General features: G+C 50.0%; 40 protein-coding genes and 1 tRNA gene (2 of these 41 cut by a window edge). 16 read left to right on the top strand and 25 right to left on the bottom strand.

Translation table 11 applies throughout. The features are described from left to right. From BQ2633_RS07085 to BQ2633_RS07050, 8 genes are all read left to right on the top strand, one after another. Window positions 1-1,306: the 3' portion of a C1 family peptidase gene (locus BQ2633_RS07085; protein ID WP_075566068.1), read on the top strand. The gene continues 101 nt to the left of window position 1, outside the view; the window shows 1,306 of its 1,407 coding nt (coding positions 102-1,407); the start codon falls outside the window, past its left edge; the stop codon is at window positions 1,304-1,306. Between the two features lie 223 nt (window positions 1,307-1,529). Beyond that, the gene (locus tag BQ2633_RS07080) at window positions 1,530-3,188 is read left to right on the top strand and encodes a nucleoside kinase (protein ID WP_075566066.1); all 1,659 of its coding nucleotides are present in this window, start codon (window positions 1,530-1,532) and stop codon (window positions 3,186-3,188) included. A 524-nt stretch (window positions 3,189-3,712) separates the two neighbouring features. Then, window positions 3,713-4,114 carry a DoxX family protein gene (locus BQ2633_RS07075; protein WP_075566064.1) on the top strand — a complete coding sequence of 134 codons (402 nt, stop codon included), beginning with the start codon at window positions 3,713-3,715 and terminating at the stop codon, window positions 4,112-4,114. A gap of 274 nt (window positions 4,115-4,388) precedes the next feature. Next, entirely contained in the window at window positions 4,389-5,093 is a 705-nt protein-coding gene (locus tag BQ2633_RS07070; RefSeq protein WP_075566062.1) for a Sir2 family NAD-dependent protein deacetylase, read from the top strand. Window positions 5,094-5,159: 66 nt separating this feature from the next. Further along, entirely contained in the window at window positions 5,160-6,404 is a 1,245-nt protein-coding gene (locus BQ2633_RS07065; protein ID WP_075566061.1) for a sugar MFS transporter, read from the top strand. Window positions 6,405-6,479: 75 nt separating this feature from the next. Next, window positions 6,480-6,950, top strand: coding sequence for a BamJ family beta-barrel-assembly machinery protein (gene bamJ / locus BQ2633_RS07060; protein ID WP_346048363.1), 471 nt, complete (start codon window positions 6,480-6,482; stop codon window positions 6,948-6,950). Between the two features lie 3 nt (window positions 6,951-6,953). After that, a complete protein-coding gene (uvrA, locus tag BQ2633_RS07055; RefSeq protein ID WP_075566059.1) occupies window positions 6,954-9,827 on the top strand; it encodes an excinuclease ABC subunit UvrA in 2,874 nt (957 codons plus the stop codon). Further along, a complete protein-coding gene (locus tag BQ2633_RS07050) occupies window positions 9,820-11,157 on the top strand; it encodes a Na+/H+ antiporter NhaC family protein (RefSeq protein ID WP_075566058.1) in 1,338 nt (445 codons plus the stop codon). The genes uvrA and BQ2633_RS07050 overlap by 8 nt, the downstream gene beginning before the upstream one ends. A gap of 717 nt (window positions 11,158-11,874) precedes the next feature. Here the strand turns inward: BQ2633_RS07050 and BQ2633_RS07045 are convergent. From BQ2633_RS07045 to BQ2633_RS07010, 7 genes are all read right to left on the bottom strand, one after another. Continuing rightward, window positions 11,875-12,168 carry a hypothetical protein gene (locus tag BQ2633_RS07045; RefSeq protein WP_075566057.1) on the bottom strand — a complete coding sequence of 98 codons (294 nt, stop codon included), beginning with the start codon at window positions 12,166-12,168 and terminating at the stop codon, window positions 11,875-11,877. Window positions 12,169-12,818: 650 nt separating this feature from the next. After that, window positions 12,819-13,706, bottom strand: a complete 888-nt coding sequence (locus tag BQ2633_RS07035; protein ID WP_075566055.1) for a restriction endonuclease — start codon at window positions 13,704-13,706, stop codon at window positions 12,819-12,821. Window positions 13,707-13,802: 96 nt separating this feature from the next. Continuing rightward, window positions 13,803-14,225, bottom strand: coding sequence for a SufE family protein (locus BQ2633_RS07030; RefSeq protein ID WP_075566054.1), 423 nt, complete (start codon window positions 14,223-14,225; stop codon window positions 13,803-13,805). Window positions 14,226-14,297: 72 nt separating this feature from the next. Continuing rightward, window positions 14,298-15,299, bottom strand: coding sequence for a M28 family peptidase (locus BQ2633_RS07025; RefSeq protein WP_075566052.1), 1,002 nt, complete (start codon window positions 15,297-15,299; stop codon window positions 14,298-14,300). Between the two features lie 65 nt (window positions 15,300-15,364). Next, on the bottom strand, window positions 15,365-17,146 hold the full coding sequence (locus tag BQ2633_RS07020) for a membrane dipeptidase (protein WP_075566050.1): 1,782 nt from the start codon (window positions 17,144-17,146) through the stop codon (window positions 15,365-15,367). 189 nt (window positions 17,147-17,335) lie between these two features. Beyond that, on the bottom strand, window positions 17,336-17,692 hold the full coding sequence (locus tag BQ2633_RS07015; protein ID WP_176720101.1) for a DUF4491 family protein: 357 nt from the start codon (window positions 17,690-17,692) through the stop codon (window positions 17,336-17,338). A gap of 255 nt (window positions 17,693-17,947) precedes the next feature. After that, window positions 17,948-18,478 (bottom strand): Lrp/AsnC ligand binding domain-containing protein, encoded by a 531-nt coding sequence (locus BQ2633_RS07010; RefSeq protein WP_075566047.1) that lies wholly within the window; start codon window positions 18,476-18,478, stop codon window positions 17,948-17,950. A 383-nt stretch (window positions 18,479-18,861) separates the two neighbouring features. Between BQ2633_RS07010 and BQ2633_RS07000 the strand changes: the two genes are divergently transcribed. Continuing rightward, window positions 18,862-20,517, top strand: coding sequence for a putative transporter (locus tag BQ2633_RS07000; protein WP_075566044.1), 1,656 nt, complete (start codon window positions 18,862-18,864; stop codon window positions 20,515-20,517). Window positions 20,518-20,659: 142 nt separating this feature from the next. Here the strand turns inward: BQ2633_RS07000 and xerA are convergent, their stop codons facing one another. Then, a complete protein-coding gene (gene xerA / locus BQ2633_RS06995; RefSeq protein ID WP_075566042.1) occupies window positions 20,660-21,607 on the bottom strand; it encodes a site-specific tyrosine recombinase/integron integrase in 948 nt (315 codons plus the stop codon). A 174-nt stretch (window positions 21,608-21,781) separates the two neighbouring features. On the opposite strand from xerA, the gene aroQ reads away from it, so the two are divergent. Together aroQ and BQ2633_RS06985 are read left to right on the top strand one after the other, a co-directional pair. Continuing rightward, the gene (gene aroQ, locus BQ2633_RS06990) at window positions 21,782-22,231 is read left to right on the top strand and encodes a type II 3-dehydroquinate dehydratase (protein WP_075566041.1); all 450 of its coding nucleotides are present in this window, start codon (window positions 21,782-21,784) and stop codon (window positions 22,229-22,231) included. A gap of 139 nt (window positions 22,232-22,370) precedes the next feature. Continuing rightward, window positions 22,371-23,822 (top strand): MiaB/RimO family radical SAM methylthiotransferase, encoded by a 1,452-nt coding sequence (locus BQ2633_RS06985; RefSeq protein ID WP_075566039.1) that lies wholly within the window; start codon window positions 22,371-22,373, stop codon window positions 23,820-23,822. A gap of 451 nt (window positions 23,823-24,273) precedes the next feature. Here BQ2633_RS06985 and BQ2633_RS06975 read toward each other — a convergent pair whose 3' ends face one another. The 17 genes from BQ2633_RS06975 to nhaD all read right to left on the bottom strand — a co-directional run bounded on the left by BQ2633_RS06975 (window position 24,274) and on the right by nhaD (window position 53,031). Next, window positions 24,274-24,867: a YqiA/YcfP family alpha/beta fold hydrolase gene (locus BQ2633_RS06975; protein WP_075566037.1), complete on the bottom strand. Its 594-nt coding sequence runs from the start codon at window positions 24,865-24,867 to the stop codon at window positions 24,274-24,276. Between the two features lie 144 nt (window positions 24,868-25,011). Continuing rightward, window positions 25,012-28,773, bottom strand: coding sequence for an AAA family ATPase (locus BQ2633_RS06970; RefSeq protein WP_075566035.1), 3,762 nt, complete (start codon window positions 28,771-28,773; stop codon window positions 25,012-25,014). A gap of 69 nt (window positions 28,774-28,842) precedes the next feature. Beyond that, complete coding sequence (locus BQ2633_RS06965; protein WP_075566034.1) at window positions 28,843-30,078, bottom strand: exonuclease SbcCD subunit D; 1,236 nt, start codon at window positions 30,076-30,078, stop codon at window positions 28,843-28,845. A 410-nt stretch (window positions 30,079-30,488) separates the two neighbouring features. Then, the gene (locus BQ2633_RS06960; RefSeq protein WP_075566032.1) at window positions 30,489-32,387 is read right to left on the bottom strand and encodes a BspA family leucine-rich repeat surface protein; all 1,899 of its coding nucleotides are present in this window, start codon (window positions 32,385-32,387) and stop codon (window positions 30,489-30,491) included. A gap of 422 nt (window positions 32,388-32,809) precedes the next feature. After that, on the bottom strand, window positions 32,810-33,901 hold the full coding sequence (gene msrB / locus BQ2633_RS06955) for a peptide-methionine (R)-S-oxide reductase MsrB (RefSeq protein WP_075566030.1): 1,092 nt from the start codon (window positions 33,899-33,901) through the stop codon (window positions 32,810-32,812). A gap of 140 nt (window positions 33,902-34,041) precedes the next feature. After that, a complete protein-coding gene (gene purL / locus BQ2633_RS06950; protein WP_075566028.1) occupies window positions 34,042-37,743 on the bottom strand; it encodes a phosphoribosylformylglycinamidine synthase in 3,702 nt (1,233 codons plus the stop codon). 240 nt (window positions 37,744-37,983) lie between these two features. Then, entirely contained in the window at window positions 37,984-40,626 is a 2,643-nt protein-coding gene (locus BQ2633_RS06945; protein WP_075566026.1) for a BamA/OMP85 family outer membrane protein, read from the bottom strand. A 118-nt stretch (window positions 40,627-40,744) separates the two neighbouring features. Next, a complete protein-coding gene (locus BQ2633_RS06940) occupies window positions 40,745-41,482 on the bottom strand; it encodes an isoprenyl transferase (RefSeq protein ID WP_075566024.1) in 738 nt (245 codons plus the stop codon). Window positions 41,483-41,485: 3 nt separating this feature from the next. After that, window positions 41,486-42,190 carry a porin family protein gene (locus tag BQ2633_RS06935; protein ID WP_075566022.1) on the bottom strand — a complete coding sequence of 235 codons (705 nt, stop codon included), beginning with the start codon at window positions 42,188-42,190 and terminating at the stop codon, window positions 41,486-41,488. 179 nt (window positions 42,191-42,369) lie between these two features. After that, window positions 42,370-43,506 (bottom strand): DUF6242 domain-containing protein, encoded by a 1,137-nt coding sequence (locus BQ2633_RS06930; RefSeq protein ID WP_141700157.1) that lies wholly within the window; start codon window positions 43,504-43,506, stop codon window positions 42,370-42,372. Window positions 43,507-45,367: 1,861 nt separating this feature from the next. Further along, complete coding sequence (locus BQ2633_RS06920; protein WP_075566016.1) at window positions 45,368-46,081, bottom strand: ribonuclease H1 domain-containing protein; 714 nt, start codon at window positions 46,079-46,081, stop codon at window positions 45,368-45,370. Window positions 46,082-46,226: 145 nt separating this feature from the next. Beyond that, entirely contained in the window at window positions 46,227-48,044 is a 1,818-nt protein-coding gene (gene argS, locus BQ2633_RS06915; protein ID WP_075566014.1) for an arginine--tRNA ligase, read from the bottom strand. Between the two features lie 29 nt (window positions 48,045-48,073). Next, on the bottom strand, window positions 48,074-49,168 hold the full coding sequence (locus BQ2633_RS06910) for an endonuclease/exonuclease/phosphatase family protein (protein WP_075566012.1): 1,095 nt from the start codon (window positions 49,166-49,168) through the stop codon (window positions 48,074-48,076). Window positions 49,169-49,292: 124 nt separating this feature from the next. After that, complete coding sequence (locus BQ2633_RS06905) at window positions 49,293-50,345, bottom strand: rhomboid family intramembrane serine protease (protein WP_075566010.1); 1,053 nt, start codon at window positions 50,343-50,345, stop codon at window positions 49,293-49,295. Between the two features lie 281 nt (window positions 50,346-50,626). After that, the gene (locus BQ2633_RS06900) at window positions 50,627-50,902 is read right to left on the bottom strand and encodes a putative quinol monooxygenase (RefSeq protein WP_075566008.1); all 276 of its coding nucleotides are present in this window, start codon (window positions 50,900-50,902) and stop codon (window positions 50,627-50,629) included. Window positions 50,903-50,944: 42 nt separating this feature from the next. Then, the gene (locus BQ2633_RS06895) at window positions 50,945-51,580 is read right to left on the bottom strand and encodes an outer membrane beta-barrel protein (protein ID WP_075566006.1); all 636 of its coding nucleotides are present in this window, start codon (window positions 51,578-51,580) and stop codon (window positions 50,945-50,947) included. A 92-nt stretch (window positions 51,581-51,672) separates the two neighbouring features. Next, the gene (gene nhaD / locus BQ2633_RS06890) at window positions 51,673-53,031 is read right to left on the bottom strand and encodes a sodium:proton antiporter NhaD (protein ID WP_075566005.1); all 1,359 of its coding nucleotides are present in this window, start codon (window positions 53,029-53,031) and stop codon (window positions 51,673-51,675) included. Between the two features lie 188 nt (window positions 53,032-53,219). Here nhaD and BQ2633_RS06885 point away from each other — a divergent pair. The 5 genes from BQ2633_RS06885 to BQ2633_RS06865 form a co-directional block, all read left to right on the top strand. After that, a tRNA-Arg gene (locus tag BQ2633_RS06885) sits at window positions 53,220-53,291 on the top strand. A gap of 117 nt (window positions 53,292-53,408) precedes the next feature. Next, entirely contained in the window at window positions 53,409-54,332 is a 924-nt protein-coding gene (locus BQ2633_RS06880) for a phosphate acyltransferase (protein WP_075566003.1), read from the top strand. Between the two features lie 4 nt (window positions 54,333-54,336). Beyond that, on the top strand, window positions 54,337-55,398 hold the full coding sequence (gene buk, locus BQ2633_RS06875; RefSeq protein WP_075566002.1) for a butyrate kinase: 1,062 nt from the start codon (window positions 54,337-54,339) through the stop codon (window positions 55,396-55,398). 180 nt (window positions 55,399-55,578) lie between these two features. Continuing rightward, on the top strand, window positions 55,579-56,121 hold the full coding sequence (locus BQ2633_RS06870) for an RNA methyltransferase (RefSeq protein ID WP_075566000.1): 543 nt from the start codon (window positions 55,579-55,581) through the stop codon (window positions 56,119-56,121). A gap of 117 nt (window positions 56,122-56,238) precedes the next feature. Beyond that, window positions 56,239-57,671, top strand: the 5' portion of a protein-coding gene (locus BQ2633_RS06865) for a YifB family Mg chelatase-like AAA ATPase (protein ID WP_075565998.1). It continues 130 nt past the right edge of the window; only the first 1,433 of its 1,563 coding nucleotides appear in the window; the start codon lies at window positions 56,239-56,241; its stop codon lies off the right edge, out of view.

Here is a 57,671-nt window from a genome sequence, read left to right as displayed (position 1 = left end):
CAGCAACTTCCGCAAGAGCGTGCCCAATAATCCAACCAGCAAGGCACTGCAAAATGCACTCATAACCTCCGGTGTTGCAGCTCTCGCCGCACGTCCTAACGTGGCGCAAGCCAACGACACCTATTTCTCCAACGAAGCTCCCTCTAAGGGAATCACCGACCAGCAATCCAGTGGTCGCTGCTGGCTCTTCACCGGACTCAACGTGATGCGCTCGCACATGATTCGTGAGCAAAAGTTGGGACGTTTCGAGTTTTCACAAAGCTACAACTCTTTCTACGACCAACTCGAAAAGGCAAATCTCTTCTTGCAGTCTATCATCGACAAGGCCAATAAGCCCATGAGCGATCCCACCGTAGACTGGTTGTTCCGCAATCCCATCAGCGATGGTGGCACCTTCACCGGTGTGCAAGACGTCATCAGCAAATATGGTGTCGTGCCTGCCGAGGTGATGCCCGAGAGCTACAATGCCAACAACACCAGTGCTATGGCAAAGGTGATTGCCCTCAAACTCCGCGAATATGGTCTTGCTCTCCGCAAAGCCTATGCAGCTGGCGAACGTGGCAAGAAACTTGAAGCGCGCAAGGCTGAACAACTCGCTACCATCTACCGCATCCTCGTGGCATGTCTTGGCGAACCTCCCACGCAGTTCACCTACACCCTCCGCGATGCACAAGGCAAGCCCATCAGCACCGACACCTATACTCCACAAGAGTTCTATCGCCGTTTTGTAGGCTTCAACTTGGTGAGCGACTACGTGATGCTCATGAACGATCCTTCACGTCCCTACCACAAGACCTACGCCATCGACCTCGATCGCCACACTTACGATGGTCACAACTGGACCTTCCTCAATCTCCCCATGGAGGAAATCAAGCAAATGGCGATTGCCAGCATCAAGGACAGCACACGCATGTACTACTCTTGCGACGTGGGCAAGTTCTACGACCGCAAGACAGGTATCCTTTCGTTGGACAACTTCGACTACGAAAACCTCTTCAACACCACTTTCCCCATGACCAAAGCAGAGCGCATCCAAACTTATGCTTCTGCCTCTAGCCACGCTATGACCCTCTGCGCCGTGGATTTGGACAAAGATGGAAAGTCTTTGAAGTGGAAGGTGGAAAACTCTTGGGGCCCCACCAATGGTGTTGCAGGTCACTTGGTGATGACCGACCAATGGTTTGATGAATATACCTTCCGCCTTGTAGTGCAGAAGAAGTATGTGCCTGCAGCTACCCTCAAGCTCCTCGAACAAAAGCCCACACTCCTTCCCGCATGGGATCCTCTCTTTAAGGGAGAAGAGTAGTTTTTGAGTAATAGACGTTGGAAAGTAGTATCTGTCTTCAAATGCAGACGGCAGAAACTACTTTCTAACGTCTATTTCTATCTATAGACCACATGGAGCATAACGTCACCCCCACTCTATCCTTGTCGTGCAGCAAGAAAGAGGGACAACTTCCCACTTCTTAACGTCTAAGCTCTCATGTCTAATCTCTAACGTCTAAAAGGGTTTCACCCCCTAACGTCTAATGAAACTCATCAAAATCTTCTGCAAAAATACAGGGCAGTACCACGAAGTGCCTAAAGGTGCTACCTTGGAAGAAGTTTACACCTCTTTAGGTCTTCAGCATCCCTGCTGCGTCACGAGCTGCAAGGTCAATAATCGTGTGGAAGGCTTGCACTACACCATCAACGATTCGCGCGACCTCGAATTTCTTACCCTCACCTCCCTCTCAGGTTTGCGCACCTACACGCGCAGCCTCTTTTTCGTGCTCTACAAAGCCACACGCGACCTCTTCCCTGGTTCTAACCTTCGCATCGGCACCCCCGTGGCAGGCGGATATTATTGCCACCTCGAACTCGAAGGTGGTGTAACCCCTGAAGTTGCTGCACAACTGCGTCAGCGCATGGCAGAAATCGTGGAGGCAAACATCCCATTCCGCCGCGTCACCGCACACACCACCGAGGCAATCGAAGTGTTTCGCTGTCAAGGGCTCATACGCAAGGTGCAGTTGCTAGAAAGCATCGGCGACCTCTACACCCACTACTACGTTCTCGACGACACTGTCGACTATTTCTACAGCGCACTGCTCCTCCGCACGGGACAACTCAACCTCTTTGACCTCGTCACCTATGGCGAAGGTCTCCTCATCCGCGTGCCTGATCCCAAGCAACCCGACCAACTGCGTCCCATGACCGAACAAAGCATGATGTTCGATGTCTTCCAAGAGCAGCACAATCGTCAGACCATCCTCGGTTGCACCACCGTGGGCGAACTCAACAAAGCCATTCGCGCCGGTGCTACCAACGATTTGGTCAATGTAGCCGAAGCCATGCAGGAGAAGCAAATCGCAAAGATCGCCGACCACATTGCCACCCACGACCACATCAAAGTGGTGCTCATCGCTGGTCCTTCCTCATCGGGTAAGACCACTTTTAGCAAACGCTTGTCGGTGCAGCTCCGTGCCTGCGGCAAACGCCCTGTAAGCATCTCGCTCGACAACTACTTTGTGGATCGCGAAGCCACTCCCCTCGATGAAAATGGCGATTACGACTTCGAAACCATCGAAGCAGTGGACCTCCCCCTCTTCAACAATCAGATGTCGCAACTACTCGCCGGCTTAGAAGTGGAATTGCCTCTCTTCGACTTCCCCTCTGGCAAGAGTCGTCCTAGTGGAAAATTCCTGCGCCTAGAGCCCGAGACCATTCTCATCCTCGAAGGCAACCACGCCCTCAACCCTCGCATGAGTGAGAAAATCCCTGCCGAAGCCAAATACAAAATCTATGCTTCTGCGCTCACCACCATCATGCTCGACGACCACAACTACATTCCCACGAGCGATAGCCGCTTGCTCCGCCGCATCTGCCGCGACTACAAATATCGTGGCTATTATCCGCAAGAGGTCATCCGTCGTTGTGCTTCCGTCACGGCTGGCGAAGAGAAATGGATATTTCCCTTCCAGGAACAAGCCGACACGATGTTCAATACCGCCCTCATCTACGAACTTGCTGCTCTCCGTGCGCAAGCCCTGCCCCTCCTCGAGATGGTTCCCGAAAGTGCCGAAGAATATTCCGAAGCCTACCGCCTGCGCAAGTTTATTTCCTATTTCACCCCCATGCCTCTCGATGCAGTGCCTCCCACCTCCCTTTTGCGTGAATTTATGGGCAGCAGCACCTTCAATTATTAGAAGATTATCAGCAGTTTAGGCTGCACAAATCAAGGAGAATCGTGCAATTCTATTGTACGATTTTTCTTTGCTTTAGTTCTATAATTCCGCGCAATCAAAAAAAAAGACTTTCACGCAAAAAAAAATTTGGGAAACCCTTGGAAGGTATAATCGGAAATAGTATCTTTGCAACGTGTTTTTCATAGTATTAGATTTAAGGTTAACAAGGTTGGGATACAGTGGTATCCCATTTTTTTTACCCTTTTGCTACTGGAAGGCGATAAAATCAGCGTTTTAATGAAGTTTTTCACACGAGCTTTTCCATCTTCTCTGTGTGGTTCCACACACCCTCTGTGTTTGCTTCATTTCACCCCACAACGCACTCTCATTTTCCCTCACTTCCCTCCATTATTTTGTAGCACTCACTCCGTTCGTCTTTGCGATGGGCAACTACACCTCTGCAGCACCTAAAACTACTCCTCGTTGATGGATAAAGCAGAGCAGAACTTATCTTCTTTTATTCAAATCACTTAAACACAAAACTTATGTCACGCAATCAAAACATTGGACTTCTCATTCTCCGAGTAAGCATTGGTTTTATGCTCCTCCTCCACGGTATCTTTAAGGTAGCAAAGGGATTTTCCGGCATCAAAGGCATGCTTGCAGGCATGGGTATGCCTGGATTTTTCGCCTACGGTGCATTGGTGGGCGAAGTTGTAGCCCCCGTGCTCCTCATCATCGGACTTCTCACGCGTCCTGCCGCAGCTGTCGTAGCGTTCAACATGCTCGTAGCCGTGGCGATGGCACACAGTGCAGCCATTTTCTCCCTCACCCCCATGGGTGGTTGGGCGATTGAGCTCCCCATGCTCTTCTTCTTCCCTGCCGTTGCCCTGATATTCACAGGAGGTGGCAAATACATCATCTCTTCTCACACCTGCTTGGACTAAGATTCCACAGCCATTTACGCCTTAGGGGATGCACCTTTGGCGACAACGATACGATTTTCCCCCTCTTTCGACCACTTCGAGAGAGGGGATTATCGTGTCTTCCCTGCTCAGCAGTCTTTCAACAAGGGCGAAAATGCCTAAATCACACGTGAAAAGACGTAGAAATCAACAGCTATGTCGGAAGAAATGAGTACATTTGCCTATTGCTACCTTGCATCTTCTAGCCCTTTGCTAGGCAAGGGCAATCATGATTCATTCCAAACACTCAGACGGCATGAAACGGAAATTAGTAGTTTTGACAGGAGCAGGCATGAGTGCCGAAAGCGGTTTTGCCACCTTCCGCGACAGTGGAGGATTGTGGGAAACACATCCCGTGGAGCGCGTGGCGACTCCCGAAGGATGGACTGCCGACCCCGACTATGTCAATGGCTTCTACAACGGCTTGCGTCGACAGTTGATAGCTGCCCATCCCAATCGCGGTCACGAACTGTTGGCTGCGCTCGAACGAGACTGGGACGTACATATCATCACCCAAAACGTGGACGACCTGCACGAGCGCGCTGGAAGCACCCAAGTGTTGCATCTGCATGGCGAACTCATGAAGGTCACTTCTTCGCGCGACCCAGAAAATCCAGCCTTCATCACCACCCTCACGCCGCCTCATCTGGAAGTAGCACCAGGACAATGCGCAGCCGATGGAAGTTTGCTCCGTCCCTACATCGTGTGGTTTGGCGAAGCCGTGCCCATGATTGAAGTGGCAGCCGACCTCGTGTCACAAGCCGACGTATTTGTCATCGTTGGCACCTCGCTCGTGGTCTATCCTGCCGCAGGATTGGTGCACTATGCGCGCCAAGACACGCCCATCTATCTCATCGATCCCAACGAGGTCAATGTACCTTCTTCCCATCGCTTCACCTTCATTCAGCAAGGGGCATCCGAGGGCATTGCACACTTGTGTAGCCTGCTCGCAGCCCACTGATTCGGGGTTCCTTTCCCCCCCCTACATTTCTAGACTCCCTAGCACATTGCTAACCCCAAAACGTCAATGAAACTCGTTACCACTCGCGACGGGCGCAACTATCTTGTGCCTTTCCTCCTAGTCACCTCCCTCTTCTTCCTCTGGGGCTTTGCCCACAGCATCTTAGACGTGCTCAACAAGTTCTTTCAAAATGAAATGCACCTCACCAAGACGCAGTCGGCGTTCATCCAAGTGGTGGTCTATGGTGGCTATTTCTTGATGGCACTGCCTGCAGGCGCTGTGATTCGTCGCTGGGGCTATCGTGCCGGAGTGCTCACGGGCTTGTTTCTCTATGGCATCGGTGCCTTACTCTTCATTCCAGGAGCCGAAATCATGGCTTTCCCTTTCTTCCTCTTCTCGCTCTTCGTCATTGGCTGTGGGCTCACCTTTCTCGAAACCTCTGCCAATCCCTATGTCACAGTCTTGGGCGATGCAGAAGCTAGTGAACAGCGCATCAACTTCTCCCAGTCGTTCAATGGGCTCGGCTGGATCCTTGGTCCACTCGTGGGAGGTTGGTTCTTGTTTTCTCCAGAAAGCGCTCCTAACATCGCTCTTCCCTACGCCCTCATTGGGGTGACGGTGCTCATCATCGGTGCCGTCTTCTGTTTTGTGCGTCTGCCCGAAATCAGCTCCTCCACTTCCTCCGAAACCACAGGTGAAGCGCAAAGCCTCACCACAAAAGATGCTACTCTTGACACACCACAAACCTCCACGCTGTCCGAGATTCGCATCCTTTCGCGCAAGAGTGCTTTCGTCTTTGGATGGGTAGCCCTCTTCCTCTATGTAGCCGCACAAACGGGTGTCAACAGTTTCTTCATCAACTACGCCACAGAGCACATCGCCATCACCGACAGCATGGCAGCCACCCTTCTGAGTTTTGGAGGCATGGGACTCTTCATGCTCGGACGTCTTGGTGGAAGTTGGGCGATGGGACGCATCCGTGCCGAACGTCTTTTGGCGATTTTAGCCATCATCGCTACACTCGCCACTAGTGCCGTGGTGCTGGCTCCTGGTGGTTTAGGATTTGCCGCACTTTTGGTAGTATATCTCTGCGAAAGCATCATGTTTCCCACCATCTTTGCCCTTGCCCTTCGTGGACTGGGCGCGCACACCAAAATAGCTTCCTCCCTGCTCATCATGAGCATCGTGGGTGGCGCAGTGGCTCCCTTGCTCATGGGCATCGTGGCAGATGGGCACAGCATGGCATTGGGCTTCGTCGTTCCTCTCGTCTGCTTCGTCGTCATTGCTGCTTACGCAGTGACTAGACATTAGACGTTAGACGTTAGAGGATAGAAGAACTAGAACCTCTAGAAAAACTAGCTCCCTCCCCCAGAAAAACTAGAACTTATGGCTCACAAAAAGAAAATGAACGCAGCTGCTCTTGCAGCCTATCGCGAAGAAAATATCAACTTTCTTGCCAACCTCGAAGGAAAGCCTGGCATCCAGAACCTCCGTTGTGGCGTGAAATATCGTGTCATCACCCCAGCTCCTCCAGCACCCGAGGGTGCCACAGAGCGCACTCTGCGCAAACTCCAGTCCACTCCGCAACCTCGCAGCGTGGTCACTGTGCACTACGAAGGCAAACTCATCGACGGCAAGCAGTTTGATTCCTCACGCAGAGGAAGCGGTGCACCCGCAGTGTTCCGGGTCAATGAGCTCATCACCGGTTGGCAAGTGGCTTTGGTCAACATGCACATCGGCGAGAAGTGGGAAATCTACGTTCCTGCCGAAGCCGGATATGGAGAACGCGGAGCAGGTCGCGACATTCCAGGGCATAGCACCCTGATTTTCCAACTCGAATTGATCGACATCAACTAATTTATGAACCAATATATCGAGGTGAAAGGGGCGCGCGTCAACAATCTCAAGAACATTGAGGTGAAGATTCCGCGCAATCAGTTCATTGTTATCACAGGACTTTCCGGTTCTGGTAAATCATCGTTGGCATTCGACACACTGTATGCCGAAGGTCAGCGTCGTTATGTAGAGAGTCTCTCGGCTTATGCCCGACAATTCTTGGGCAGAATGAACAAGCCCGAGGTGGACTACATCAAAGGCTTGCCACCTGCCATCGCCATCGAACAGAAAGTCACCAGCCGCAACCCACGTTCCACCGTGGGCACCAGCACCGAAATCTACGAATATCTCCGCCTGCTCTTTGCGCGCATCGGACGCACCTACTCCCCCGTGAGTGGCAAAGAAGTGCGACGTTGCAGTGCCGACGACGTGGTGGCAGCTGCTTTGCAACACAACCCTGGCACCCGATTCACCGTGCTCGCTCCCCTCAAGGAGAGAGACGACCGCACCTTCCAGCAACAAATGGAGGTGATGATGCAACAAGGTCTTTCGCGCCTCGACTGCGATGGAGAGATGGTGCGCATGGACGAAGCCATAGAGAGCGAAGCCTCGATGTTGCGCTACGAAACAGCCCTCCGCGAAGGACGTCTATTCCTCCTTCTCGACCGCCTTGCCGTAGATGCTTCCAAAGATGGGGTGTCGCGACTCACCGACTCTGTGGAAACGGCACTCTTCGAAGGCGATGGAGAATGCTTGTTGCGCTTCTATCCCGAAAAGAATTTGGAGCATTTCTCCACACGATTTGAAGCCGACGGCATCACCTTTGAAGATCCTTCCGACAATCTTTTCTCTTTCAACTCTCCCGTGGGTGCTTGTCCGCGTTGCGAAGGCTTCGGCAAGGTGATGGGCATCGATGAGCATCTGGTCATCCCCAATCGCTCCCTCTCCGTCTTCGATGGCGCAGTGATGTGCTGGCGTGGCGAAAAACTGGGTATGTGGCGCGAAGAATTCTTGCGCCGTGCTCAACAACACAACTTTCCCATCTTTGAACCCTACTACAATCTCACCGAAGAACAACGCGATTTGCTCTGGCATGGTGGCGAAGGCATGGCGTGGGAAGAAGGCGATGTGGATGTGTGCATCGATGGATTTTTCAAAGCCCTCGAGATGGGACAATACAAAATCCAAAATCGGGTGATGCTCGCTCGCTATCGCGGCAAAACCACTTGCCCCGATTGTCGAGGCAGTCGCCTACGTCCCGAAGCCCTCTACGTGAAAGTGGGTGGAAAAACCATTGCCGACCTCGTGAAAATGTCGGTCAAAGACCTCGCGGCATGGTTTGCTGCTCTAGAAGTCACGGAGCACGAAGCCCAAATCGCACAACGTCTGTTGTCTGAAATCAACAGCCGTCTGCACTTCCTCGAAGAAGTGGGGCTCAACTATCTCACCCTCGATCGCCTCTCCAACAGTCTTTCGGGTGGAGAAAGCCAGCGCATCAATCTTTCCACCTCCCTCGGCAGCAGTTTGGTGGGCAGTCTCTACATCCTCGACGAACCCTCCATCGGTTTGCACTCACGCGACACCGATCGCCTCATCCACGTTTTGAAAGAACTCCGCGATGTGGGCAACACCGTGGTGGTGGTGGAACACGATGAAGACATCATGCGTGCTGCCGATCACATCATCGACATCGGTCCAGAAGCAGGACGACATGGCGGACAAGTGGTGTGGAGCGGCGACTCTCGACACCTCGTCGAGAGTCGAACCGACAACAAAAAGCCTACTTCAGACGATTCGCCCCTGACAAGCCACACGCTCAATTATCTCCTCGGACGTGAGCGCATCGAACTCCCCACTTCGCGCAGAAAGTGGAACCGCAAAATCACCATCAAGGGAGCGCGTGAAAACAACCTCAAAGGCATCGACGTGGATTTCCCCCTCAATGTCTTCACCGTGGTGACAGGCGTGTCGGGTTCGGGCAAATCTACCCTCGTGCGCAACATCTTCTATCCTGCCATTCAGCGACACTTGGACGAAACAGCCGAACGCCCTGGCGAATTTGTGGCGTTGGAAGGCGACCTCGATGCTATTCGCGCGGTTGACTTTGTGGACCAAAACCCCATCGGACGCTCTTCGCGCTCCAATCCTGTCACCTATGTCAAGGCGTATGACGAGATTCGCAAACTCATGGCTGAGCAACCTCTCGCACAGCAGATGGAGATGAAACCTGCGTTCTTCTCTTTCAATGCCGATGGCGGACGATGCGAAGAGTGTAAGGGTGCAGGAACGGTGAAGGTGGAGATGCAGTTTATGGCGGATCTCGAACTTGAATGCGAAACCTGCCACGGACATCGCTTCAAGAATGAGGTGTTGGAGGTGAAGTTTGAAGGTAAAAACATCTACGACATCTTGGAGATGACGGTGAACCAAGCCATCGAATTCTTCGACAACTATGGCAAGAAAAAGATTGTCAATCGCCTCCGTCCCTTGCAAGATGTGGGACTGGGCTACATCAAACTCGGACAGTCTTCTTCTACCCTCTCTGGAGGTGAAAATCAGCGTGTCAAACTGGCTTACTATCTCGGACAAGAGCGCGCAGTACCCACGCTGTTCATCTTCGACGAACCCACCACGGGATTGCACTTCCACGACATCAGCCGATTGCTCCATGCCTTCAATGCTTTGCTCGAACGTGGACACTCCCTCGTGGTCATTGAGCACAATCTCGATGTGGTGAAGACTGCCGATCATGTCATTGACCTCGGTCCCGAAGGTGGAGCGGCGGGTGGAGAACTCGTCTTTGCTGGCACCCCCGAAGCACTGGTGGAAGCTGGCAAGGGATATACCGCACACTATCTGGCGCCTTTGATGAACCAAAACTCTACGCAGCATGACTAAAATCACCACTCGTCAGGGACTCATAGCCCTCAGTCCCATCTTCGTGCTCATTGGGCTCTTCCTCACGCTGAGCATTGCTTGGGGCGATTTCGACAAAGTGCCACTCGTGGTGGTCTTTGTCATCGCTTCTGCCTATGCGCTCTTCATCACCAACAAGAATCATGCTGCGGAAATGGCGGTGGAGAAGAACAATAAACCGCGCAAACTTTCTATTGCCGACCGTGTGATGGTCTTTAGCCGTGGTGCGGGGGATAAAAATCTGATGATGATGCTCTGGATCTTCATCCTCGCAGGAAGTTTTGCCCAAACGGCAAAAGACATGGGCGCTATCGACTCCACCGTAGGGCTCACCCTCCAACTGCTGCCTTCGTCGTTGCTCTTGCCAGGATTGTTCCTTGCTGCTTGTTTTGTCTCACTCAGCATCGGCACCAGTGTGGGTACGGTCGTGGCACTCGTGCCCATGACATCCGGCATTGCCTCTTCTTCGGGCATCACTCTTCCGCTCGTGGTAGCGGCTGTGGTGGGCGGTGCTTTCTTTGGCGACAATCTCTCTTTCATCTCCGACACCACCATCGTGGCTACACGCACGCAAGGGGTAAAACAGAGTGCGAAATTCCGCACCAACATCTACATTGCGGCTCCTGCTGCGCTCATCTGTTTCGCCATCTACTACTTCCTAGGCAACACCGGTGCTCCCATCACGCAGATTCCTGCCGTAGAGTTCTTGAAAATCCTGCCTTATCTGCTCGTCATCGTCGCTGCCGTCATGGGACTCGACGTGACTCTCGTGCTGCTCATGGGCAACATCCTTTCTGGCATAGTGGGCATGACCACGGGTAGTTTTGGTCTCGAGGGTTGGTTCGCATCTATGGCAAAGGGCATTGGCGGCATGACCGACACCATCCTCATTGCGCTCTTGGCAGGAGGATTGATGGAGGTGATTCGTCACAACCGAGGCATCCAGTTTATCATCAACAGTCTCACGCGTCACATCCACGGCAAACGTGGAGCAGAAGGCGTGATTTCAGCCCTTGTGGCAATCATCAACTGTGTCACGGCTAACAACACGGTGGCTATCCTTGCTGTGGGCAAGATTTCTAACGAGATTGCCGACACCTATGGGGTGAACAAGAGCAAGAGTGCTTCGTTGCTCGACACTTTCTCCTGTGTCATGCAGGGGCTATTGCCCTATGGTGCGCAGCTTCTCCTTGCTGCCAGCCTAGTCAAACTCAGTCCTTTGGAGATTCTTCCTCACATGTACTACAACTTCGTCCTGGCTGCCATTGCCATTTTGAGCATCCTCTTGCGCTATCCTCGCAAGTTTAGCTAACCTCCTCTGATACGGTCATCTTTGGTTCAGCCCCTCTTTTGGCTGCGCTTCAACCCACAAGGGTGTAAATCCACGTCTCGTGCGATTTGCACCCTCTCTTTGGGCTTAACCACTGAGTACAGAGCTACAATGCGCAAAGCCTTTTCTTGCGCAAGATGCGACAAAAGACAAAACACCACAGTGGTTCTGAGGAATAATTAGATTTTTTCGTTTTCATAGTTGGTTTTAATATCATATTCAAGACAAGAGGACTCCCTCATCGGGTCTCTGTTAACGGGGAGAAATGGGGAGAAAGGTTTTTCATTTCGCAAAGTTACGAAGTAAAATCGAAACAAATAAGCACAAACACGAAAAAGTTGCGTTTTTTTTCTTAGAGTGAAAAACAGGATCAGTAAGGAGGAATGTTCAAAAAAAGAAGAAGTTCTTTCCAGCACAGAGGAAGGAGGGGAAGCTACGTTTTTGCGTGAGTCAAAAACGGGAACGAAAGTATCTTCCAAAATTCTATCCATCATCTCCGTCTTTTCTTTCTATCTTTTCTATAACACCGTTAGGTGTGTTTTTGTTTGTTTGTTCGTTTGTTTGTTTGTTCGTTTGTTTGTTCGTTTGTTTGTTTGTTAAATGCGCGTACGCGCGCGAGGAAACGTGTACAAGTTCTTCATTTGCAGGATATTGCACACCTTCTAACAGCACGAAAAGACACAAGAAGAGAGAAAAACATCAAAAAACACGTGCAAGTTCTTCATTTGCAGGATATTCCACACCTTCTAACAGCACAAAAAGGCACAAGAAAGGAGAAAAACAACAAAAAACACGTGCAATATCTTCATTTGCAGGAACTTGCATGTCTCCTAACAGCACGAAAAGGCACAAGAAGGGAGAAAAACAACAAAAAACACGTGCAAGTTCTTCATTTGCAGGAACTTGCATGTCTCCTAACAGCACGAAAAGGCACAAGAAGGGAGAAAAACAACAAAAAACACGTGCAAGTTCTTCATTTGCAGGATATTCCACAAGTTTTAGAGGCACATTTTCGCTGTTTTTAGCCCGAAAAATACAAAAAAAACGACTTTACACACTGGAATATCGTGCAAATGAAGATATTCCAAGGGCTTTATTCACGGATTAGTAGAAGTGAAAGGTGAGTATTCTTTTTCTGGTTCAAATTCGATTTTTGCCCTCTTCAAGGAGCGTTTTTTTGTTCATTTCGCCCCTACTTTTCGATCCCCCAAAAACAACTTTTTTCCGTCTCTGCACTATTTTTATCCCCACCGAAACACCAGTATATTATTCACGAAATACCATTCCGAAGAAGAGAAATCGACAACAAAAGGGGAAGCATCGACAATACATGCATCAAAAGAAAGCTACGCATAAATAAGAAGAAAACAACACGTAAAACGAGAAGAAGCAACACGTAAAACGAGAAAAGACAACGCTCAAAACACAAAAAAACGTCGGAGATAATTCAAAAAATCTCCAACGTTTTTCGGAAAAAGTCCAACGTTTTTCAAGAAATCTCCCACGTTTTTTGAGAAAAGTCCAACGTTTTTCATAGGTTGTTTCGTAGTTGCTCTTTTCACTTGATAAACAAGCGAAACTGCGATTTCTTCGCCTTGTGAAAAACGAGAGATAAAGCCCAACAAACTGATTTGTAAGAAGTTTTACCCAACTGTTGGTTTCACAAAATAAATGGGTGCAATGGGCAAACGCTTTTTGTCCTCGTCAGATAGTTTGCTGTAATGCTCAACCCATAAAGAGATAAAAAGAGAAAAATCAATAAGGGTAACGGCTTTGTGAGAATTTCTTGCTTCATATTTGGCATCGTTCGTGAAACTACCCGAAGTGACCACCACTCCCGATTCACCTTCGTGAGAAAGTGTACCTCTGAGCTGACGCACGACATCGGCTGAAACAGGATTATTGGGATAATGCTTCACCTGAACCTTGACGCGTGGAAATTCCAGTCCGAGAGCATCGCGATAAGCTATAATGTCTACGCCACCATCTTTGCCCTTAGGAGCCACAAAAGGCGTGTAGTAGCCCATGCCACGGAAGAGCGCAGCCACAAGATCTTGAAATTCGTAAGGATTCAAAGCTGCAATGTAGCTGCGAAAACCTTCTTCTGCCTGATTACTGGCTTGTTCATAGTCGATTTCTGTTTCCACCACAGCATTTTCTTCCTCAATATCTTGAGGTGTTGACTCAGCTTTCTTCTTTTTTTCGAGCCATTCATTGTAACCTTTGTGGAGGGCATCGGAAAACTCTTTGACGCTTAACTTCATCGCTTGTTCTCCTTCGGGTGTAAGATGCCAAACTCCTTTGTTTTTCTGAATAAAACCCGACTTGTAAGCACCAATGGAATGGAACATAAGTTGATTGTACCAGCGTTCTGAACCGTCAGTCTTCATTCTTTCACGCTCATAGTCATCTTTTGGAAAGGTTTTTTCCATCGCGGCTTTGATATCGCGAATGTGCATTTCACCACCATTTTCTTGAATGAGTCGCATAGCACAAAGCACAGCTTCTGCTTTTCTCAGTTTTTTGGTCATCGTGGATTTATTGTTGAGGAAGGAAGAGAACTATTTGTGCGTAAGCCTGAAAAAGGGACATACGCACAAAATAAGGGGAGGAGAGGAGCGCACAAATTATGCTCTGGCTGCGAGGACAGCAGCGTAGGTCTTGATGCGCTTGATCATGGCAAGAAGACCATTGGCACGAGTGGGAGAGAGATGCTCACTGAGTCCGATGGACTGCACAAAATAAAGGTCGGTGTCACGGATTTCTTCAGCGGTGTGACCATTGACCACGCGGAGCAAGAGGGTGACAATGCCTTTCACAATGAGAGCATCGCTCTCGGCACGGAAGGTGAGAGTGCCATCTACATTTTGATCGCAGACAATCCAGACACGACTTTGGCAACCGTCGATGAGATTGGTTTCCACCTTCTCCGATTCGGGGAGAGCACCTGCCTCACCACCTAAGTCGATGAGGAGTTGGTAGCGATCCATCCAGTCGTCAAATTCGTTGAATTCTTCGATAATTTCGTCTTGTATTTCGTTGATTGTCATGAGTCTATGATAAAAATTAAAGAGGGTGTTACAGGAAAAACTAAGAAGAGAGAAGCCAAGGAAAGAGATGCCTTATTTCTCTTGTGAGAGAAGTTGGAGAAGGCTCTGTCCAACGGCACGCAGTGTAGCAGCATCGAGTTTGTCCATGGTGTCGTGGGTGGTGTGCCAGTGGGCAGGGAATCCGCCATTGGGGCTATAAGCGATGACATCGACAGTGGGAATGCCAGCAATGGTGTTCATGGGCAAATGGTCGTCGGTGATGAAACCGCCATTGTCGGGGATGAAGCAACTCTCAGCCCCAGCATAGCGAGCAGCGTCCCACAGGCGGACGGCTACAGACTGAGCATACTTCAGAGAATAGCCTTCAAATCGGAACTGATTGCCACTCCCCCCCACCATGTCGAGGAGGATGCCGAAGCGAGGACGATAGTTTTGCGCAGCGGCTTGTGCACTCCAATACTGCGAACCGAGACAGAAGGTGTTTTCGTCGTTGCGTGCTGATTCAGGAGCCCAATAGGGTGCACCATAGTCTTCGACGTCGAAGCAAACGAAGTCTATGCCAATGGCAGGATTGAGCTGTTGGAGATTGCGCGCTACCTCGAGCATCACTGCCACTCCGGAAGCTCCATCATCAGCAGCCATCACCGGTTGGCGATGCTTCGTGGAATCGGCATCTTGATCGGACCAAGGACGAGAATCGTAGTGAGCAGCGAGGACAATGCGCTCTTTCGCCTCAGGACGATATTGCGCAATGAGGTTGCGACAAGGGAGTTTTGTGCCGTCCCATCCAGTCACGGTGGTAGCTTGCACGGAGGTGGTGAGCCCAAAGCGTGCAAACTGTGCTAGAATGTATTCGCCACAAGACTTGTTGGCAGCAGACCCAGGAGTGCGAGGACCAAAATCACACTGTTTTTGGGCAAAATGATAGGCAGAATCTGCGTTGAACACCACGGGACAAACGAGGGAAGAATCGATGGTCGAAGCCGTGGTGTCGGTAGAAGATTTGCTACTCTTGCAAGCCGTGAAACAGAGGGCAGCAGGAAGCAAACAAGTGAGGAGAGAAAGAAGTTTCATTGCGTGAAGCTATTGTAAGAGAGTCGCAAAGAGAAGAGGGAGAACAGACCGGTGGTAGCCCATGTTTAGGCTTGTGCAGCAGCCTGCACTTGCGCCATGACGCGAAGGAAATTACCACCCCACAACTTTTCCAAATCGTGGTCAGTGAAACCTTCTGCCTGCAAACGGCGAGTGAGGTTGATGAGTTCGGAAGCCGATGCCAAACCAGGGACTCCACCATCGCCATCGAAGTCAGTGCCGATGCCGATGTGGTCCACGCCTGCCACCTTGATCATGTGGAGCATGTGTGCCACAGCGTCGTCGAGGGTGGCATTTTCCTCATCGGTGCGGAGGAAGCCGCAATAGAAGGTGCATTGCGCCACACCACCAGTCGCAGCGAGCGCACGGAGTTGGTCGTCGGTGAGATTGCGCGGATGATTGCAGAGCACCTTGGAAGAGGAATGACTGCAAACGATGGGGACTTTGGACACTGCCAAAGCATCGTAAAACGTGGATTCAGCAGCGTGGGAAAGGTCTACCATCATGCCCACGCGGTTCATCTCTGCCACGACTTCACGACCGAAAGCGGAGAGACCACCATGTTCCGCACCATTGGTGGCAGGGAATCGCTCTTTGTCGAGAGCATTGGGACGTGCTGAGTCGCAAATCTCGTTGTTGCCATTGTGGCAAAGGGTGGTATAGACGACACCGCTCTGACGATAGCGGGCGATGTTGGCTAAATCTGTGCCAAAAGCATAGCCATTTTCGATGCCTGGGAGGATGCTACGATAGCCAGCTGCCTTGTTGGCTCGCACTTCTTCGGGTGAGAATGCCATGCGCGCTGAGGGGCAATGCTCCACCATGGCGGTGAGACGGTCGAGGATGCCATCGGCTTTGGCAGTGGCTGCCAGATGAGCTTCGGCGGTGCGCTCTTTCTGTGCGAGATAAGCCACCATGATCGAAGCATCTAAGCCACCTTCTGCCATTTTGAAGGCATCGACAAGGATTTTTGGGTCGCGACGATTGAAGTCTATGTCTTGATCGAAAAACATGGGGGTGTCGCAATGGGAGTCGAGAGAGAGGTGGTGGTGGTGCCACTGGCGTGCGCAGTGATAGCTGGCACATTGTTGCACGAAATGACGGAAAAGCCGTGCGGAGTCTTCGTTGTCCATGCACTCAGGATGCCACTGCACACCAAGGAAGCTCTTGAAGGTGGTGCTCTCCATGGCTTCGATGGTGCCATCACTGGCAAAACCTACGGCACGGAATTGTGTGCCAGTGTCTGCCACTGCTTGGTGATGGAAGCTGTTGACGAAGATTTCTCTGCCAAGGAGTTGTCCCAAGAGGGAGTCTTCCAGTAATTGCACGCGATGGGTCGCCTCAGCACGAGGAGCGTTTTGGCTGTGCTTGAGCAATGCCGCGTCGGGACGCGCGGATGCCATGTCTTGCTCTACCTTTCCACCCAAAGCAGCAGCGAGCATTTGCATGCCACGACAGATGCCTAACATCGGGATTTGGTGGTCGGCAGCACGACGTATGAGCAACAACTCGAAGGCGTCGCGCACGGGATTGATGCCCCCTAAAGCAGAATGGGGTTCTTCGCCCACCCACAAGGGGTTGAGGTCGGCACCGCCCGAAAGCAAGATGCCGTCTACACGATGCAACAAGGCATCTATCGCTGTGAGGTCGGAAGTGGGAGGGACTACCAAAGGAGTGGCTCCAGCACGGAGAATAGACTGGTAGTAACCTTCGGCTAATTCACAACCTTTGTCTCCAAAATTGCCGGTGATGGCAATGAGAGGACGCTCAGGCGCAAGCTGTTGCGTGGCTTGGGCGTAGAGGGTTTCGAGATCGTAGACGTTAGACATTAGACGTTAGACGTTAGGCGTTAGACATTAGAGGTTAGAGATTAGACGTTAGAGGGTCATAGACCCTTTTTCGCTCGCCCCGACAAGCGGGGCTCGGTTCTTCTAGAGCTTCTAGTCTTTCTAGTTCTTCTAGTCCAACTGCGCAGCCCTCTAACGTCTAACGTCTAATCTCTAACGTCTAAAATATATTTAGAGTTTTCCTCCGTAGGGGATGCTGTCTTCGGGATATTCGTGTTTGCGCTTGGGATTCATGGGAAACCAGCCCTTGATGACGCGCTTGCGCTGATCGAAGAGTTCGCCGATACCCCAAAGGCTAGAGAAGCCCACGATGGCAGAAAGTGCTCCCCAAAAGAGACTGCTGATGAAGAAGGGCGCCAGTCCGCAAACGATGCCCACGAGAAGGAATATCCACCAAGGGCGAGTGCCGAAGTAGTATTCCGCTTTGATGACGATGGGATGAAAAACGCCAATGATAAGGAAGGTGCAAAGCCCTAAGAGCACCCCTTGCCAATAGATGTCGATGCCAAAAATAGAAATAGCTTCCATGAGAAAATAAGAGTTTAGTATAAGATGTGTAATAAATGCTTCTGAAGGATTACCAATGAGATAACCCACTCTGCATATAAGCAAAGAGGACGCAGCGTGATGCCGCGCTACGTCCTTTGTTCATAGTGATAAATAATACTTCTTTTCAGCCATCAAGAAGTGAGAATGGAGTGCTATTGCCCAAAATGAGCAAGCGATGAAGATAATATCCTCTCTCCTATCTCACTGATGTGTTGAATCGAAAGGGGGCGACAATTAGTCATCTACCTCATCCACGAAGTCAGCTACGGGAGGATAAATTTCCTTTTCGGGCTCTTCAAACTCGCGTTCGGTGCTGATGGGGATGGTGCGTTGAATGCTTTGTTCCAAAGAAATCATAGTTTCGGTAGAAGTGACCCCAGGAATCTCTTGAATCTTGTTGTTGAGCAAGTCGCGGAGGTGCTCATTGTCACGAGAATAGAGCTTTGCCAACATGGTGTAAGGACCAGTGGTGAAATGGCACTCCACGATTTCAGGAATTTCGTTGAGCTTCGCCACAGCGGTCTTGTAGAGGGAGCCACGTTCGAGCTTGATGCCGATGTAGGTGCAAGTGCCAAAACCCAAGAACTTGGGATTCACTTGATATCCGCTACCCACGATGATGCCACGTTGCACCATACGCACCACGCGTTGGTGGATGGCAGCTCGTGAAACACCACATTGGGCAGCAATTTCTTTGAAACTACGGCGAGCATCGACAGAGATTACTTTAAGAATTTTGCGGTCTAGAAGATCTGCTTTTTTCATGAAAGGATGAATTGAATATAAATCGTCACACTATGGCTCCATGACCATGGTATGATATTGCTAATATTATGTCGGACAAAATTACTCATTCTTTTTGACAAATGACCAAGTGTTTCGCCACTTTTTTCATAAATGTCTAGTCTTTTTCCTCAGAAATGAGGATTCTATGGCGAAATGTCACATCGGCTCTACTCTATGTCTTGCTTATTTGCAAAAAAAGTCTGTCTTTTCTTTCGTTCCTTTCGTTTTTCTCCCTAACTTTGCCCAAACTCCATAGTAGGTGTCCATTCCATCGGAAGTGAATGTCTACGAAGCATTTTATTTTAGCCCCTCTATTTTCAATTATTGCACCCATCACATTGGGCAGGTGCATCGATTTGTTTATGTGGATTGTTAAACTTCTCACTGAACCCTCTGCCATTCAAGCGGTCATCATCCTTTCGGCGGTATGTGCACTTGGATTGTCAATGGCTAAATTTCGATTTCGAGGCATTAGTCTTGGCATCACCTTCGTCTTCTTTGCCGGCATCTTGGCAGGAGCTCTTGGCTTAAAGCTCGACCCGCAGATGGTGTCGTATGCCGAAAGCTTCGGACTCATCTTGTTTGTCTACACCCTCGGTCTACAAGTGGGACCGGGATTCGTGACGACCTTCAAACACGGAGGCACGTGGCTCAACATCCTCTCCTTGGCAGTCGTCATCATCGGCACTATCATGGCAGTGGTCATTGCTATGACAGGCTGGCTGCCCTTTGCCGATCTCATGGGAGTGCTTTGTGGTGCCACCACCAACACTCCTGCCCTCGGTGCTGCACAGCAAACACTCAAACAGTTGGGACAACCCTCGGCAGTAGCCGCCTTGAGTTGTGCCGTCACCTACCCCATCGGCATGGTGGGCGTCATCATTGTCTTGGTGATCATGCGCGGATGGTTGCAACGCCACGACAAAGGCGAAGACACCGACCACGACGAAGAGGCATACATCACAGCCTATTGCGTGCGAAATCCAGCTCTCTTCGGACAAGACATCCACCAAGTGGTGAACCATTCGGGACACGCTAAGTTTGTGGTGTCGCGCATCTGGAGAGAAGGTAAAGTGATTTTGCCTAATGCCCAAACGGTGTTGGAAGAAGGCGACCGACTCCTCATCATCACCCTCAAATCGCAAGTGAACGTGCTCACCACACTCTTTGGCGAACACGAAGAACAGGATTGGAACAAAGACAACATCGACTGGAACGCGATTGATGCACAGCTCATCTCTCGACATGTGCTCATCACACGTCCCAGCATCAATGGTAAGCGGCTGCGCGACCTCAATCTTCGCCTCCTTTATGGCGTCACCGTGAGCCGTGTGAAACGCACCGACCTCAAACTTCTTGCCACGCCCGACCTTATGCTCCGCATGGGCGACCGCGTCACAGTGGTGGGCAACGAGGAAGGCATCGAAAAGGTGGTGGCACTCTTGGGCAACGAGGTGAAATCCTTGGAAGAGCCTAACATGGTGACCATCTTCCTCGGCATCGTACTAGGACTTCTCCTCGGTAGTGTGCCCATTCACTTCGGACTGAGCTATCCCATCAGCCTCGGTCTTGCGGGTGGTCCCATCATCATGGGCATCATCATCGGAGCTTATGGACCGCGCCTCCACATGGTGGCTTACACCACGCAGTCTGCCAACTTGATGCTCCGTTCGCTCGGACTCTCGATGTATCTGGCTTGTCTGGGTCTCGACGCAGGAGGTGACTTCTTAGCCACCGTCATGCAGCCTGCCGCTCTCAAAGGGATTGGATTTGCAGCCCTGATCACTGCTCTCCCCATGGCGATTGTAGCCGTGATAGCGGTGGTGTATCGTCGCAAATCCTTTGCCACCACTGCGGGCATGCTCTGTGGTGCCATGGCAAATCCCATCGCCCTAGGTTATGTGAACGACACTGTGGAAGGCGACCAAGCCTCTTTGGCTTATGCTGCTGTCTATCCGTTGGCAATGTTCCTGCGCGTCATCATTGCCCAAATCATCGTCATGCTCTGGTTTGGGTAGAAAGCTCAAAAAAAGGAAAAAGCCCTGCGCTTCAATATTCCCCCTAAAAACAAACCACAACGAGGTGTTGCCCAGTGCAGCATCTCGTTGTGGTGTATATATTCCAATACTTCTTTTGGGGATTTGATAAAGGGCAAACACCCTATTCTGTTGTCTTCCGATTGCGTGGAAAATACTCCAACACTTGTTGACGGAGGAAGCGGCTATCGAGGTGCGTGTAAATCTCGGTAGTGCCAATGTTTTCGTGTCCGAGCATCACCTGGATGGCACGCAGAGAAGCACCCCCTTCGAGGAGATGCGTGGCAAAGGTATGGCGGAAGGTGTGGGGCGAAACCACTTTGTCGATGTTGGCTGCTTGGACATATTGCTTGATGTTGTGAAACACCGTGATGCGCGAAAGGTGACGTCCGCGGCTAGAAGAAACAAACACAAAGTCTTCGTCCTCAGGTTTGACGGCAATGTTGGCACGCGCATCAAACCAGTTGTGGAGTTCGTGGATGGCACGTGGAGAAATGGGCACAATGCGCTGTTTGTCGCCCTTGCCCGTGACGCGAATGAAGCCTTCGTCGAGGAAGAGATCGGAGAGTTTGAGATTGCACACCTCGCTCACACGGAGTCCGCAACTGTAGAGCAGTTCCAAAAGTGCGTGATCGCGCTGTCCTTCGGGCTTGGATTGGTCGATAGCCCCGAGGATGGCTTCCACTTCTTCGAGCGAGAGCACAGCAGGCAAGTGCTTGGGGATGCGCGGACTCTCCAACAACTCCGTGGGATCTTGCGCCAAGTGGCCATCGAGTTGGAGGAAACGATAGAAGGAGCGCACGCCACTGAGCATCCGCGCCATGGAACGCGCAGCGACACCCAAGGCAAAGAGATGTTGGGTGTATTCGTGCAGGAGGGGCAAGCGCACTTCAAGGACAGGTGTGTTCACCTCAGCAAGAAATTCCAAGAAACGCTCCACATCGCGCTGATAAGCCATGCGTGTGTTTTCCGAAAGTCCTTGCTCGAGCAACAAGAAGAGGCGATATTTCTCCACCAAAGCCGAAGTGTCGGCAACTTGGGGTTTAGAAAGTTCGGACGAAGAGTCGTTCATAAAGCTGATTATCAAAAGTTTTATCGCGCGCGTTTTGAGAATCACCTGCGATTTCGTAATTTTGCAGACAAATATACGACAATTTCTCCACATCGCTCCGTTGTGGTGCGCTTTTGTGCCGGCACACGCTAGGTAGAAAGTGCGTGGGATGAGAGCGAAGAAACGCATGGTAGTATGAAAATACTTGTAGTCAACGGACCGAACCTCAATTTTCTCGGTCGCAGAGAACCCACCATCTATGGCGCGCAAACGCTCGATGACATCATCCGTGGACTGCAACAGCAGTTTGCTGGAAGCGTGGAGATTGCCGCTTTCCAATCGAACCACGAAGGTGCCCTCATCGATACCCTCCAACAAGCAGCGATCGAGGGTGAGGTGGCAGGTGTGGTGCTTAACGCTGGTGCCTACACCCACACTTCTGTGGCGTTGCGCGATGCCATCAGTAGCATAGCTCCGCTGCCAGTGGTGGAAGTGCATCTGAGCAATGTGCATGCCCGCGAGGCTTTTCGCCACACTTCGCTCATCAGTGCCGTGTGCCAAGGCGTCATTGCAGGGTTTGGTGCCGATAGCTACCGCCTTGCCGTGGAAGCCCTTGTGCAGCAATGCTCGAAAGCTGGGAAATAATCTCAGCAGCAAAAGCGGTTTGCGCCCATCCTCTTCGATATCGCTCCACAACAGCCGCCAAGCACAGCGACATCTTCCCCTCGTGGGGCATCTTTCTCCATCCTTTTTGAACACAATCTCTCCAACATAGACATAACTCATGAAGAAACTCCTGATAGAAACATACGGCTGCCAGATGAACGTGGCTGACTCTGAAGTGGTGGCTAGCGTGATGCGCATGGCAGGCTACGAACCCTGCGAAGACATCGACCAAGCTGACGCTGTGTTTCTCAACACCTGCTCAGTGCGCGATAATGCTGAGCAGAAGATTATCCACCGTTTGCAAGCCCTCCACGCTCTGCGCAAGAAGGGACGCCGCCTCATCCTCGGAGTTCTCGGTTGCATGGCAGAGCGTGTGAAAGACGATTTGCTCGAGAAGCACCATGCCGACATTGTGGCAGGACCCGATGCCTATCTCTCTTTGCCCGACCTCATTGCGCAAGCCGAGGTGGGACAAAAAGCCATCAACATTGATCTCTCGCTCACAGAGACTTATGGTGACATCATGCCCGAACGCTTCTGCGGATCGAAGATTTCTGGTTTTGTGAGCATCACCCGTGGTTGCAACAACTTCTGCCACTTCTGCATCGTGCCTTACACCCGTGGTCGCGAGCGTAGCCGAAATGTGCAAAGTATCATCAACGAATGCTTGGACTTGCAAAAACGTGGTTTCAAAGAAGTGACCCTTTTGGGACAAAATGTCAATTCCTACAAAGCGAAGCGCGATGCTTCGGGCGACACCGAACGTCCCAACAGCGAACTGGAGGAATTTGAAGCACAAACGCGCGACAAAGCCATTGCCACAAAGGGCATAAAGTCTACGGAAGCTGAAGCGGACTACAATAAGGACTACGTGTTTTTCCCCGAACTCTTGCGCACTGTGGCGCGTGCGGTGCCCGATATGCGCATCCGCTTCTCCACTCCTCACCCCAAAGACATGAGCGATGCCACACTTCGTGTGATTGCCGAAGAGCCCAATGTGTGTCGCCACATCCACCTTCCCGTGCAAAGTGGTAGCGATGTCATTTTGAAGAAGATGAATCGCAAATATAACCGCGAGTGGTACATGAACCGCGTGAAAGCCATCCACGACATCATCGAAGACTGTGCCATCTCCACCGACATCTTTGCCGGATATTGTGGAGAAACAGAGGAAGACCACCAACTCAGCCTCTCGCTCATGCGTGAAGTGGGCTATGACTCTTCCTTTATGTTCAAATATTCTGAGCGTCCAGGCACTTATGCCTTCCGCAATCTCGACGATGACATCCCCGAAGAGACCAAGATTCGCCGTCTCAATGAGATGATTGAGCTTCAAAATGAGCTTTCGCTCAAAGCCAACGAGGCTTGGGTAGGACGTGAGGCGGACATTCTCCTCGAGGGAGTGAGCAAGCGCAGTCGCGAGGAGCTCTTCGGTCGCACCGAACAAAACAAGGTGGTCATCATCCCTCGCGCCAATCACCGCATTGGACAGACCGTGCGTGTGCGCATCTTGGCTGCTTCGAGCGCGACCCTCAAAGGCGAAGTGGTGGAAAGCCCCGAACAAGCATAACTAGAATAACTAGAAAGACTAGCCCTCTAGAAAAAGACAACGCTGGACAACTCCTTGTGGAATCGTCCAGCGTTGTTTCGTTTTATAGCTGTCCGTGTCTGAATGGCAAAATAAGTTTGTCCATTCGCCACTACCTCTTTGCTCGGATCAGCATTCTGTACTATCAAGTAACATGCATAACGGGATAGTTTTACAGATTTCAAAGAACGTTCTGTTCCAGATCCGATACTGACCATTTCGAGGATATCCTCGAAATGGTCTAAGGGATTATTAGTTCATTTTTATGAGGGATGCTGAGCTTAATAAACACTTACTGATTCTCCACACCGAACTTTACTATCCCGTCGATAAGCATCTTCTCGCTAGTGCCTAGAATGGCACGTTTAAGTTCTCCGTAACAGATTATTCTGAGGTTGATTTGAAAGGTAATGAGCAGTGCCCACTGTCCTCCTTAGTGCAATTCTAGGAGTTCGCGCACGATGGGTAGCACCACTCGGCTCAGCACCTTGTCGTTCAAGGAGTGTTCACCATCGAACACCACAAAATGCTCCTTGCCATAGAGTTTCACAAAATCCTTTTGGTGGTTCACTCGTTTGTCTTTATCGCCAAAGAGTCCCCACACCATTTGCTTATCTTCGGCAGTGATGCCCTTGCCCGTGTTCTTTTCGATGGCTTTAAACTCAGCCACCATCTCCTTGTCTACCTTGAAATCCTTAGCCCCGTCGGCACGCTTGTTGTAAAACTCGCGACGTCCCATGCCACCAAACGTCAATAGGCGCGACATCGACCAAGCCGGATTGATGAGCACACGCGGAATGCCGTGCAGTTGCTCGCCAAAGAGTCCACCCATCGACGAGGTCACCACCACATCGGGGCGTTCGTCTTCGATGAGCTGTGCGATGAGTGCCATTGCCTCTTGCGGCATCACAGGCAGGTCGGGAGCAATCACCGACACTCCATCGGCATAAAGCAGTTGGCGCAGCGTCATCACCGTGCCAGAATGGCCGCTTGAAGCGAAACCATGCAAGAAAAGTATCTTTTTCATTGGAAAAAATGCAAGAGAATAAAGTGTCCAGCGCGGCAAGATGTCCCACAATACTGACAGTTACCCAAACATTTAGGGACAACTGCTGCAGAGGACTTTCATCTGCCACCAGACAAACATAGCAATCGACAGATAGATGGAAGTTTATTCCACCTCAATCGTAGAAGTTCCGCCCGCACCTTGTTTCACCACCTTGATTTGTGGAGCAATCTGTGCGCGAATCTGTTCGGTGTGGCTCACCACTCCCACTTTGCGTCCTTGGCTGTCTTCGAGTGCAGCAAGCGCATCGAGCACCAATCCAAGGGAAGCCTCATCTAAATGTCCAAAACCTTCGTCGATAAACAAACTACCGATGTTCAAAGTTGTGCTGGAGAGTGAAGCCAATCCTAAGGCAAGTGCCAAGGAAACAATGAAAGTTTCGCCTCCCGAAAGGGAATTGACATAGCGACGCTCATCGAGCATATCATGGTCCACCACTTCGAGCGTGAGCGAACCAGGAAATACATTCAAATCATATCGAGGGGTGAGGCGATGGAGATGGAAGTTGGCATGTTGCACGAGGAGAGAGAAGGTGTAGCTCTGCGCCATATCGCGGAACTTTTTGCCTTCGCTCGAGCCAAACACAGCGTTAAGACGCGCCCATTCTTCGGCATTCTCTTTCGCCAGTGCCACTTTTTTGCTCTGCGCTTCCGACTCCTTGATGCTATCTTCGTGTCGGCACAATCGGTGCTTCACCTCATCTTGTTCCCTTTGCTTTTGGCGATGTTCCGCCTCCAAGAGTGGCAAACTTTCCGTCAAGGCTTCAGGCTGTTCGGCTTCGGCATCCGAAGGGCGGTTGGCTTGACCTTGCCAGTTGGTATAGGCTTCGAGTGCCTGCTGCTTCTTTTGTTCGGTGAGGAGATGACGGTTTTTGCAAGCCTCAATCTCCTGTCGCAGTGCTTGCCAGTCGCGAGGGTCTTGGAATATCCGTGCCAGTTCTTGTTGCTGCAAAGGCTCATTTTCGCGGTTGAAACGCGTGATTTCCATATCAAGCTCCGTACGACGCTGACGCAAATCGACATCCGCTCTCAGGCGACTTTGTGCCAAACTCTGTTGCTGTCCGATAGACTGCTGCAACTGAGCTTTGAGGGTGTTGCTGTTTTGTTGGAGTTGTTGACATTGCGCAGTGGCTTCGTCAATGTTGCGTTGCAATTTTTCTGCCAAACTTTGCGGTGTGTCCTGTCCAAACATTCGCACAATTTCTTCACGATGTTCCGCCAGTTGTTCGCGCAGTTGGCTGCACTTGCTGCGGCAATCGTTGGTCAGTTGCATTTGCTTTTGAGCTGTCTCCTTCAATGTAGCAATGCGCTGGCGCAACATTTCCAAGTCAGTGGTGTTAGTTGTGATTTTTTCGTTAAGCTGACGCCATTCATCGTAGAGTTCGCCCAGTCGCTTTAGGTAGCCTTCGATAGCGTTTTCTTCGCGCCATCCCGACAGAGTGAGCAAATCGCCGAGTGAACCATACAACGTTTCGATGTCCGTATTGCTTTTCATCATCAACTGATGAATGCGATGACCATTTTGGGTGCACACTTGAAGTTTGGCTTCTAAATCCATCTTCTTTTGCGACGACGCACCCAGAGATTCTTCGAGCTTTGTCAGCTTTTCGTTCACCTCATTCAGCGCTTTAGTGTGGAAACGACAAGAAGCCAAATCTTTTTCGCTTTGTTGCATCTGTCGCTTCACAGCATCGAGGAGCATCTCGATAGTCGTTTTGCGCGCACCTCGATTCACTTCAGCCGAACAGTCCACAAAGGAGGTGTCGAGGTCAGTAAACTTCTTCCAATTCTCCACAGAACTGCTCTGCTCTTGCTCTAGACTCTCCAGCAACTGCTTCTCGCTTTTTTGTTTCGACATCTGATCACGTCTTTCTTCTTTGAGCTGCGCGAGCAAATTTCTTTGCGCCTTGTAGTTGTTTTCGGCATCTAGATAGTCCTTTTTGAGTTGTTGTTGGCGTTCGCCCGACACCTGTTCCACCTCTGTGTGATAGGGATGGTGCGCACTTCCGCACACTGGGCAGGGCATGCCTTCTTTGAGCAGTTCGCGGAGCTTTTCCACATCCTGCACCTGCGCCAACACAAAGGCATCTTTCAGTTCTTCAAAGCGATTGAAACGCGATTGTTCCTCTTTTTCAGCCGCGAGAATTTCTGTTTCTTTCAGCTCGATTTGTCGCTTCCATCGCTGTTGATTCGCACGAAGCAGCGACATTTTTTCGTAACGATCGGTGATGGTTTGCCACGCTATTCTGGCTTCTTCCAACAGCATTTTACGTTGAATGTCGCGATTGTAGGACTCGTTGAGTTCCGCCTCCGAGATGTGCGCTATCGACTGCTGATGTCCCAAACGACTGGCACGCAGACTCGACAATTCATCTTCCTGTTCGCGCACCGTGGTTTTCACCTTATTCAACTGCTCCGTAAGGTTTTGTATCGTCTGATTCTCTTGTTGATACTCCTGCTCCCACTTCTCATAGTTATGTTTTTCTGCAACATATTGCTTGAGCTTCTCAATAATCGTCTGATAATTGTCAAACATTGAGCGGTGAACGTCCAATGCCTGACGACGCAAATTGTCTTTTTCCAGATTTTCTTTCAAACGATTTTCTTCGTGCAAACGAGTGGTCAAATCCACATTGGTTTGATCCTGAGCCAACACTGCCTCATCTTTTGCCTTTTCGGCATCGATTTGTTGCTTTTCGAGCGAAGAAATGAGCCCCTGCAAACCATATCCACGATCGATGTCGGGACGGCGCAAGCGCAAAGTCTCTTGAGCTGCCAATTTGCGCTCATCAGCTTGTTGCAAATCTTGTTCGGCTTGCTTGCTCTGCGCTTCTTCTTGAGTGATTTTTAGGGCAATTCGACTCTCTTCATCTTTGATTTTATCAATTTGGTTGGTCAGCTCATTGATTTGTTCATAAGCCGTGTGGAAGGGCAACACAGCATCATAGCGTGCCAAAGCCTTCTCTTGCTCACGCATGAGCAGATAGGCGCTATTGGCTGCCACATTTAACTTCATGGCTGCGTTGTATTGCGCTTTCAACTCCTCGTTCTTCTCATGCCACTGCAAGAAATGAGTGGTGCGCGCTTTGCGTTGCTCCAAATCGAGGAGGACACTCGCCAACTGTTGTTCGCGATGTTGCAATTCCACCACATCTTCCTCTGCCAAACGACCTTGCGACAAACCTTCATATTTGGCTTCTTCACTGCGCACTTCGCCCTCAGCCTCCTTGCTCATCTCGTAAATTTTCTTCGAGATGCTGCCATAGATGTCGGTGCCGGTGAGCTTTTCGAGCAACACACTCTTTTCGGCAGATTGTGCTTTGAGGAAACTAGCGAAACTTCCTTGCGCCAAAATCACAGTGCGTGAGAATTGTTGATAATCCAATCCTATCACACGCTCCACCGCCTCTTGCGTGTTTTTCTTGCCCGAAGCAATGCGCGTCACCTTCCCCTTGGGCGAAATCTCGTCCAAGTAGCGTTCCACCTCTCGGAAGGTCTCGTTGCGTGTCATGCTCACTTCCCAACCAGCTTCGTAAGTGCCGCCATTGGGCATGGAAAATCTCACACGTGCATAGCCACTTTGTGCTCCACGACGCAAATAAAAACGCGTGTCTTTGAGCGTTTTCACATTGTTTTTCAGCACATAGTCCTTCTGCTCTTTCGACACCTTGTCCACTTTTTCGTCCAAACGTGGTGTTTCGTCGTAGAGTGCCAAACAAATGGCGTCGAGCAAGCTACTTTTGCCAGCTCCAGTGTCGCCCGTGATGGCAAAAAGCCCCGCCGAACGCAGCGGTTCGGCAGTGAAATCTATGAAGTGTTCCCCTTCGAGAGAGGTGATGTTGCAAATGCTAATGGAATCTATCGTCATGTCGCCTATGAAATGTAGGATGCGAGGAGAAATATAAGGGAGGGAGCTTCTGGGCAAAGCCCGTGAATACTAAGCCTCTTGGAGCGCTTGTTGTGCCATTTGGAAGCGTTGCACCAAGGCTTCCGACATCTCGTTGCCAAACTGCGATTGGTAGCAGCGCTGTGCCAACTCTAGGGGGCTTATTTGCTCTAATTGTGTCTCGAGCGAAGGCAAAGTTTCTGTGGTTTGTGGTTCACGTTTTGCTGTTTCCGTGGTGACACGGCAGAAACGCACCGCTTTGTCTTCCAAGAGTTTGGCTATCTTGGCACGCAATTCGGGTTCGGGTTGTGAGAGTTGCACATGGAGTTCCAGATAGGGCCAAGTTTCGCGAGGGGTTGTGCCATCGTCTTTGGGCAAATCTGCCAAGAGCGACAGGAGTTTTTCGGGCGAAGCATAACCATATTTCGGTAGGGTGAGCAAATCGCACAAGGGGGTGTAGTCAATGGCACGCACCTCAGCGCGTCCACGCTCATCCACTTCCACCAGCATCACACTGCGTTTATAGTCCACCTCCGAGAAGGAGAGGGCTATCGGGCTGCCCGAATAGCGCACTGTCTCGAGGTCTGCCACTTCCTGCGCCTTGTGGATGTGTCCCAGTGCCGTGTAGGCATAGCGTTTGCCCAAATCGCCCACCTCAACACAGTCTTGACCGCCCACCACCAAACGCTCGCTGTGCTCCTGCTCATTGACAAAAGCACCCACAGCATAGAAGTGAGCTGCCAGCACCACGGGAAGTTTTTTAAACTCACTCGCTTTGTGACATTTGTCCATCTGCTGCAAATGATATTTGATGCCGCCTTCCACACTCAAATTGTGGGGATAGTCCATCGAGCGCAAGAAAGGCAGAGCATAGCACACCACAGCTGCCTCCGACGTGTGGCGAGGAGAAAGGGGAAGAATGTTGCGTTCAAAATCGATGTTTTCTCCCTTTCGCTGCACAGTGCCGCGCACATAGATGTTGTGCAGGCGCAGCAACTCTTCGGCAGCTTCGATGCGCGCTCCAGAATCGTGGTTGCCCGCTATCACCACCACCTGCATTCCTTCATTTTCCTGCGTGCATTGGTTGAGAAAATCAAAAAACAGACGTTGTACCTCCACACTGGGGTTAGGCGAATCGAAGATGTCGCCACTGATGATGAGAGCATCTGGCTCTTCGTGCTTCAGCGTTTGGAGCAACCATTGGAAGAAATGGCGATGCTCAGCCACACGACTGTGTTGATGAAAGACATTGCCCAAGTGGAGGTCGGCGGTATGGATGATTTTCATTGTAATCTTTGCGCGTGAAATATAATGAGATGGAGTATATACAGTATTGCGAAATTACGATTTTCTTGTCGCATAACCAATGTTTTTGTAGCAAAACATCTTTCCGTTCTCACACACGACAGTGATAGCGAGCAAGGGGCGTTTATAATCATGAAAAAATCTGCAAGTTCGCATCTTCAAAGGACACAAAACTTGCAGATTAGACTAAGTATTTAGATAAAATAGTGGTGAGTGCTTTTAGATTATAAAACCAATATTCCGTGGTGGTAGGTCTAAAATCCTTGAACGAAGCATCAAACACTACCTTTTTGACCACCATGTTAGAAGTAGAGTATGTTCCAGCACAGACAGGTTTGGAACTAATTGACTTCTCATCGATGTACCAAGTTTTACCGCTACGCGATTTACGATTATTGGTCTTCGCTCTGCAACACATAGGCTTCAACCTTCCTATTAGGATCAGTGAAATAGCCCGTTGTTGGATTTGCCATCGTGACATCCAACTTGCTAGCATCATACTTCACAACTCCCTTCAATTGAGTGCAGTCATAGAACATGTTTTGAGAATTATCACATCGCCATGTATCGGTGTTGAATATGGTCTTCAAACTAGAGCAACCAGAGAACATTTTTCTCATATCCGTTACCGCAGAGGTGTTGAAATTAGAAACATTGAGTTCTGTCAATCTAGAGCAATTATAGAACATATAGCTCATATCCGTCACCGAAGAAGTATTGAATTTGGAGAGATTGAGTGCCTTCAAACCAGAGCAATTATAGAACATAGAGCTCATATCCGTCACCGAAGAAGTATTGAATTTGGAGAGATTGAGTGCCTTCAAACCAGAGCAATTATAGAACATAGAGCTCATATCCATCACCGAAGAAGTATTGAATTTGGAAAGTTTGAGTGCCTTCAAACCAGAGCAATTATAGAACATGTAGCTCATATCCGTTACCGAAGAAGTATTGAATTTGGAGAGTTTGAGTGCCTTCAAACCAGAGCAATTATAGAACATAGAGCTCATATCCGTTACCGCAGAGGTGTTGAAATTAGAAACATTGAGTTCTGTCAATCTAGAGCAAAGCGAGAACATATAACTCATATCCGTCACCGCAGAGGTGTTGAAATTAGAAACATTGAGTTCTGTCAATCTAGAGCAACCAGAGAACATAAATCTCATATTCGTCACCGCAGAGGTGTTGAATTTGGAGAGATTGAGTGCCTTCAAACCAGAGCAATAATAGAACATTTCTCCCATATTTGTCACCGAAGAAGTATTGAATTTGGAGAGATTGAGTTCCTTCAAACTAGAGCAACCCCAGAACATCCAGCTCATATCCGTCACCGAAGAAGTATTGAATTTGGAGAGATTGAGTTCCTTCAAGTCATAGCAAAGCGAGAACATATAACTCATATCCGTCACCGCAGAGGTGTTGAAATTAGAAACATTGAGTTCTGTCAATCTAGAGCAACCAGAGAACATATCATACATATTTGTCACCGCAGAGGTGTTGAAATTAGAAACATTGAGTTCTATCAATCTAGAGCAAAGCGAGAACATTTTTCTCATATCCGTCACCGCAGAGGTATTGAAATTAGAAACATTGAGTTCTGTCAATCTAGAGCAATTATAGAACATTCCGCTCATATTCGTCACCGCAGAGGTATTGAAATTAGAAACATTGAGTTCTTTCAAACCATAGCAATTATAGAACATCTCACTCATATTCGTCACCTTAGAGGTGTTGAAGTTGGAAAGGTTCAGAGACGTCAAACTAGAGCAACGAGAGAACATAATACTCATATCCGTCACCGCGGAGGTGTTGAAATTAGAAACATTGAGTTCCTTCAAACCATAGCAACCAGAGAACATCCCCCTCATCTTCGTCACCGCGGAGGTGTTGAAGTTGGAGAGATTCAGAAACGTCAAACTAGAGCAACCTTCAAACATCGCGCTCATATCCGTCACTTCAGAAGTATTGAGGTTTTCAAGCCCTACAATATTAACGAGTGATTTAAAACCCGCAAACCATCGGGCGGTGCTAGTGGGACGGTAATCCTTGAAGGAATCTTCAAACACCACCTTCTGTATCCTCCATCCATAAAATGAGAAATTCTCATCGATACCCCAAATTTCACCTCTACGCGAACCACGGTCGTTATCATAGTAGAAGGTGAGGGTGGTTTCATCTTTGCTCTGCTCGACATAGGCGCTCTTCGCACTTAGTGGAAGAGAAAAAAATGAACACAACAGGACAATGAGCAGTACACGGAACTGTCGAAGATGGAAGATAGCTTTTGTCATAAGGCGAGACTTTTTGTTTCTCCACATTTTTCTTCACGCTAAGCGAGAACATGATGACGAGGAGGTACTAAACTGGAAATTGAACTTGTGGTGAAAGATAGAATACAAATTCTATCCAATCATTAGCAGGATTAAGGAGGGAAAATAGCCTTTATTCGGCATATTCGAATCTACACATCCTGATGATGAACGTTGCTGTTACAAAATTACTATTTTTTTCTTTGTAAAACTCTAATTTTCGCGCTGATAATTGTAGCTTTCTCTCGGTGGACTTGCACTTTCTGGCAGGTAGTTCAAATTGCAGGCTGATTTGATAGTACTGCCTACTTTCAAATAGAACAAAAAGAATGTCGGAGAAATCCTAAGAAATCTCCGACATTTTTTGAATTATCTCCCACGTTTTTTCTCTTTTCTAGGAGCTTTTAGTGCTGTGCTGCCTTGGGTGTCTCCAACAAGGGGAGGTAGGCGCCATAACCTTGCTTTTCCATCTCGGCTTGAGGGACGAAACGCAGGGAAGCACTGTTGATGCAATAGCGCAAACCGCCCTTTTCCTTGGGACCATCGTTGAAGACGTGACCTAGGTGGGCATTCCCCTTGTTGCTGCGCACCTCGATGCGCTGCATGCCGTGGGAAGAGTCTTTGATATTCTTCAAAAGATGGGCATCTATGGGCTTGGAGAATGCGGGCCATCCACAACCGGAGTCGAATTTGTCGGTGGAGAGGAAGAGGGGTTCTCCTGTGGTGATGTCTACATAGATGCCAGGACGAAACTCGTGGTCGTATTCATTGGTGAAAGGACGTTCGGTGGCAGCGTTTTGCGTGACTTGATATTGGATTTCGGTGAGCTTAGATTTGAGCGTATCTGTGGAGGGACGCTCATATTTGTGCTGCGTGGTGTCGGCATTGGCTTTGCGAGCTTCTGCAAAGAGGGCAGGAGAAACGTGGCAATATCCTCCAGGATTTTTGTCCAAATAGTCTTGGTGATAGTCCTCAGCTGCATAGAAATTGCGCAAAGGTTCGATTTCTACTGCCACATTTTTACCAATGGCTTGTGCCAACTTGGTGCGCTCGGCTATGAGGAAGGGACGAGTGTCGGGATCGGTGTAGTAGATGCCAGTGCGATATTGCGTGCCGATGTCGCCACCTTGGCGGTTGATGCTGGTGGGGTCGATACTACGGAAATAGAGTTGCACGAGAAGGGTGAGGGGAAGAACCTCAGGATTATAAGTTACTTCCACAGCTTCGGCGAAACCAGTGGTTTTGGAGCATACTTGTTCGTAGGTGGGATGCTCGATGTTGCCATTGGCATAGCCCACTTTGGTGGAGAGGACGCCACGGATTTGTTTGAAATAATGCTCGGTGCCCCAGAAACAGCCACCAGCGAAATAGAGAGTTGCAGTCTTGTTCATAGTTTGAGAAGAATTTGTGTCAGAAGTGGCGGAATTGTTGCTGCGACAAGCAATGCAACAAACTGCTACCAACAGAAGGAGCAGTCCGCGAAGTGGATTTTTCATAAGTCAGTTAGTGTTGTATTGTGTGATTAAAGTTACAATCGTCTACACGACGGATGTTTTATAAAAACAGCTCTCTGATGAGTGCGTGGGACTCACCAGAGAGCTGATCGCATAGAGGGAATAAAACCGAGATAAATCGCTTATGCTTGATGGCTTTCTACCCACTTGCGGGCATTGACGAAGGCTTCGAGCCATGGCGTGCAGTCTTCACCGCGACGCTCTGCAGGGTAGAATGGATTTTGCCAAGGGAGGAAGGCGCGTTCCAAGTGAGGCATCATTGCCACGTGACGACCATCTGCGCTGGCAATACCGGCTACGTTGTAGTCCGAACCATTGGGATTGGCAGGATAGCCCTCGTAGGAGTATTTGAGCACCACGTTGTAGTCGCTTTCGGGTTGGGGAAGTTGGAACTTACCTTCGCCGTGTGCAATCCAGATGCCGAGACGATCGCCAGAAAGACTCTCGAAGAGTACGCTGCGATTGGTTTGCACCGTAACACCTACGAAGCCGCTTTCAAACTTGTGGCTGTCGTTGTGGAGCATGTGCGCACGCTCTTTGTGTTCGGGATTGACGAGGTTGAGTTCCACCATGAGCTGACAACCGTTGCAGACACCGAGGGAGAGGGTGTCGGGACGTGCATAGAAGCGGTCGAGTGCTTCCTTCGCCTTAGGATTGAAGAGGAAGGCTCCAGCCCAGCCCTTGGCACTGCCGAGGACGTCACTGTTGGAGAATCCACCACAGAAGACGATGAAGTTGATGTCGTCGAGGGTTTCGCGACCAGTGACGAGGTCGGTCATGGTCACGTCTTTCACATCGAAGCCGGCAAGGTAGAGCATATACGCCATTTCGCGCTCACCATTCGTTCCCTTCTCACGGATGATAGCCGCACGAACGCCAGAGGATGTGCGACGATCGGGAGAAACTCCGAGGCTTTCAAACGTGCCTTGGAAGGAGGGATGGAAGTTGAGTTCGATGGGTTGCTCCTTGTAGTTGCGGAAACGCTCAGCTGCTTTGCCGTGGAAACTTTGATGCTCATCGAGGAGGAAGGAAGTGGAATACCACACATCGCGGAGATGATCGATGAAGAATTGGTATTCTGCACCGTCTTTCTCAACAAGGAGGTGACGCTCTTCGGTGGGCACAGCGAGGGCAGTGGCTTTCACGCCATGTTCTGCCAAGATAGCATTGAAACGCGCTTCGTCTTTATCTGCTACTTGCACCAAGACTGCGGGGTTTTCGGCAAAGAGTTGTTGCACGAGATCGGCAGCACCGAGGTTGTCGAGTTGCACCGTCAGACCACCTTCTGTGTTGGCGAAACACATTTCCAACAAAGCAGTGATGAGACCACCAGCACTGATGTCGTGACCAGCGAGGAGGATGCCTTCTTGCACCATGGCTTGCACAGCTGCAAAGGCAGAACGGAAGTAAGCGGCATCTGCCACTGTGGGCACATCGCTACCCACATATCCGAGGGTTTGTGCGAAGGCAGAACCACCGAGTTGAGGAGCGAGCGAAGAGAAGTCGAGGTGATAAATCTTGCTATTGGGCTCATTGACCACAACAGGACGCACCACTTTGCGCACATCATTGACCTCACCACCTGCACTCACAATGACGGTGCCTGGAGAAATCACCTTCTCTCCGTCAGGATATTGCTGTGTCATGGAGAGAGAGTCCTTACCAGTGGGGACATTGATGTGGAGCTCGCAGCAGAAATCGCTGAGGGCTTTGACACCTTCATAGAGACGCGCGTCTTCACCTTCTTGTGAGCGGCAGGGCCACATCCAGTTGGCGGAAAGACTCACGCTGTCGAGTCCTTGTGCGAGGGGAGCCCACACGATGTTGGTGAGCGATTCGGCAACTGCCATCACTGAACCTGCGGCAGCATTTGCCAAACCGACTTGAGGAGCATGACCAATGGCAGTGGCGATACCGGCTTTTCCGCGATAGTCCAAAGCCACCACACCGCAGTCGGCAAGAGGGAGTTGGAGTTCGCCTTGGCATTGTTGTTGTGCTACCTTACCGGTTACGGAGCGGTCCACTTTGTTGGTGAGCCAGTCTTTACAAGCCACAGCTTCGAGTTGGAGCACGTTCTCGAGATATTCATCCAAGAGGGCTGCATCGTATTGCGCAGTGTTATAGTCGCGCTTCACGGTGTTGTCGGTCATCACGGTCTTGGGAGAGTGACCAAACATTTGTGCTACGTCGAGGTCAAAGGGACGCACACCGTCTTTTTGTTCAAAAGCGAAGTGGGCATCGCCAGTAGTTTCACCCACCACATAGAGAGGTGCGCGCTCACGTTCGGCAATTTTGCGCACTTGGTCGATATATTCTTCTTCGATGAGGAAGCCCATGCGCTCCTGACTCTCGTTGGCTATGATTTCTTTAGCAGAGAGGGTGGAATCTCCGATGGGGAGTGCGCTCATGTCGATGGTACCGCCACATTCTTCCACGAGTTCAGAAAGACAGTTGACGTGTCCAGCAGAACCGTGGTCGTGGATAGACACCACGGGGTTGTGTTCTTCTTCGCAAAGCGCACGCACGAGGTTGGCTGCACGCTTCTGCATTTCAGGATTCGCACGTTGCACAGCGTTGAGCTCGATGCCAGAGTGATAACGTCCAGTGTCTACAGAAGAAACAGAGCCACCACCCAAACCGATGCGGTAGTTGTCACCACCCACGACAACAACTTTGTTGCCTTTCTCGGGAGTGCCTTTGAGGCAGTCGCGCTTTGTGCCATAACCCACACCACCAGCGAGCATAATCACCTTGTCGAAGGCATAGTTCACACCGTGTTCTGCGTGCTCGAAGGTGAGCACAGAACCAGCGATGAGGGGTTGTCCGAATTTATTACCGAAGTCGGAAGCACCGTTGGAGGCTTTGGTAAGGATTTGCTGAGGAGTTTGGTAGAGCCAAGGACGTTCTGCCATGTTGCTCTCCCAAGGACGACCACCGTCAAGACGAGGATAGGCAGTCATATAGACAGCTGTACCTGCGATGGGGAGCGAACCAACGCCACCTCCCATACGGTCGCGAATTTCACCACCCGTACCTGTAGAAGCTCCGTTGAAAGGCTCTACAGTGGTGGGGAAGTTGTGCGTTTCTGCCTTGATAGAGATAACACTCTCGATGTCGCGAATGACAAAGTAGTCGGAAGTGTCGTGGCGTGCAGGCGCAAATTGTTCCACCACAGGACCTTCTGCGAAAGCCACGTTGTCTTTATAAGCAGAGAGGATGCGATGGGGATTCTCCTTTGTAGTGCGTTTGATCATGGCGAAGAGGGCAGAAGGTTGCTCCTTGCCGTCGATGATGAACGTACCACCGAAGATTTTGTGACGACAGTGTTCGGAATTGAGCTGTGCGAAGCCAAAGACTTCACTGTCGGTGAGTTTTCTGTTGAGTTGCTTTTCTACACCATGGAGATATTCCACTTCGGCGGGAGAAAGAGCCAAACCTTCCTGCTCGTTGTAGGCTTCGAGATCATCAACTGTGCGGATGGGATCTGGGGTGTGGCTGATGGTGAAGATATCTTGGTGAAGACCTTCGTAAAGTCGTTGAAGCATAGGGTCATGATTAGCCGAAGCATCCCCCACGGGGAAGAATTCTTCAATGCGCAAAATGCCGCTGAGATTCATATTTTGTGTGATCTCAACGGCATTCGTACTCCAAGGCGTAATCATTTCTCTGCGTGGTCCTACATAGCAGCCCTCAAGTGCGGGGGCTGCATCAAGAGTGGCTTCGCCAAAAAGCCAGCAAAGTTTTTTCACTTCATCATCGGAGAGCTGGTGATCCACTTGTGTGGCAATGATGCTCTGCGCAGGTGTGCGGAAAAAAGAAATCATGTAAGCAGAAATGTTTGGGGTTATGTTGAATTACCTTGGCAAAGGTACGGATTTTTGCGCGGTTATCCAATATTCTTCTGCACTATTTCAGAGAAAGATAACACAGACAACTCCCACCGCTTTCTCAGAGCAGTGGGAGTTGTCAAAATAGCCTGATGCAAACGCACACAAGTGTTGTTTTTAGCAGGAGGCAAATGGCGAAATTTGCCTGCGAAAAGTGGATATTAGGCAGGGAAAAGCTTAGAATTCTTGTCCGAGGACGAAGTGGAACTGACTTCCACCAATCTTCTGACCATATTCTGTCTTCTTGAAACCATAAGCCCAGTCGATACCCATGAGACCAACCATCGGCAAGAGGATGCGCACACCCACACCAGCGGAGGTTTTGAGCTTGAAGGGGTTCATCTTGTTGATGTCTACCCACGCATTACCGGCTTCGGCAAAGGCAAGCGCATAAATTGACGTAGCTTCAAGCATCAACGGATAGCGAAGTTCGAGTGTCAAACGTGTATAAGCATAGGCGTTTTGCCGACCAAGACCATTGTTACCGGTGTTACCGGCAATAGCACCATTTTCATAACCACGGAGGGCAATGACATCGCTGGCATATCCATAGCCTCCGCCGCTCATGCCGTCACCACCCATGTAGTAAGTTTCAAAGGGTGACTTGCGATGGCGGTTGTAAGCTCCGAGAATACCGAAGTCGGTGCGAGTCATGATGACGGGCACGTGGCGCAAACTAGAGTTGAGCGCCGTGTAAGTACGGAATTTCAAGCTCCATTTGTGATATTCGATCCAGCGATATTTCTCTTGTGCTTCGCGATCGTAGTTGGCGCTCAGCACATTGGTTGCCAATCCTTCGTAGTTCTTTCCGTCAATCAACGAATAAGGTGGGGTGAACGACACGGAGAACGAGAAGTCCGAACCACCACGGGGGAAGATAGGATCGGTGATGCTGGAGCGCGCAAGGGTGAGCGCAAGGTTGATGTTGTTGCTCACACCATTGGTGATGAGGAAGTAGCGCCAGTTTTTCAAGCTATAACGCGTGTAGTTGAGCGAGGCACTGAAAGAGAAATAGTCATCGGGCCAGCGGAGACGCTTACCAAATCCGATGCTAGCTCCCAACATTTGCATGTATTTGTCGGGATCGTAGTAGTTAGCATAGTTGTAAGCACTAGAGTTCGTGCCATAACCATAGAGTCTATTGTAGTAGTTGGTACTGCTATAATAGCTAGAACTCACGTCAGTATAGCGTGAATAGAAAGCCGACACAGAGAGTTGGTTAGGACGCTTTCCGCCAAACCAGGGGTCAATGAAGGAGAGAGAATAGCTCTGATAATACTTTGCATTACTCTGCACCGACACTTGCAAGGTCTGTCCATCGCCTTGAGGAATGAATCCTGCGCGCTTGTAACCGTTGGTGCCAAAGAGATTTTGCATGGAGAAGTTGGTAAACTTCAAACTTGCGCGACCAATCACCCCTGTGGGTCCCCAACCGGCAGACACTTCTATCTGGTCACTACCCTTCGTCACGAGAGGATAAGTGATGTCTACCGTACCGGTGTTGTCGTCGGGACGAATGTTCTTGAAGATTTCACTCTGGAGCACTTCGTTGTCGAACTGCTTTGTGGCTGCCAATTCGCGCACAGAGCGTTGCAACGCTTCGATGGAGAAGAGGTCGCCAGGCTTCGTGCGGATTTCGCGACGAATCACGTGGTCATACACACGGTCATTACCCGAAATGCGCACGCGATTGAACGTGGCTTGTTTGCCTTCGCTGATGCGCATTTCTAGGTCGATGCTGTCGCCTTCCACCTTTGTTTCCACAGGATCGAGGCGATAGAACACATAACCGTTGTTGTAGTATTGCTTACCAATCGCATCTTCGTCTTCGCTGAGTCGCTTGTTGAGCAAGGTCTGGTTGTAGAGATCGCCCTTTTGGATGCGGAGTTGCTGCATCAAAGCGTCAGAGGGATAGACGGTGTTGCCCACCCAAGAGATGTTGCGGATGTAGTATTTCTTGCCTTGATTGAGATTCAAGTAGACATCCACGTGTTTGGGATCCACTGTCACCACCGAATCGCTCAGCACCAAGGCGTCGCGATAACCCAAACTATTCATTTTGTCGATGAGAAATCCCTTGTCTTCTTGATACTGCTCGGGACGGAATTTGCGTGATGCGAAGGTAATCCACTTTTTGAAGGTTGAGCGGTCGCTCGTTTTCTTCATGGCGTTTTTCAAAGGAGTCACCAATTCGGGGTCTACTCCCGTGATGTGAATCTTACGAATGAGGATTTTGTCGTTCTTATTCACGTTGATGTCCACAATCATATGATTGTCGGCAGTCACATCTTCGTGTTGCACCACCTCCACTTCGACATTCTTGTAGCCCTTTTCTTCAAAATACTTTTGAATGCGGAGTTTCGTGCGGTCCACGAGGTTGGGCGTCACCTGATTGCCCACACGCAGGGGCACACGTTGCTCCAATTCTTCGCGCTGCGACTTCTTCAAGCCGTTCCATCGCAATGCCGAAATACGAGGCTGGGCGGTGAGTTTGAAATGCAGGTAGATTTTGTCGCCGACAATGCTATCTGCCTCCACTTTCACGTTGGAGAAAAGACCTTGCTTCCAATAGTTCTGCACGGCACGCGAAATATCATCGCCAGGCACGGCATAGGTGCGGCCTACTTCTAGGTCGGCGATGTTCACCAATAGGTCGTTGTCATAGCCCTTTATGCCATCTACCACAAGTCCGCCCAAGACATATTGTCGAGGTTGGAGAGAATAGACGATTTCGGGCTTCGTCTGCGTGTTTTGTGCTGCGGCAGCCAAAGGCGCCACCGACAAAAGCAGACTTAAAAGGGAGGGGTGCAGATATTTCATAAACGGGATACGTTCGGGAGATGGTCTGTTGAGAGAAGCCTAGCGCGGAATGCACCACAGCATCGGCAGGATAGTAGGAAAGAGCAGCTCACTGTAGAGCCTATCTCTGGGAGCAAGACTAACCCTCGTGGGAAGTCACCTGCTCTGAAGTTTTGCCAAAGCGGCGCTCTCTATTTTGATAATCTGCGATGGCAGCATAGAGATGCTCCGCTGTAAAGTCGGGCCAATAAGTTTCTGTGAAGTAAAGTTCGCTATAAGCGCACTGCCAGAGGAGATAATTGCTCAAGCGCAGCTCACCTCCGGTGCGAATGAGCAACTCAGGGTCGGGCATAAAGCGCGTGGCGAGCTTGTCTTGGAACGCTTCTTCGGTGATTTCTTCAGCACGAAGTTCTCCGCGTTGCACTTGTTCTGCCAGTTGTCGTGCCGCCTCGGTGATTTCCCAACGAGCGGAGTAAGACAGGGCGAGCACCATGGTCATGCCAGTGTTGGCAGCCGTGTTTTGTTCACAGCGCGACAAGGCTTCGCACACAAACTCAGGAAGTCGACTGCGATCGCCTATGATCTGCAAGCGCACATTGTTTGCCATGAAAAGTTCTTCTTCGAGACTTTCGATGATGAGTGCCATGAGCGCTGCCACTTCGTGCGAAGGACGGTTCCAATTCTCCGTGGAGAAGGTGTAGAGCGTGAGATATTTCACTCCCAACTTAGACGCGGCTTCGGTGATGTCTCGCACCGTTTGTGCGCCCTCTTGGTGTCCCATGGAGCGTTCCATTCCACGGGCTTTTGCCCAACGTCCATTGCCATCCATGATGATGGCGATGTGTCGAGGGATTCTACTTTTGTCGAGAGTGTTCATAGGTCAATCAGCTTTGTTGCATGTGGGGCAACGGGGTGAAAAGTCGAAAGTGAGGGTGAGCTGCAGGAGTCCGATGTGGTCTTTGTTGCGGAAGAAGTCGCTCTTCAGTGCGTGAGGGGCTTCGAGTCCGTCCCAGGCATCAGAAAGACTAAAACGCATGCTCCAGTCGAGAGCAAGGTTGAGTCGAGGGCGAATCTTATATTTCAGCCCCACACCGATGGGCACTATCGGGGTCACAGTCCCCGATTCGCTACCATAAGCCGCGCCCAGTCCCAACTGCATGTAGGGCACTAGGCGGCGATAGCCTAAATAGCCACGATGAAAACCGTAGGGTAGAAAATGAATTTCATACACTGCCGCTAGGTCGAGCAATGTTCCACTATAGCTATAGCGCAGGGGCTGCTTGTCGACAGCGGAGGGAGAAGTGGGATAGAAGTCTTTCAATCCCGTGGTGTTCCCACCTATCGTATGAATGTTGATCGAGGTGCGCAAGGCTAAGCGAGGATTGTAAATCCATCGCACCGTGCCGCCAAAGGATACACCAGGATGACTCAACAAGGAGGGGTTGGTGTCGTCTAAAGGTTGCGACATACCCACACTCACGCCCCACTCTTTGGTGAAGAATTCTTCGTTTTGTGCTCGACTTTCGCTAGGGACCATCCAAAAGAGCCACCAGCACCCGAGGAAGAGAAGGAGAGTTCGTGTCATAGAGGTGAAAATTGAAAGAGAAATCAGATGGAATCTACACAAGTGTGTGTGTGAACCTCACACCTACACAGCCAGTGTCATCTGTATATAACGGCATTACTTCCCTTTCTATTGTGTCGCAGGGGCAAGTATTGCCCCGAGTGTCAATGTCGAACGAGGGTTTTGCCTCCTTCGTTTGCTCAGAAAGTGGTGGAAGTGGTATTCCACGAAAGGCGATGCAGACGAGCACGCCACACGCCATTGTCGGTGTGGATCCAGAGCTGTCCGCGAGCGTCTACTGCGGCTTGCATGCTGCTCACTGTCTTTGGGAAGCTAGCAGGCAATGCCAAGGTGGGATGACTCACCCACGTTCTGCCGCGATCGCGACTATAGCGCAACACTGGTGTGCCTTCGGTGGTGCGTCCTACCAAGAGCACTCCTCCATCATAAGGCAGCATCTGAGGATTCTCCAGCACGGGGGCAGTATATCCGCTCGTGATGGGAGGGGGCATCAATTCCCAACGGAATTGATAAGTGCCACTGGTGTCCCATTTGCGTGTCCACACGCGAACAGTTCCATTTTTAGTGCCACACATCACCCACTCTTGCAGATGATTCACATCGCGAGCCGCTAGCACGGTGCCGGCTATGTTGGCATCGGGCAGATAAGCTGCATCGGTGACATCTACACTATCTTTGGTCCAAGTGGTGCCATCGGTGGAGGTGAACACCGCTGTGCCTTGCACACGAAACAGGCGGCCTTCGCCTTGCCAAGTTCCTGCTGCAGGGAAGGTGAATCCTTGCGCAGTCCAAGCAGCTTCGGTGGGCTGTGTCCAGGTCACACTGTCTCCTTCTTCGCGGTGCACACGCACTTCGAGCGTGTAGTTGCGACGCGACACACCGTCTAGTCCATAAACATGGAGCGTACGTGTCTTTGTCAAATCCACCGCTGTGGTGGCGCTGAAGACTGTGTCGGACTGATTGAGCAGGCTCACCAAGCGTGCTACGCCACTCACCGTAAACGTCTGTGGTTTGACACTGCTCAGACTTGTGCCGTGAGGGAGCGAATCTTGGTTGTAGATGGTGTTGCGCTCCTGATCGATGGTGAAAGCATAGTTAATGCCAGCAATATTTTGCACATAACTGCTATCCTTTTTGCCATCGGTGGTGCGAACGTGCAGCGTGCGCTGCAAATTGCCCAGTCCAAAGGAAGTGACCACACAGTCTGTCGACACTTCTGCCGTGGTAGTGGTGTCGTCGTTGAAACATGCCGTCAATAAAGTAGTGCCCAACGTGAGGCACGCCATAGCAGGCAGGAGGGTATTCATTGGTTTCATGTGGCTACTTGTGAGTGCGTGAAAGGTGTCGTTTCGGACAATGTCCTACTTAGGCACTATATATCAATATGCAAAAATAGAAAGACTTTTCCCAACTCAGAAACAAAAATCTGATTTTCTCTCTTTTTTAGCGTTTTTCGGCTAGATTCTGCTGCATTGGTCTGCATATTTGTCCTTTTTCAGGCTTTTCGCCTTTCTTTCAGTGACAGCTCCTTTGCTGCTCTTGGCACCACCTTGCCACACTTGCCTGCTCCGCTCTCTTTATAGCGCACCATGAAGTGGCGAGGGTTCGGGTGCAGACCGTGCCCACTTGCAGGGGCACCCACTTTTGTAACCCCTTTCCGCAGAAGTCTGCTTTCACTGCCTTTATTTTTTTACAGCATCCTCTGTTATAATCCAGCAGGCGTCCTCCCCTTGATTCGTCGCCCACCACCGACCGCGCGCCGGGAGTTATCCACTTTTCCACACGCTTTTCTTTCTTCATCACTATATAAGTTCTTTTCTTTTTTAGAAGGAAAGAAGAGAAAGAGAATGACCTACTAAAAAAGAGAGAACAACTACTGGTGTATGTATAGACGTTGTGGAAAATGTGGATAAATACTTTGAGATAGCTTCCAATGCCTTAGTATGAACGAATTGTAGTTTTCCCACCCACGTGGATAAACCTACTTTTTATTGTGAATATCTCATGTAGAACTTTGGTAAAACTGTGGAAAGATGTTGATAATAAGTCTTTTGGTTCTTCCTTCAATGAGCTAGGTGTGAGTGAGAGTTATCCTTGGGTTATGCAAGGCTTTTCCACTGTTTTTCCACCTCTTTTTCCACGATGCTTTTACTTCCTTACAAGATTCATTTTCTAGTTGACATCTTGTTTGTCGTTCGTTCTTGATGTAGGTCGCTATGTCTTCAGACTAACAACAAACCATCTGTTCAGCCATCCAATAAAATAGGTTCAGGATATAACGACCGATTGGGATTTAATAATTGTAAAAAGCTCCTTCTCTCGCGCATGCGCGTACGCGCGCACCCTGCACTTTTGCACTTTTTGCTTTCACAACCTTCACAGATTTCCGTGTAATGCATTCTATTCTAGTGGATTATAGGTGTTTTATAAACATCTTTTTAATGTTTCACGCCATTCTGCGTGAAACATGGGCGAAAAGACCCCGTAGGAGAGGTAAATTAGGGTGGAAAAGCAGGTGGGTCAGCAATCAGAGCAGTTGAGGATGGTTACAGTGTTTTTTGGGGTTGTGGGAAGGGAGGATAAGAAAACTCGGAGCTTTTCTCGAAAAAATCGGACGTTTTTGGAAAAACGTTGGACTTTTTCTGAAAAATCTCCCACGTTTTTTTGCGTAAGTCCTTGAATTTCATTCGTTCTTTGAGCAGTAATAGCGGGTGAGTGTGAAGGTTGTGAAAGCAAAAAGTGCATCATCGCTGTAGCGTGCGCACGCGCGCGAGAAACTCGTTGTTGAGCTTACGCTGTTTTTGGAAATTCAGCCAACGGGTTTTGTAGGTGAACTGGGACTTACCCTCTCTTCTTTTGCGTCATCAAAGATTATTCTGCATTGCTGCACAGGTGAGCTCTGATTTTCGACCCACAATTCCACTATTCCTCAGATAGAGCGCAGTGAGGGCTGTGAAAGGCGGAAGAAACTATTCGGGAGAAAATCCTTTGTTTATATCATTATTGTAATGTCTATATAGCAAAATATTTTACTAGTAAAGAAAAAAGTGCAGTTTTCTGCATATTTTTCTCTCTTTGCCCCTTCATCCACCCCTATATGTGTAGGAATGTGGATGAAAAGAAAGTGGGGATATGAAGAGGAATAGACAGGAGCAGCGCAAAAAAAATGGACGCAAGTTATTTGCGTCCGAAGTCGGCAGGGATTTCGCCCCACTCTTGGGTTTCCCACTTCAATATTCGTGTGGTGATGCGACGCGCTTTGAGCCATTGTTCGGCACGAGCAATCATGTCGAACAAAGGAGCGGTGCGCTCTGTCTGTTCGAGCGTGGTTTTGCACTTCTTGTGGCGTACCCAACTGATGGCGGTGCGGCTGTCGCTATAGATGGTGATGTCTTTGAGTCCTTGTTTCTCTATCAGCGCGAGAGCGTGAACAATGGCAAGAAATTCGCCAATGTTGTTCGTGCCCAAGACAGGACCATAGTGGAAAATCTCTTGTCCTGTGCCTAAATAGATGCCGCGATATTCCATAGGACCGGGGTTTTTGGCACAGGCTGCGTCGACGACGACAGTGGAAAACCCCACCTTCTCCATCACATCGGGCGAGGGCATGAGGATGGGACGCTCTTTGGGAGAATGTGGGGAGAGGGCGGCAAGCGAAGTGTTGGCTTTTCGGAGGGCAGCTTTCGATGCCTTTTCTTCCGAGGTGGCACGCGAGGTGATGTGTTGCTCTGGTGCTTCTTGAAAGGCTTGTTGGGCAGCTTCGGCAGTGTCGAAGGCTTTGTAGCGCGCATTGGAAAAACCTTTCACTTGTTCGGCACAGTCGTTCCAGTTGTCATAGACACCTGGATTGTGACCTTGCCACACGACGTAGTATTTCGGCTTTTTCGACATAGGGTTGTATCCTATAAATGATGAACTTTAGGGGCTGTCATAGGGCTGCGCTCACGACCAGAAAGCGGCACCATAGATGCGAGAAATAAAATGGGCGGTGACGTGTTCGCCACCGCCCATGATAGAGATGCCTAGTGGCTATGGACTACATGCGCTCAGGCATTTCGATGCCGAGAAGCTCCATGCCGAGGCGTACTACCTTCGCCACGTTGCGAGAGAGGATGAGACGGAAATTGCGCTTCGCTGCATCTTCTTCGCGGAGGATTTGGAATTCGTGGTAGAATTGGTTGTAGAGTTTCACCAATTCGTAGCAGTAGTTGGCAATGCCTGAAGGAGAATAGTCTTCTCCAGCAGCTTCTACCACACCGCGGAAGTCAGCCAAACGCTGGATGATTTCTTCTTCCTTAGTAGAGATTTCCACATCAGTTGGCAATTCTTCGCTGAGGACGATGCCAGCGTCTTGTGCTTTGCGGAGGATGGAACGGATGCGGGCGTAGGTGTATTGGATGAAAGGACCTGTGTTGCCATTGAAGTCGATGGATTCTTCAGGATTGAACACCATGTTCTTGCGCGCATCCACCTTGAGGAGGAAGTATTTGAGTGCGCCAAGACCTACGATGCGCGCTACTTCTTGCTTTTCGGCTTCGCTCATGTCGGTGTTTTTGCCAGCTTCGTCCATGGTGCGACGAGCTTGTTCGATCATGCCTTCTACCAAATCGTCTGCGTCTACCACGGTGCCTTCACGACTCTTCATTTTGCCGTTGGGGAGTTCGACCATACCATAGGAGAAGTGCACGAGGCTCTTGCCCCATTCAAAGCCGAGACGATCGAGGAGGAGAGAGAGGACTTGGAAGTGATAGTTTTGCTCATTGCCCACCACATAGACCATCTTGTTGATGGGATAGTCGCGGAAACGGAGTTTGGCAGTACCGATGTCTTGGGTCATGTAGACTGAAGTGCCGTCGGCGCGGAGGAGGAGTTTTTCGTCCAAACCTTCTTTGGTGAAATCAGCCCACACCGAACCATCTTCGCGGCGATAGAACAGACCTTTGGCGAGACCTTCTTCCACCTTTTCCTTACCTTCGAGGTAGGTGTCAGATTCGTAATAGATTTTGTCGAACGACACACCGAGGGCTTTGTAGGTTTCGTCAAAACCAGCATACACCCATTCGTTCATCTTGCGCCATAGAGCACGCACTTCTTCGTCGCCTTGTTCCCACTTGCGGAGCATCTCGCGAGCTTCTACCATCAAGGGGACTTCAGCTTTGGCGCGTGTTTCAGCTTCTTCTTCGCTTACACCTTGAGCAATGAGTTGAGCTTTGAGCTCAGCCACTTCAGCACGGTAATGTTGGTCGAAGGCTACATAGTAGTCGCCCACGAGGTGGTCGCCTTTCTTGCCAGAAGATTCTGGTGTTTCTCCGTTGCCATATTTGAGCCAAGCGAGCATAGATTTGCAGATGTGGATACCGCGGTCGTTGACGATGTTGGTTTTCACCACACGTTGGTTGTTGGCTTCAGCGATTTTAGACACTGCCCATCCGAGGAGATTGTTGCGCACGTGTCCGAGGTGGAGGGGCTTGTTGGTGTTGGGCGAAGAATATTCCACCATGGTGAGGGGACTTTCGTCGTTGGGGAGCTGAAGTCCGTAGTGTGCATCGGCATCGATTGTTGCGAGGAGCTGCAACCATTGAGCTGGTGCAATGACGAGGTTGAGGAAGCCCTTTACCGTGTTGAAAGAGGAGACAAGGTCTGTGTTGGCGATGAGCCATTGTGCGATGTCTTCACCTGTTTCTTCGGGCTTCTTCTTGGAGATGCGCAAGAAGGGGAAGGTAACGACAGTGAGGTGACCCTCGAAGTCGGGACGTGTCTTTTGCACCTGCACTTGATCGGCAGTGATGTCAGTGTCGTAGAGGGCTTTGATGGCGTTGACTACGGCAGCAGTGAGCAATTTTTCGATGTTCATGAGCTGTATAGGAATCTTTTTTTGTTTGTCTATTTTTTCTCATTCTTCCACACGAGTGTGGCGGAAATGGGTTGGTGGTCTGAATAAGGGGCTTCTTCGTCAACTTTAGCCTGAACGGGCTCGAAATCTTTGGAACAAAAGATATGGTCGATGCGCACTCTGATGGCATTACGTCGGAAGGAGAAACCAAAACCTTGACCAGCTTCGCGGAAAGCATCGGTGAGTCCTAAACTTGCCACGCGATGGCGGGTGTAGGAAATGGGAGTATCGTTGAAGTCTCCACAAAGAATGACGGGTTTGTCTTTGTGTTGTGCTAAATAGTCTTCCACGGCATCCACCATTTCAGAGCGTTCCGTGGCACTGTGAGCTATTTTTGAAAACAGGGTCTTGGTGTTGTTCCACTGACTGCGCTTGTCTTCTTTTGATTTGCCGTGCATCATGTCGGTGTAGCCTTCGAGCGTAGGACCTGAGAGGAGGTTGGAGCGGAAATGACAATTTACGACAATGAGTTCTCCGCGTGGATGCTGCAAGCGATAGCCGTAGATGGCATTGCCAGGATAGGCAATGATGAGTTTTTGTTCGAGAATGGGATAGGCACTAATGATGCCTACCACTTCTTCTTGTGTTCCCTCATAACTTATATAGTGCGTTGGCGTTGGAGCAAAGCGGCTTTCTATCTTTTTGAGGTTATCGGGGTTGGCTTCTCCTTCTTGAAAACAGATGATGTCGGCGTGCTGATCAATGAGATAGCGCACCAGTTCGTCTTGCTGTTCCATACCTCTGCCAAAAAAGAAGGTGTTATAGCTCACCACTTTGATTTGGTTGGCAGTGGCAGTGGTGGTTTCATTGTCGATGAAGGGATGAATGGGACAATAGGTGTAGATGTGCTGTGCACAAACGCCCAGTCCTATCAAACCGAGCAACCACGTTTTGCGCGGCACAAAGAGCAATCCTATGATCCAAAGGAAGAGCGTGCCGAAGAGAAAAATCGGAAATGCTAAGCCTACGACTCCGATCCACTTGAAAAAACGTGGGTCGATGTAGACACTAGCGGCAGAAATCCATAATCCCAAAATGGAGATACCCAATGCTCCCGACAAGAGCATTCCAAAGATGTGCGCCATGGGGGAGGGGGTGGACGCATCTTTGCGTGGGTTTTGGGATTTTGAAAAGAACGGCATATATTCGGATAAATGGACAAGCAGTTTTCCTTAAGAAACAAGGAGAAGTTGCCCGTAGAGTTTGGATTTATCGTCGACTATTATTAAACAACTCTTGTTTTTCTGCTTCCGTGAGAGAGGCATAGCCAGAGCGGCGCACTTTCTCTAGGATTTCATCCATGCGTGCTTGTTGAGCACGACGCTGCGAATTGTAGGCTTGGTCGGAATTGGAGGGATTTTGTGGTGAAGCCCCGTTGGAGTAGTTGCCACCTTGGCGCTGTTGCTGAGAGGAGGAACCGGTGGAGAAGAGGTTTTTGAAAAAGTTTTCGACAGCGGCTCCGAATTTCTCAAAGGCTGTACGGATTTGCTGGAGAAAACCTCCATTGTTTTGCTGATAACTGCCGCTATTGGTGTTGTAACCTCCGCTTTGTTGCGTGCCGCGATAGTTGTTCCAACCTTGGAAGCCAGCTTGTCTGCGCTCCGTCTGCTTGCGCCAATAGCGGAAGATGAGCCAACCAAAGAACATACCTCCGAGGTGGGCAAAGTGGGCTACGTTGCCGTTGGACGTAAAGGCGGAGTAGGCTTCTATGGCTGCATAACCGATGACGAAGTATTTGGCTTTCATCGGGATGGGAGGGAAGAGGAGCATGATGCGCTCGTTGGGGAAGGTCAACCCAAAAGCCAAGAGTACGCCATAACAAGCCCCACTCGCACCGATGGTCACCCACTGGTCTAACAGAGAACTCATCGGCATGATTACGCCGTTCACATTGGCTGCATCATAGTGTGCCATGCCAGAGAAATAGTATTCTCCAAATTGCCACAACTCTTGACAGAAAGCAGCCCCAATGCCGCAGATGAGATAGTAGATGATGAAGCGTTTTTGCCCCATGGTTTGCTCAATGATGCGACCAAACATCCACAAACTAAACATGTTGAGCAAGACGTGACTCCACGAAGCATGGAGAAACATGTAGGTGAGTGGTTGGTAGATGCGAAAAGCAGGGGCAAGCACAAAGTGAAGCCCGAAGAGTTCGGTGAGCACATCACCATAACGCGTCGAAATCACCTGTTGCACCATGAAGAGGATGATGTTGATGAAGAGGAGATTGCGGGTGATGGGAGGAATATTCTTGAGCATAGAGAGAGGGAATAAGCGCAGTTTTGAAGGCTTCGCCGAGAGAGGACAGGAATTGCAGGACGGAATGAGACTATTCAGGGTAGATTTCAACCCATCTGTGAATGTATTCTGTTGATTTTCAAAGATTCTCAATCGAATAATCAGACTATTCCGTGCGATGTCAAGCGCGCATCAAAAAACTTTCTCACAAAAACAACATAGCTCGCGAGGCACTACGACGGGAAGTCGTAGCGCAACTCGCGAGAATGTATATAAGGAGATGAAATAATCTCAGTGACGGATTAGAAATCGAACTTTTCGATTTTCAAAAGCCCGAGCTCTTTGAGCTGAGCCACGTAGGTCTTAAACTCTTCGCTAGCAGCGTGAGCTTCGAGAGCTGCGGCATTTGTCCAAGTTTCGCAGAACATGAACACATCGCTACGAGTGCCGCTTTCGAAAACGTCGTAAGACACGCAGCCTTCTTGCTTTTGGCTAGCAGCGGTGAGAGCGAGAGCAGCTTGAAGTGCTGCATCATATTGGCCTTCGTTGGCTTGGAAAAAACAATTGATACGAATCATTGTTGTGTAAGTAGTTGAGTGTTGATATTAAATCCTGGAGGATTAGAAATAGTAAGTCGCCTGCACGTTGAAAGTATTCAGACGATAAGAAGGCAACACCTTTTGACCGGTCTTGATGTCTACAGAGTTGAGGATTTTTTCTCCCATTTCTCCGAGTGCTACGTTGTAGCCGATGCCGAGATCAAGGTGACCACCGAGCGCTACACCCGCACCAAAGTTCCAAGTTGTGGTGAGGTTGTTGGTCTTATACACAGTGTTGTCAATCAAAGTGGAGAGGTTCACCTTGTCACCATCCAATCCGTAGGAGAATTGAGGACCAGTGGCGAGATAAACTCCCACTTTTTGCACGGTGAGATTGAGCTTCAAGTTGAGCGGAATGTCCACAGACTTCAGCTTTTGCGTCAATTCGAGATTGCCAGCAGCGATTTTGTATTCGCGTTGGTTGTAGAGCAATGCACCTTCCACACCGAGGCCAGCAATCAAGCCCATGTAGGCTTTAGGACCGATGAACCAGCCCGAACCGTTCTTACCTTCGAGCGTGCGAGTCAATGTTGTCTTGTCGAAGGAGGCAGAAGAGAGATTATAACCTCCAGTTACACCGAAGCGAAAATCGCCAAAAGCGTTCGCAGAAAGGGCTGTGGTGAGGAGCACCACAAGTGTTAGCAAAGTCTTCTTCATAAAGCTTTGTTGATTTGTGTGGGAAATAGAGATTCTTCCCACGGGTTAAACATGAGCGGCAATCTCAGTTTAATGTGCTATGTGTGGTGTGTTTACATGTGGATGATGACACGTTCCACATAGTAGACCAAGATGCCTGCGAAGTAGCCTGCAGCAGCTACCCAAGTAATCTTCTTCATGTACCAGCCGAAGGAGATTTTTTCCAATCCCATCGCCACTACACCAGCAGCACTTCCGATGATGAGCATAGAACCACCCACACCGGCGCAGTAAGCTAAGAGTTGCCAGAAGATGCCGTCTTGTGCGAAATCGCCTGCAGCTTCGATGGGGTACATGTTCATGCAACCAGCCACGAGGGGCACATTGTCGACAATCGAGGATGCCACACCGATGACACCAGTCACCAAGAAGTGGTTTCCACCAGACACTTCGTTAAGCCATTGACCAAAAGCAGGGAGAACACCAGTTTCCTTCAAGGTCGCTACAGCAAGAAGAATGCCGAGGAAGAAGAGGATGGTGGTCATGTCGATTTTGTGAAGGATCGTTGCCACGCGTTGTTTCATGGTGCTGTCGCGATGCGCCTTGCGACGATAGAACACTTCGGTCACCGTCCAGAGCAGACCCAACACGAGGAGGATGCCCATGTAGGGGGGAAGTTCGGTGAAATTGTGGAAGATGGGCACAAACAAGAGACCACCTACTCCGAGAACAAAGATAATGTTGCGCTCTATTTTTCCGAATTGGTGTCCAACATGTGCTGCAACCGCGTTGTTATCATCGGCTGTGGCTAGATTGCCTTTGAGTTGGAACTGCAACAAAAGGGCTGGAATTACCATCGCCACAAGGCTAGGAATGAAGATTTCTTTGATTACACCGCCAGCGGTGAGGCTGCCCTTGATCCAGAGCATGATGGTGGTGACGTCGCCGATGGGAGAGAAAGCACCACCAGCATTAGCTGCAATCACAATGAGTGAGGCGTAGATGAGACGGTCGTTGTGGTTGTGCACCAATTTGCGCAACACCATAATCATCACAATAGTAGTGGTGAGGTTGTCGAGCACAGCAGAGAGGAAGAAGGTGATGAAAGCAATCTTCCAGAGAAGGGCGCGCTTAGAGTGGGTTTCGAGTGCATCACGCACAAAATTGAAGCCTCCGTTGGTGTCAATCACTTCCACCACGGTCATAGCTCCCATGAGGAAGAAGAGTGTCTCAGTGATTTCGCCTAAATGCTCGCGTAGGCTATGTTCCGAAACATATTGCGCTACGCTGCCATTTCCAATGCTTTGGAGCACTTCGGCAGAAAGATATTGAGCTGCGCCTGAGGTGTACAATACCCAGCAAATCACGCACATAAGCAAGGCTACAGCCGCTTTGTTAACTTTGAGCACATCTTCTAGTGTGATGCAGAGATAGCCCACAAAAAAGACGGCTACGATAATAGAAGTTAGCATAGAATGATATAAAGAAATGAGTTATAGATAGAATGCTAGCGCAAATTTCGCGAAAAAAATGGGCATAGGCAAAGTTTTTGCCAGCGATTTGCATGGAATCCCACGAAAATACTTAATAAAGATGAGGAAGTTTCGGTTTTTATCCTTATTTTTGCATAGTTATTCCAAGCTTATTCCTATGAAATCTTGGCTTCGTAGTTCAATGGATAGAACAACCCTCTCCTAAAGGGTAAATAGGGGTTCGATTCCCCTCGGGGCTACTAGCACTTTGTTTGTTTTGGTGCTTTCACGCTAGCTCATTTTTCGGAGTTTTCGTGGGTGACATCGTGAATGCAATGCAGAGTGCTGTGTGTGTTCATCGATATTTATCTACCACCATGTCTTCCTTTTCCATTCGTTCGTTTGAGCAGTTGCACCATCATTTGGCGCAGCTCCCTTCTCGTTGCCGTGTGGCAGTGGCTCATCCTGCCGATGCGCACACCTTGCAAGCCGTGCTCGAGGCTGTACAACTCGGTTTTGTAGATGCTTTCTTGGTGGGTGAAGTCTATGCCCCTTTGTTGGAAAATCTTTCCTCAGAAATCGCCGCTTGGGTGCACCACATTCCGGTTTCCGATGCTGGAGCTGCGATGCAACAGGCCGTGCAGATGGTACACGATGGAGAAGCGGATGTTTTGATGAAAGGTTTGGTGAATACCGACGACCTTTTGCGCCATGTGCTCAACAAAACCTATGGTCTTCGCCAAGAAGGAGGAATTATTAGTCATGTAGCAGCTTTCTACTTGCCGCAGTTGGAGCACATCGTGCTCATGTCGGATGTAGCGGTGATACCCTCTCCTTCGCCCGAACAACGCCGCGCACAACTCACTTATGTCACTGCCCTAGCTCACCAGTTGGGCATCGAAACACCTCGTGTGGCTTTGTTGCATTTTTGTGAAAAGGTGAGCGAAAAATTCCCTATCACCCTCGATTATGCAGCTTTGAAAGAAGAAGCAAACAAGGGAGTTTTTGGAAAAGTCATCGTAGATGGTCCCCTCGACTTACTTTGTTCGCTTTCGCCCCAAGGACTTGTCGACAAGCATCTCACTAGTGTGCTCGAGGGGCAAGCCGATGTTTTGATTTTCCCAGACATCGAAACGGGCAATGCTGTCTACAAAACCCTCTCTTTTCTTGTGCCTAAGGCAGAAGCTGCCTCGATGCTCGTAGGTACCACCCATCCTGTGGTGCTCACCTCTCGTGGTGATTCGATAGCCACAAAAGTCAATAGCCTTGCTTTGGCTGCCATTCAGACTAAAAAGAACTAAAACCATGCGCATTCTAGTCATCAATCCCGGTTCTACTTCCACCAAAGTGGCGGTCTACGAAGACGAACGTCCGGTGTTGCTCCGTAACATTCGCCACACAGCCGAAGAGTTGCAGCAATACCCCACTAGTTTTGACCAACTTCCGCTGCGACAAAACAAAATCGTGCAAACCTTGGAGGAAGAAGGCATCCCCTTTAAATTTGATGCCATCGTGGGACGTGGTGGACTCACCCACCCCATTCCAGCAGGAGTGTATAGAGTCAATGAAAAAATGCTCCACGACACTCGCACCGCTCCACGTCAGCACGTGTGCAATTTGGGTTGTCACATCGCAGCCGCACTTGCTGCTGATCTTGACAATTGCTCCGCTTTCATTGCCGATCCGGTGATTGTCGATGAAATGTGTCCCGAAGCGCGCATCTGTGGCAGTCCCGATATGCATCGCAACAGTGTGTGGCATGCCCTTAATCAGCGCGCCACGGCTCGTCGCCACGCCCTCGCCATTGGTCGCCACTATGAAGACCTAGACCTCATCGTGGCTCATCTGGGAGGAGGCATCACCATTGGGGTGCATCATCACGGTCGCACCATTGATGTCAATAACGGACTCGATGGAGAAGGACCTTTCTCGCCTGAGCGTGCAGGAACACTCCCCACTGCCGACCTCATCCGTATGTGTTTTAGTGGAGAATATACAGAGGAAGAGTTGTTGCGATTTGTTGGAGGAAAAGCCGGTTTGGTGGCATGGTTGGGCACAAGCGACACCCGCGAGATACTTGATCGCATCGAAGCTGGTGATGAAAAAGCAAAGCTCATCATGGATGCTATGATTTATCACATAGCCAAGGGCATCGCTGCCCAAGCGGCTGTGCTTTGTGGTCGCTATGATGCCATTCTCATCACTGGAGGTTTGGCGCACGCCCACTACATCACCTCGCGTCTGCGCGAACGTGTGTCATTCATTGCGCCCGTGCACATCTATCCTGGTGAGAACGAGATGGAGGCTCTCGCAGAAAATGCCTTGGCTGTGCTGCGCAATCAGCGTGAAGTGCTGGAATATCAATAGCCGTTGCTCCCCTCTGAGCAGAGGGGTGGTGTTTTAACGCAATGTTCCCTCAATTTTGTGGATTTATCGTGAGGCAAACTTGGTCAGTTGTGGCGCATTCCGTAACTTTGCTTTGATGTGTGTGGCAGATCATGACTGCTCCATACATACCCTTTCACCCAGATATTTCACCCCAACAATATGCCTCAAAAACTACAAATCGAAGAAATGAACCGCCTTGATGTGGCGGCTTTCAAAGCAGCAGAGAAATTGCCCCTCATCGTTGTGCTTGACAATGTGCGTAGCCTGCACAATGTGGGAAGCATTTTTCGCACTGCCGATGCATTTCGACTCGCTGGTGTGTGGCTTTGTGGCATCACCGCAACACCCCCTTCAGTGGATATACACAAAACGGCACTCGGTGCGGAAGAGTCTGTGGATTGGCGATATTTTGCCACCACTGATGAAGCCATCGCGACCCTCAAAAAGGAGGGATATGTGGTAGCCTCTGTGGAACAATGCCACCGCTCTACTCTGCTCACCGATTTTCAACTCGATGACACGCAGCGTTACGCGCTCGTGATGGGGCATGAAGTGCACGGAGTGGCGCAAGAAGTGGTGGATGCTTCCGATCTCGTTATCGAAATCCCCCAAATGGGCACCAAGCACTCTATGAATGTGAGTGTGGCTGCTGGAGTGGTGATGTGGGAATTTGTGCGCCAATGGCGCGCACTCGGACATTGATCCTCCACACTTCCTTAATCTTTGCAGCACAGTTGTCAAGATAGTGGCAACTTCTGATATTTTCTCCCTTTAACCTCCCTATACCTTCACTTGTTTCACCTCGCTTAAATCCAAACTATGCTCTCCACTGTTCACACCATAGCCATCAATGGACTCGATGCTAGCCGTGTGCTCATCGAAATCAACGTCACCCCTTTTAGTCAACCGCGCGATGCGCTCTATGTCATGGTGGGACTGCCTGATAGTGCTGTGAAGGAGAGCAAGACCCGTGTGCGCTCTGCCATGGAAAACAGTGGATACAATGCGCGAGGAGCAGCGGATGTGGCAGTGAATTTTGCGCCTGCCGATGTGAAAAAGGAGGGGAGTGGCTATGACCTTCCGTTGGCAGTGGGGTTGCTGCACGCTTTTGGACAAGCCAAGGTGTCTCCCGAAGTGCTCAGTCGCTACATGTTTCTCGGCGAACTAGGACTTGATGGCGACCTGCGCCCTGTGCGTGGCGTGTTGCCAGCGGCTATCTTGGCACGTAAATTAGGCTATGAAGCCTTGATTGTGCCAGAAGAAAATGCGCGCGAGGCTGCGGTGGTGAACCAACTTAAGGTGTATGGTGCAAGCAAACTGCGCGATGTGGTGCAACACCTAGAAGGTACACAGCTGTTGGAACCCACAGAGGTGGACACGCGTGCGGAATTTTATGCTTCGCAAACGGATTTCCCCTATGATTTCAGTGAGGTGAAAGGACAACCTGCGGTGAAGCGCGCTTTTGAAGTGGCAGCTGCAGGTGGACACAATCTTTTGCTTGTGGGCAGTCCAGGTTGTGGCAAGAGCATGATGGCGAAGCGTTTGCCTTCGATTCTCCCTCCCCTCACACTCGCTGAGAGTTTAGAAACCACGCAGATACACTCTATCGCGGGGAAACTCGAGAGAGGGGCTACGCTTATTTCCACACGGCCGTTTCGCTCTCCACACCACACCATTTCAGATGTGGCACTCATTGGTGGTGGAGCCAGTATGCAGCCTGGAGAAATCAGTTTAGCGCACAATGGCATCTTGTTTTTAGACGAATTTCCTCACTACACCAAGAATGCACTCGAAACGATGCGACAACCGTTAGAAGATCGCATCATCACCATATCGCGAGCGCGCTACAACGTCACCTTACCCTGCTCCTTCATGCTCGTGGCAGCCATGAATCCTTGTCCTTGTGGCTACTACAACGACCCTTCGCACGAGTGTACTTGCACACCAGCTCAGGTGCAACGCTATCTCAGTCGCATCAGCGGTCCGCTGTTGGATCGCATAGATTTACAAGTGGAGGTGGTGCCAGTGCCTGTGAAAGAGCTGACCAATGCACCCGAAGGGGAACCCTCTGCCGACATTCGTGCTAGAGTGGTGGCTGCGCGCGAACGCCAGCGCGAACGATTTTCCAATAGTCCTGGCGTGCACTGCAATGCACAAATGAGTGCACGACAACTGCAAGACTTGGTGCACCTCGACGAAGCGGCACAAGATGCACTTTCTCTCGCACTCGACCGCTTAGGACTCTCGGCTCG

Source organism: Ihuprevotella massiliensis, assembly GCA_900095835.1.
Taxonomy (GTDB): Bacteria; Bacteroidota; Bacteroidia; order Bacteroidales; family Bacteroidaceae; genus Alloprevotella; species Alloprevotella massiliensis.
This window is presented reverse-complemented; position numbering and strand designations above follow the sequence as displayed.

Coding starts and splice junctions, on each gene's coding strand:
- BQ2633_RS07080 (WP_075566066.1), top strand. CDS start 1,530: ATGAAACTCATCAAAATCTTCTGCAAAAATACAGGGCAGTACCACGAA.
- BQ2633_RS06970 (WP_075566035.1), bottom strand. CDS start 28,773: ATGACGATAGATTCCATTAGCATTTGCAACATCACCTCTCTCGAAGGG.
- BQ2633_RS07015 (WP_176720101.1), bottom strand. CDS start 17,692: ATGGAAGCTATTTCTATTTTTGGCATCGACATCTATTGGCAAGGGGTG.
- msrB (WP_075566030.1), bottom strand. CDS start 33,901: ATGAAAAATCCACTTCGCGGACTGCTCCTTCTGTTGGTAGCAGTTTGT.
- BQ2633_RS07035 (WP_075566055.1), bottom strand. CDS start 13,706: ATGACCAAAAAACTGAGAAAAGCAGAAGCTGTGCTTTGTGCTATGCGA.
- BQ2633_RS06870 (WP_075566000.1), top strand. CDS start 55,579: ATGCCTCAAAAACTACAAATCGAAGAAATGAACCGCCTTGATGTGGCG.
- bamJ (WP_346048363.1), top strand. CDS start 6,480: ATGGCTCACAAAAAGAAAATGAACGCAGCTGCTCTTGCAGCCTATCGC.
- BQ2633_RS06940 (WP_075566024.1), bottom strand. CDS start 41,482: ATGAACACTCTCGACAAAAGTAGAATCCCTCGACACATCGCCATCATC.
- BQ2633_RS07020 (WP_075566050.1), bottom strand. CDS start 17,146: ATGTCTAACGTCTACGATCTCGAAACCCTCTACGCCCAAGCCACGCAA.
- BQ2633_RS06965 (WP_075566034.1), bottom strand. CDS start 30,078: ATGAAAATCATCCATACCGCCGACCTCCACTTGGGCAATGTCTTTCAT.
- BQ2633_RS06910 (WP_075566012.1), bottom strand. CDS start 49,168: ATGGCGCACATCTTTGGAATGCTCTTGTCGGGAGCATTGGGTATCTCC.
- argS (WP_075566014.1), bottom strand. CDS start 48,044: ATGAACATCGAAAAATTGCTCACTGCTGCCGTAGTCAACGCCATCAAA.
- BQ2633_RS06985 (WP_075566039.1), top strand. CDS start 22,371: ATGAAGAAACTCCTGATAGAAACATACGGCTGCCAGATGAACGTGGCT.
- BQ2633_RS07010 (WP_075566047.1), bottom strand. CDS start 18,478: ATGAAAAAAGCAGATCTTCTAGACCGCAAAATTCTTAAAGTAATCTCT.
- buk (WP_075566002.1), top strand. CDS start 54,337: ATGCGCATTCTAGTCATCAATCCCGGTTCTACTTCCACCAAAGTGGCG.
- BQ2633_RS06960 (WP_075566032.1), bottom strand. CDS start 32,387: ATGACAAAAGCTATCTTCCATCTTCGACAGTTCCGTGTACTGCTCATT.
- BQ2633_RS06905 (WP_075566010.1), bottom strand. CDS start 50,345: ATGCTCAAGAATATTCCTCCCATCACCCGCAATCTCCTCTTCATCAAC.
- BQ2633_RS06975 (WP_075566037.1), bottom strand. CDS start 24,867: ATGAAAAAGATACTTTTCTTGCATGGTTTCGCTTCAAGCGGCCATTCT.
- BQ2633_RS06900 (WP_075566008.1), bottom strand. CDS start 50,902: ATGATTCGTATCAATTGTTTTTTCCAAGCCAACGAAGGCCAATATGAT.
- BQ2633_RS07000 (WP_075566044.1), top strand. CDS start 18,862: ATGTGGATTGTTAAACTTCTCACTGAACCCTCTGCCATTCAAGCGGTC.
- BQ2633_RS06935 (WP_075566022.1), bottom strand. CDS start 42,190: ATGACACGAACTCTCCTTCTCTTCCTCGGGTGCTGGTGGCTCTTTTGG.
- BQ2633_RS06945 (WP_075566026.1), bottom strand. CDS start 40,626: ATGAAATATCTGCACCCCTCCCTTTTAAGTCTGCTTTTGTCGGTGGCG.
- uvrA (WP_075566059.1), top strand. CDS start 6,954: ATGAACCAATATATCGAGGTGAAAGGGGCGCGCGTCAACAATCTCAAG.
- BQ2633_RS07030 (WP_075566054.1), bottom strand. CDS start 14,225: ATGACAATCAACGAAATACAAGACGAAATTATCGAAGAATTCAACGAA.
- purL (WP_075566028.1), bottom strand. CDS start 37,743: ATGATTTCTTTTTTCCGCACACCTGCGCAGAGCATCATTGCCACACAA.
- BQ2633_RS07070 (WP_075566062.1), top strand. CDS start 4,389: ATGAAACGGAAATTAGTAGTTTTGACAGGAGCAGGCATGAGTGCCGAA.
- xerA (WP_075566042.1), bottom strand. CDS start 21,607: ATGAACGACTCTTCGTCCGAACTTTCTAAACCCCAAGTTGCCGACACT.
- BQ2633_RS07025 (WP_075566052.1), bottom strand. CDS start 15,299: ATGAAACTTCTTTCTCTCCTCACTTGTTTGCTTCCTGCTGCCCTCTGT.
- BQ2633_RS07050 (WP_075566058.1), top strand. CDS start 9,820: ATGACTAAAATCACCACTCGTCAGGGACTCATAGCCCTCAGTCCCATC.
- BQ2633_RS07065 (WP_075566061.1), top strand. CDS start 5,160: ATGAAACTCGTTACCACTCGCGACGGGCGCAACTATCTTGTGCCTTTC.
- BQ2633_RS06920 (WP_075566016.1), bottom strand. CDS start 46,081: ATGTCGAAAAAGCCGAAATACTACGTCGTGTGGCAAGGTCACAATCCA.
- BQ2633_RS06895 (WP_075566006.1), bottom strand. CDS start 51,580: ATGAAGAAGACTTTGCTAACACTTGTGGTGCTCCTCACCACAGCCCTT.
- aroQ (WP_075566041.1), top strand. CDS start 21,782: ATGAAAATACTTGTAGTCAACGGACCGAACCTCAATTTTCTCGGTCGC.
- BQ2633_RS06930 (WP_141700157.1), bottom strand. CDS start 43,506: ATGAAACCAATGAATACCCTCCTGCCTGCTATGGCGTGCCTCACGTTG.
- BQ2633_RS07075 (WP_075566064.1), top strand. CDS start 3,713: ATGTCACGCAATCAAAACATTGGACTTCTCATTCTCCGAGTAAGCATT.
- nhaD (WP_075566005.1), bottom strand. CDS start 53,031: ATGCTAACTTCTATTATCGTAGCCGTCTTTTTTGTGGGCTATCTCTGC.
- BQ2633_RS06880 (WP_075566003.1), top strand. CDS start 53,409: ATGTCTTCCTTTTCCATTCGTTCGTTTGAGCAGTTGCACCATCATTTG.